We start from the raw sequence: 57,671 nt of genomic DNA, 5'->3' as shown, positions 1-57,671 counted from the left end.
CGAGGTCGTGGGCGCCTGGTGGACGCTGGAGATCCTGCACGAGATCTTCAACGGTCATACCCGGTTCGGGGCCATCCGGCGCAACCTCGAAACGCCCGCTCACGTGTTGCTGGAGCGTCTCGACGTGCTCACCGCAAGAGACCTGATCGAGCAGGCGGTCGACGCCGTGGACCTCGATGGCCGGGAGTACCGGCTGACCGCCCTCGGTACCACGCTGCGCCCGCTCCTGCTGGTCATCGCGGGTTGGGGCAATCATCTGCTCGCCCCGGCGGACCGCAGCGTCATCCTGGTCGACACCGAGACCGGCACGGAGGTGGACCCGGTGGTGGTGGACCGGCGGACCGGCCGGCGGATCGACACCGGGAACGTGGTCTTCGCCCGTGGTCCGAAGGCGAGCGCGATGGTCGCTGCGCGGTACCCCGAGGTCGTCATGACCGAATGAGCTCCCTCAGGAGGAGTGGCCGTGGCTCGCGTGCGCCCCGTGGAACGGTGTGGTGACCCCGTCGTATCGCAGGCGCAGCATCATGCCCTGGTGAGCGTGCGGCAGGTTGTGGCAGTGGTTCATCCACACGCCCGGGTTGGTCGCCCGGAACACGACCTCCCACACCTCGCCGGGGCGGACATCGAACGTGTCCATCCAGAGCGGGCTGCCCGAGGAGGGTCGCCCGTTCCTGGACAGGATCAGCACCGGGTGGCCGTGCAGGTGCCAGGGATGGGTCTCCCGGCTGCGGTTGACCACGGTGAAGCGGACGACGTCGCCCTCGGCCACGAGCTGGTCGGGGATCGACGGATGACCACGCCCGTTTACCGTCTGGGCGAACGCGGGAACACCGTCGACCATGGCCAGTCCACGGTCGAGGACGAGCGTGAAGTGCCGGTCCACGGCGGCGGTGCGCAGCGGTACGGGCGCCGGGGTGCCGTAGCCGAACAGGTCCAGCTCCGGCCACGCGGTGGTGTCCCGCGCGGCCGCCTCGCCGTTGGGCGCGCCGGGGCCCGGTCGCAGCCACATCGCGGCCACCCCGTCGACGAAGAGCGCCACCGCGGTCTCCGGCATGGCGAACAGCAGGTCGTGCCGCCCGCCCGCGGCCAGCCGTAGCGCCATCCCACTCGTCTCACCGGGGCCGTGCAGGTCACGACCGTCGACGGCGACCACCCGGAACGGGGCACCCGCCAGCGCGAAGCGGCGCGGGTCGGAGTCGGTGTTGACCAGCCGCAGCCGGACCGTCGCACCGGCGGGCGCGACGTGCTCCCGGCCCGCGACCACCGGGGTGCCGTTGAACGTGTGCACGGGAACGACCAGGTCTAGGTCCACGGCGGCGGACTCTTCCCGGGGTTTCACGACCAGCACCCCGTACAGGCCACGCCGCACGCCGATGTGGGACGCGTGGTGGGTGTGATACCAGTAGGTCCCGACCTGGTCGGCGCGGAACCGGTAGCGGAACTCGGCACCGGGCATCACCACCGGCTGGCTGAGGCCGGCCACCCCGTCCTCCCCGCACGGGACGTCGTAGCCGTGCCAGTGCAGGGTCACGCCCTCGTCGATGTCCTGGTTGACCAGCCGCACCTCGACGAGATCGCCCTCCGTCGCAGTGATCTCCGGGCCGGGCAGCGCCCCGTCGAAGGTCCAGGCGTCGACGTCCTGCCCGGAGGGCAGGCGTACGGTCGCCTTTCGGGCCGTCACCACGTGCGCGCGGCGAACGCCGCCCGGCGCGGGTGTGTCCGGTCCGCGTAGATCGGCCACCGAGACCGACGGCTGGCGAGCAGGGCCGGGACCGCCGCCGTCGGTGTGACCGGTGCCGGTCGGTAGCACCGACAGACCCGCCCCGGTGCCGGTCGCGCCGACCGCGACGACGCCACCGGCGAGGCCGAGGAAGCGGCGGCGGGACAGTTCCGGTCGGGCCTGCGGGGTCGGCTCCCCCACGGCCTCCTCCGTGGCCGGTGCGGCGATCGACCGGGCGGTCAGCAGCACGCCCGCCACCACCAGACCGACCGTGATCAGAGCCACCGGGAGGGTCAGTGGGTACCCGCCGAGGTAGGTGACCGCGAACCCGGCCAGCGCGGCGTACCCGGCGCCGAGCAGCGCCACGACGCCTGCCGCTTCGCTACCTGCCCGACGCGGTCCGCCGCGGATCCGCGCGAGCAGTACCGGCCCGGCAACGACTGCGGCGGCCACCGAGGCCACCGCGAGCAGCGGCATCCCGAGCAGCACCTTCTCCTGGACGAACCACCAGCCCCGCCCGGCCAGCATCGTCACCGACACCGCCCTGGCCAGCACGAGCACCAGCGCCCCGGCGAGCAGCATCAGGGCGGGTCTGGCGCGTCCCAGAGCGGCGGTCACGCCGGCGGCGAGCCACGCGCCGGCACCGAGTAGTGCGACGGCGTGGTCCAGGACGGTCAGTGCCGCCGTGCTCACGACTGTGTCGCGTGGCTGAGCTGCCTGCGCTGCCACGCGATCTGGCGTGCCTCACGCACGACCCACAGCGTGACGCCGAAGATGATCAGCCCGTTGATCGCGTGCACGCCGAAGACGTAATGGCCCGCCTCGGAACCCTCGCCGAAGGAGCGGGCAACCTCCCGGATCAGCGACTGCACCAGCACCAGCCCGGCCACCAGGGCCGTCCTGCCGATGATCCGCCCCGGCATCCGGGCGATTGCCGAGAGGACCGCGAGCACGATGGCGGACACGAGGATCACGTACCCGAGCACTCGATGGGGAGCGAACGACTCCTCGATCGGCGCGGCGTCGAACGCCCCGCTCGCGGCCAGATAGAACTGTGCGACCTCGGCGAGCAGCAACAGCGACGCCAGGCCCGCGAAGAGCTTCTTCATGGCACTGATCATGGGTTCGACGCGGCCTTCCGCGCACCAGCCGAGGCGTGGCACCTGCTACGCGAATACGCGTATTGGAACACCGTCCGAATACGTCGCGGGGCGTAGTCGGCGGTGCACCGGAGAGTGTGCCCCGTGTCGTAGGATCTCGGCATGGACCTGCGGGTGATGCCGGGACGGCTGCGCGCCTGGCTCGCGCGTCGACCGGGTTGGTTCACGGACCTCCTGTTGGCAGTGTTCGTCACGGTGATTCAGGTCCAGAGTGTCACTGACCACGGGGCCGTCCTCCCCGAGCCGATCGCCCGGCCCGCCTCGGACTTCGGCTACACCGGCTACGCCCTGGTGGTGCTGAGCGGCCTGGCGATCGTCGCGCGGCGCCGGTGGCCGGTGGCCGTGTTCACCCTCACGGGCGTGACCAGCCTGGTCTACTTCGGCCTCGGGTTCCCCGAGCGGATGTCCTGCCTCGCTCTCTTCGTGGCCCTGTACACCCTCGCCGCGTACGGCGACGGGCGCCGGTCGCTGGTGATCGCGGGCACGGGCACCGTGGTGCTCGCCGTCGGCTGGTTGGCAGCCGGGGCGGACACCGAGCCGGTCGAGGCCGTGGGGTGGGTGCTCTTCCGGATCGGGGCGTCGATCATCAGCATCGTGCTCGGTGAGACCGTCCGGTCCCGCAGGGTCCTCGCCGCCGAGGCGCAGCGCCGGGCCGAGATGGTGGAACGCGCCCGCGAGGAGGAGACCCGCGCGCGGGTCGACGCGGAGCGGCTGCGGATCGCCCGCGAGGTCCACGACACCGTCGCGCACGCCATCGCCATCATCAACGTGCAGGCCAGTGTCACGGCGCACGTGCTCGACAAGCGACCGGCCCAGGCACGCGACGCGCTGCGGGCGATCGAGCAGACCAGCTCGCGGGCGCTGCAGGAGATGCGCGCCGTCCTCGGCGTCCTGCGCGAGGACGACGGACGCAAGCCCCATCCCGGCCTGGAGCAGGTGCACGCACTGGCCGAGAAGGCCCGCGAGGCCGGGCTCGACGTCACCATCGAACAGACCCCGGCGTCAGGGCCGATGCCGAGCGCGGTGGACAGCGCGGCGTACCGCATCGTCCAGGAGTCGATCACCAACGTGATCCGACATGTCGGGCCGACCAGGGTCACCGTGTCGATCGAGACCAGCTCCGACGCCTTGACCGTCCGGGTGATCGACGAGGGCAGCCGCGACCGGGTGCTCGTCGCGGTGGGTGGCAACGGTCCGCCGTCGAGCGGCCGAGGAATCATCGGCATGCGTGAACGTTGCCAACTGCTCGGCGGGGACCTGCACGCCACGGCACGTCCCGGCGGAGGCTTCGAAGTCGTCGCCCGCCTGCCGCTCGCACCGGTGACGCCGAGCCCGTGAGCACCGCGTCCATCAGGGTGCTGCTCGCCGACGACGAGCGGCTGGTCCGCTCCGGCTTCCGGCTGTTGCTCGACCTGGAGGACGACATCACGGTGGTCGGCGAGGCCACCAACGGCGCCGAGGCCGTCGAACTGGCCCGGGCCACCCGTCCCGACGTGGTTCTCATGGACATCCGCATGCCGCGTCTGGACGGGATCCGCGCCGCGGGACAGATCGCCGAGATGCCGGGGCTGGAACGGGTCCGCATCCTCATCCTCACCACGTACGACACCGACGAGAACGTGTTCGAGGCCCTACAGGCGGGCGCGAGCGGATTCCTGCTCAAGGACGCCGGTCCCGCCGAACTTCTGCACGCCATCCGGGTCATCGCCGCCGGAGACGCGCTCCTCGCTCCACGGGTCACCCGCCGGCTCATCAGCCAGTTCACCGCGCGCCGCAGGGCAACCAAGGCGGGCGAGGAGCGGCTCGCGGTGCTCACCGACCGCGAGCGTGAGGTGCTCGCCCTGGTCGCACAGGGCATGAGCAACGACGAGATCGGGGCCGCCCTGTTCCTCAGCCCGGCCACGGCGCGCACGCACGTCAGCCGCACGATGGGCAAACTCGGCGCCCGGGATCGCGCCCAGCTGGTGGCGATCGCCTATCAGACCGGGCTGTGCCAGTACACCGAGCAGCGCTGAGTCTTCCTGCGTCCGCCCCGAAAGGAACAGGCAAGAGTCCACACGGGAGCATCGCCCGGCTGTCACCATCGGGCCATGAGCGAGCCCGTCCTCGGCGTCCGGTCCCTGGATCTGGTTGATCCAGCCACTTTCGTGGACAACGACGTGCACGTGTTCTGGCGGGAGGTGCGGGCGGAGAGCCCGGTCTACTGGCACGAACCCACGGACCGCAACCCGGGGTTCTGGGTGGTGTCCCGGTACGCCGACGTCCAGGCGCTCTACCACGACACGGCCCTCAGCTCGGAACGCGGCAACGTCCTGGACGTGGTGCTGCGCGGGGACGACTCCGCAGGCGGGAGCATGCTCGCGGTCACCGACGGCCCGCGGCACCGGCGACTGCGCAACCTGATGTTCAGCGCGTTCACACCACGGGCGCTCGGCGAGGTGGTGGCCAACATCAAGGCCCGCTCCACCGAGCTCGTGTCGGCCGTCGTCGACGTGGGCTCGTTCGACTTCGCCAGCGAGGTCGCCGAGGAGATCCCCATGAACACGATCTGCGACCTGCTGTCGGTACCGCTGACGGACCGCAAGGACCTGCTTCGGTGGAACAAGATGGCACTGTCGTCGGACCGGGCCGACAGCAGCGATCTCGACGCGCTGAGCGCCCGCAACGAGATCCTGCTCTACTTCGTCGACCTGGCCGCGGACCGGCGGGACAGGCCGGGGGACGACGTGATCAGCATGCTCGCGGGCGCCGAGGTGGACGGTCGTCCGTTGACCGTCGAGGAGATCGCGGTCAACTGCTACAGCCTGATCCTCGGCGGCGACGAGACCTCACGGATCTCGGCGATCTGCGCCGTCCTGACGCTGATCGAGAACCCCGATCAGTGGGAGACCCTCCGCACCGGGGCGGTCGCCGTCGAGTCCGCGGTCGAGGAGGTCCTCCGCTGGGCGACCCCCGGGATGCACGTGGCGCGTACCGCGCGGAGGGATCTCGAGGTTCGCGGGCACCGGATCCGCGCCGGCGACATCGTCACGCTCTGGAACATCTCGGCGAACAACGACGAGTCGGTGTTCCACCAGCCGCGTCGGTTCACCCTCTCCAGGTCACCCAACAAGCACCTTTCGTTCGGCCACGGCCCGCACTACTGCCTTGGCGCCTTCCTCGGCCGCGCGGAGCTGCAGGCGCTGCTCTCCGCCCTGACCGCCCAGGTGAGCGGGATGGAACTGTGCGGCAAGCCCCGCCCCATCTACTCGAACTTCGTGTCGGGCTACGACACCCTGCCCGTCCGTTTCGAAGCCCGCTGACCCGCGACACCCGCGCGGCGTATCGGGCGGTTCACCCCGCCGGGCGTACCCGCCCGGCGGGGTGAACCGACCACCCGAGATCGCCCTTCCGAGAATTCGAGGTGACCGTGAAAAAAGCCGTCTGTGTCATCGGCGCGGGCCCGTCGGGGCTGATCGCGATGAAGGAACTGCTGGACGAAGGCCACGCCGTGACCTGCTTCGATCACAACGCCGAACTCGGCGGGGTGTTCCGTGCGGGTGCGGGCAGCGATGAGCCCGGTGCCTACGACTCGACGCTCCTGACCATCTCCAACTACATGATGGCCTTCTCCTGCTTCCCGCCGCCGGAAAAGCAGGAGCGGCGGTTCTGGACGGCGGTCGAGTACCGGCAGTACCTCCACGACTTCGCCGCCACCTTCCAGCTGCGCCCCCTCATCCGACCTCGCACCGACGTGTTGAGCGTCGCGAGAAGCGACAGCGGCGACGGCTACGTGGTCGAGACCGCGCCGGTGGACGACCCCACCGCCCGAGCCAGCCACCAGTTCGACGCGGTGGTCGTGTCCAGCGGCACGCACCGGGTCCCGAACAAGGTCAACCTGCCGGGGCAGGAGGACTTCACGGGCGTGGTCACCCACTCGGCCTTCTATCGCAACGCCGAGCCGTTCCGCGGCAAGCGGGTCCTCTGCCTGGGCATCGGCGAGACCGCAGCCGATGTCGTCAACGAGATCGCTCAGGTGGCGGCGAGCTGCACCCTGTCCGTGCGTCGGTGGCAGTCCGTCGTCGCCCGGTTTCCGGGCGATCGCCCGCACCCGAACGACGCCTACACCTCGGAAATGCTGAACGCGTTGCCGCTACAGGCCGCCACCGTCGTTCATCGCGTCGGCACGCTGCTGGGCAAGCGGTTCGGCAAGACCGCCGCGAGCCGGGCGATCGCCGAGTGGAACTCGAACAACAAGACCTTCTTCAACCACTTCCTGACCAAGAACGAGGCGTTCATCCATCGGATCGTCGACGGCACGCTGACGGTCAACGCCTCAGGCATCGAGCGACTCGGTGCGGACCATGTCCTGTTCAAGGACGGCAGGCGGGAGGAGATCGACACGATCGTCCTGAACACCGGGTACACCGAGGACTTCACCCTGCTCAAGGACGTGCACATCACCGACGTACGGCAGATGTACAAGCACATGATCCACCCGGAGCTCGGCACGGGTGTGGTATTCATCGGATGGGCGCGACCCGCCGCGGGCGGTGTCCCGGCCTGCTCGGAGATGCAGGCCCGCTACTTCGCTCTGCTGTGCAGTGGCAAACGCACGCTGCCACCGCCGGACCAGCTCAATGAGCTGATCAAGCGACACGCGACGTACGAGGACGAGTTCTTCACCGGCAACCCGGAGCTGCGTACCCTGGTGCACTACAACCGGTACATGATCGACTTTGCCAGGGTGATCGGATGCTCGCCGTGGCGTCCGGAGGTGTTCCGCAATCCGCGGCTGGCCTACCACCTCTGGTGCGGCTCCCAGATACCCCTCGTCTTCCGCCTGTACGGACCGCACAGCGACCGTCAGACGGCGCAGCGCCGCATCCTGGAGCTGCCGGTCGCGTTCAACGCCGCGGAGATCGTCCTGGCCACCGCCCTGACTGGCGTGACCCGCGCGCTGGGGGCGGTCGGCCTGGCGAAACGCGACGGCGTCTACTGAGCCCATCGCGCACCGCATCGGCACCACCCCCGGCCGTGCGGTGCGTCGGCACGCGGGAACAGCATCCGACCAACGCCACGACCGGTTCGTGCCGGCCGGGTGCTGCCCGCGACCGGCGGGATGGGCGGCACCCGGTCCTGGTCACCTGGCCTGTGCCATCATCTCGGCCAGTTCGGCCAGGCTCTCGGCCTCGAATACCGAACGCATCGGCACGGTCACGCCCAACTCCTTGCGTACCCGGCTGGCCAGCTTGGCGGCGAGCACCGAATGGCCGCCCAGCTCGAAGAAGTTGTCCTGCGGGGTCACCTCCGTGATGTCCAGCGTCTCGGCCACCAGACCGCACAGCAGCTCCTCGAGGGAACGTCCGGAGGTGGAGCCGCCGGCAGCAGGCTCGCCGTCGTGCGGGCGGTCCTCCCGCGACCCGGCAGACGCCGGGACACCTCGCTGCTCCTCCGGGGCCCGGGCCGCCCGCTCGGCGAGCGCCTTGCGGTCGATCTTGCCGTTGAGCAGGGTGGGCAGCCGGTCCAGCACGACCACGGACGACGGGACCATGTGTTCGGGCAGGGCGGCCCGCGCGTGTTCGCGCACCTGTGCCGCCACCACCGTCTGCTGCCCCGAGGCCGTCACGTAGGCGACGATGTGCTGGGAGGAGGCGTCGGCGCCGCCGAGCACCGCCACGGCCATCTCCACCGCCGGATGACTCTCCAGCCGCGTCTCGACCTCGCCGAGTTCGACCCGGAAACCACGGACCTTCACCTGATCGTCGACCCGCCCGGTGAAGTAGAGCTCACCGTCGGCGGCGCGCCGGCCCCGGTCGCCCGACCGGTACATCCGGCTTCCGGGCGGACCGTAGGGGTTGGCGACGAACCGGGCCGCGGTCAGACCCGGCCGGTGCAAATAGCCCCGGGCCAGGCCGCTGCCGGACAGGTAGAGCTCCCCCTCGCCGCCGTCGCGCAGGTCGTGCAGGCGCTCGTCGAGCACGTGCACGGCGCTGCCGTCCCAGGGCGAACCGATGCTCACCGTCTCCTGCACGCCCTCGACCGGGCCACCGATCGAGGTGCCGACGGTGACCTCCGTCGGACCGTAGCCATTGAACAGCCGCCGGCCCTGGGACCACTCCGCGGCCAGAGCCCTGGTGCAGACGTCGCCGGTGGAGGTGAGCGTGCCGCCGGGCAGCAGCCCCGCGCTGTCGGTGATGCTCAACGCCACCGGCGGCAGCGTGGCGTGGTCCACGCCGTACTTCACCATGGTGTGCCGCAGCGACTCGCCCGGCATGAGATCGTCCTGCTCGGCCATGACGAGCGTCGCGCCGTGCATGAGCGCCATCGTGAAGTCCCAGAACCAGGCGTCGAAGCTGAACGACGCCCACTGCAGCACCCGGTCGCCGGGGCGGATGCCGTACACCCGGCGTTGGGTGGAGACCAGGTCCGCCACCCCGGCGTGGGTCAGCGCGACCCCCTTGGGCACGCCGGTCGAGCCAGAGGTGTAGATGACGTACATCAGGTTCGCGACGGTCAACGGCGCCAGCCGTTCGTCGTCGGTGACGTTGTCGTCGCGGTCCCGCGCGCACTCGGCCACGAACGCGGGGTCGTCGAGAACCCGCTCCGGCACGCCCAGGTCCGGCGTCGCCACGCTGGCGGTCCGCAACGACAGTACGGCGCGCGCGTCGGTGACCATGTGGGCCAGCCGATCGGCCGGGTACGTCGGATCCAGCGGCAGGTACGCGCCGCCGGCCTTCAGGACGGCGAGGACCGCGGTGATCAGCGCGTCCGACCGCGGCACCGTGACCGCGACCAACGAGTCCGGCCCCACGCCGGCCGCGATGAGCCGACGGGCCAGCCGATTCGCGCGCGCGTTCAATTCCGCGTACCCGACGACGGTTTCGCCGAAGACGACCGACGGAGCATCACCGGACGTCAGCACGCTCGCCTCAAAGAACTCCGAAACAGTGTCCATTCCGCCTCCGACGCAGTTTTCCTGCCAATGTCGTCATGACGATAACTGTGGCCGTACGTCAGTCAGCCGTACGCTTTCCCGGGTCTTTCACTCCCCCGCACCTTGAGGCACGGCGATCCGGCTCACCGCGACCGAGTTCTCTTCGACACCGCCGTGACCGCTCGCCGTGGCTCCGCCCGGGGGGTCGACATCCGTGCTCCGGGCTCGACGAAGAAGCCACGTCCCCAGACCGTGCGGATCGCGAGGCCGACGATCTCCAGACGTCGACGCAGTCGCATCACGTGCAGGTCGAGCGCGTTGCTGGACGAACTGGCCCCCGAGTTCTCCAGGATGTCCCGCAGTTCCGTCCGGTAGACCAGCTGGCCGTACCTGGCCAGCAGCGGCGACAGCATCTCGCACTGCATCAGGGAGAGCGTGACCGACGAGTTGTTGAAGTACAGCATTCCGGCCGGGTCCAGTACCGGCTTCTCGTTGAGCACCGCCCGGGCCGCCAACTGGCGGATCCGGACCTGGAGGTCTTCCCGACCGATGGGTGGACGCACCCAGTCCTCGTAGAGACTCAGTTGGTCCGGCGGCGCCGCGCCGTGCTCCACGATCAGCAGACAGAGGTGCTGCTGCTCGTGACATTCCGCGCGGATGTCACTTTCCGCGGGCCAACGAACGAACTTTACCCGGTTCTTGACATCGACCATCGCCTGCATCCCCCATAGCCACCATGTCTCGATGGGAATCAAGAAATGCCACCCTTGGGACACTCCTCACCGGTCTGCCTTTTCGTCCGCGCGCTCGGCCGGCGCCCCGGTCACCAGCGTGTGGTTCCGCCCATCCGGCCTGGCGGGCGGCAGGGGTGGGTCGACCTCCCGGGTGCGCCGCAGCGACCAGCGCACCAGCGGCCCGGTCGCAGCCGTGGTCAGCACGGCGACGAGCACGAGGACGCTGTACCCCAACTGGTTGAGAAAGCCGGCCTGGTAGCCGATGCTCAGCACGACCAGCTCGGTCACCCCACGGCAGTTCATCAGCATCCCGAACCGCAACGCCTCGCCACTGGGCATACCCGTCAACCGCGCCGCACCACCGGCACCAACGATCTTGGTCACGACGGCCGCCACGAGCACGCCGGCGAACACCAACCAGATGACCGGCGCGGTGCCCAGCAGCCCGACCGAGGTCGTCAGTCCGACGCCCGCGAAGAACAGCGGCAGCAGGATGAGCAGGGTGAAGCCCTCCAACTGCTGGCAGATCCGTTCCACCACCAGCGAGTCGCGCGGAACCGCGACGCCGAAGAGAAAGGCACCGACGACCGGGTGCAGTTGGATGGACTGGGTGAGCACCGAGTAACCGATCGCTCCGGCCGCCAGCACCACCGTCAACGACTGGCCCGAACCCAGCCGCCGCACCAGTGTCACCAGCAGGGGACGCACGCACAGCGCCGTGACGAGCACCAGCGCGGCGCCGAGCAGCAGCACGCGCAGGCCCTCGCCGCCCGCGCTCTGCCCGGCCAGCAGGAAGGCCAGGACCAACCAGAGCACGCCGTCGCCGATGGCGGCCGCGGAGATGGACAGCGCGCCGACGCTGGTGTGCCGCAGCTTGAGGTCATCGAGGATGCGGGCCAGCACGGGCAGGGCGGTCACCGCCATGGCCAGCCCGACGAACATCATCGTGCCGGCCGGTGCTCCCTCAGAGCCGACGAACAGGCCACCGGTGGCCGCCACGATGCCCATGCCGGCCAGCCAGGGCAGACCCATGCCGGCGACCACGACCGCCCCGACCACACCCTTACGCTCGATCCGGTCGGTGCGCAGCTCACAGCCGAGCAGGAAGACGAAGATGACCAGGCCCAGCTGGGCGACCTTGTCCAGCCCTTCCATGACGGTCGGGGGAAACAGGAAGCCGGTCGCCGACGGCCAGACGGCGCCGAGCAGGGACGAGCCGAGCACCAGCCCGCCCACCATCTCGCCGACCACCGAGGGCTGACCGAACCGGCGGGCCAGCGCCGCGAAGGCCTGGCAGGTCACCAGGACCACCGCGACCGCGAGCAGGAACCGGGCGAGCGAGTCCCCGTCGTGCGACCCCGCCGTGCCCCACAGCGGCACCGAACCGCCCAGCACAGCGAGCCCGAGAACCACACCCAGCAGGGTGCGGGTCCGCGCCGGAAGGGTGATCACTCCCGCCAGCCAGTGGACGCGGCCGTCCCCGGGCCGGGGCCGACACGATCGTGTGCCGGCACGGCTTCACGCAGGCTCTTCGGCCGCATGTCGGTCCAGGACCGGTCGATGTGGTCGACGACCTCACGCCGGGGTGCCGGGCCGTACACCACCCGCCAGCCCTGCGGGACGGCGATGCCTGACGGCCACAGTGAGTACTGCTCCTCGTCGTTGCGTAAGGCCAGGAAGTCTTCGCTGTCGTCGTCGAACGGACTGGACACGGACAACCCCTCAGAAGCTCGAATGCTCTCCGGACGGTGACGGGTTCGGGTCGTGGACCGCCTCGGTTCCCAAGGCAGGTGTGGTGATGGCCGGTGCGGCGAGCGGGTCTCGCCCGTTGTCAGGCCGGTGAGGTTGACCGGTTCTCGATGAACAGTTGCCGTGCCTTCGCTCGTTGCAGCTTCCCGCTGGTGGTCTTGGGGATGCTGCGCCTGGGCACGAGGTGCACCTCGGCCACGGGGACGCCGGTCCGCGAGTTGACGGTGGTCCGTACCGCCTGACGCAGCGGCTCGTGCTGGTCCGCGGGCACGTACGACTCGACGATGAGGTGCAGCTCCTCGGAATCGCCGTCCTCGGGCCGGTGCCCGACGGCGACCACCGTGCCGAGACGGACTCCGGGCACGGACTCGGCGGCCTGCTCGAAGTCGGACGGGAAGTAGTTCGCGCCGCGGATGATGATGAGGTCCTTGGACCGCCCGGTGATGCGGACCTCGCCGTCGCGCAGGTACCCGACATCGCCGGTCTTCCACCAGTCCGGCTCGACGACAGCCGCGGCGGTCTCCTGCGGGAGATCAAAGTAGCCGGACGTGCGTGACGGTCCCCGGAACTGGATGTCGCCGATCTGGTTGTCGCCCAGCGGGGCACCGTCAGCGTCGACGATGCGGACCTCGGTGCCGACGACCGGCACGCCGCAGGCGACGACCTGCAGCGCGCCTGCCTCGTCGGGGTCGACGTCGATGACCCGACCGTCCGTGACGGCCGCCGCGCGGTCGATGGTGTCGATCCGGACCGGCCGGTTCCGCGGCGACATCGTGATGGTCAGGGTGGCCTCCGCCATGCCGTAGCAGGGCATCATCACGTCCGGTCGTAGACCCCACGGACGGAACCGGTCCACGAAACGCCGGATGGTGCCGGGATGGATGGGCTCCGCTCCGCAGAAGGCCATCCGCCAGGACGAGAGGTCGACCCCCTCGAGATCGCTGTCGCGTACCCGGTCGGCGGTGTAGCCGTAGGCGAAGTTCGGTGCCGCTGCGAGGGTGCCTCCCATCGCGCCAATGTTGCGTAGCCACTCGACCGGAGACCGCAGGAACTGCGTCGGCGGCATGAGCACGCTGCGGCTTCCGGTGTAGACCGGAACCAGCATCCCCGAGATGAGACCCATGTCGTGGTACAGCGGAAGCCAACTGACCACCGTGTCCTCGGCCGACCAGCCGGTCGCAGCCGTACTCTGCGCCAAGTTCGCGGCCAGATTCGCATGCGAGACCATGACGCCCTTGGGTCTGCCGGTCGAGCCGGAGGTGCACTGGATGAACGCCAGGTCATCCTCGGCCGGCAGCCGGAACCGCTCCAACGACGCCTCGACAGTGGCCGCACGCGCATGCAACACGTCCTCGTCGATGAACACCGTGTCGGCCACAGCCTCCGACGCCTGCACCACCGCAGCCCGCGCCACGACCGCCGCCGGCCGCAGGTAGGCGACCAGTTCCTTCACCTGACCGTCGAATCCGGCCGCACGGCCGAAGCTCGCCGGCACCGCGATCGCGGTCGGAGCGGCACCCAGCAGCTGACACCCGAAGAACGCCGTCACAAACGTCCAGCTGGTCGGCAGACAGAGCAGGACCCGGTCACCCCGTCGTACGCCGTACTCGGCCAGCACCGCCGCCCAGCGCAGCGCGTCATCCAGCATCACGTCATACCGGCGAGGCTCCACCCGCCCCGGCTCCGGCACCACCGTCATTCCCGGCCTGTCCGACCCACGCTCCGCCTGTGCCACCAGGGCATGCACGACTGTGGGAAAATCCGGAACAACCACACCCATCAGAACCGCTCCTCACAACCTCAGACGGCCTAACCCAGAACCACGGCACCTCACCGCCGCACCGCGAGGGCGAACGAAAGGCCACTCACGGAACGTCCCCATACCGGCATCGACACACCGCCGAAGGAAGCGATCAGCCCGGCGGCGGACCGGACCAGCTCGATCCGCCAGAACAACAGCCCGTCCCCGGCAGCGGTCCCGCCCAGCGCCTTGAAGGCCGCCTCCTTCGCCGAGAAGAGCTCCACCGCGCGGTACCGGCCGACCGGCGCGAGCAGGGTCCGCCGCTCCCGCTCGGACAGGACGAAGTCGACCACCCGCCGGCTGACCTCTCCGTCCTCGATGTCGACGCCGACCCCTGCGGCACCGGGTACCAGCGCGGCGACCGCCAGGCGATCGGTGTGTGCGATGGATCCGGGGTAACCGGGCGGGAACTCCGGTCTCCCGTCGGGCAGTCGTGGCACGGTCCGCTCGGCCGAGCCCGCTGCGGCCAGCGCCGTCGCCGCGGCCCGGCGGCCAGCCAGGAACTGCTCGTGCGACCCGTACGGCGCAGGCACCGGATGCCATTCGATGTACGTGCCCGGCCTGACGGTGGCGAGAGTTCCGAGTCCGGGGGTCACCACGTTCACCTCAGACGCGCAGCGCCGCGACGTGGTCGGCGAGCGAGCTGATCGATCGCAGCACCTCCGGTTGGATGTCGTCGTCCCACTCGAAGCCGAACGCGTCCTCCATCCTCACCAGCAGGCTCACCAGCGCGGCGGAGGAGAGCCCCTGCTGACGCAGGGACACGGTGTCCGACATGGTCCGGACGAAGCTGTCCGGGCCGTGCATCTCGACCAGCAGCTCACGGATCCGCTGCCGGGTCTCCGCTATTTGGTCAGCCATGGGTTTCGACCTCGTCGAGGAAGTCGGCCACCGATGCCTGCGCCCACACCGCCGAAATCGACGTCGACAACAAATATGCCTGCTCAATCCTCAACGCATCCAGGGATCCGACAGGATCCGCAACAACAGCAGACACCACAACCCCCTCATTCACTCCCGCACGCGAAGGCTGCCGACAATTCGGGTGACTGCATCGCGTCGACCTGCGCCGCGCCGGACGGGCGCCATGCCGAACTGGCGGAACACTACCGTACGCTATCATCTGATCGACGTTCTGCAATACATTAATTCTGCATATCCGCCCGTGCTCTTCACACACCGGTTTATGCGGATGCACGTGAAGAACCTGTGGACCGCCGGGAGAATGTGTCGCATTCCCGACGGCCCACAGGTGGTGGAATCACCGTGCCAGATGACAGCTGGCCGGTCGATTACCGGCAGGACACGATGGCCTACCGCGCGTCGCGCCACATGAAACAGGTATTGATACCGAGAATGGCCTCCTGGGAGACCACCTTGAAGCCGAACCTCTCGTAGAGAACGACATTGCGGTCGATGTCCGCCTGGAGAAAGGCGGCTTCCTTCTGCCGGTCCACGTCATCGAGAAATGCGGTGAGCAGTGCCGATCCGATCCCGTGTCCCTGCTGCTGGGGATGGACGGCGATAGGCCCGATGTGCCAGTGCGGCTTGTGGGGCTCGTGCTTGGCCCGCCCGCCCACCACCTTGAGGGCACGAGGCAGTCCGAAGCCCATCGTCCGGATCTGCGAAGGCGCCGTCTTGATCTTCTCGGCCAGCGTCATCTGGCAGTGGGGCCACTCCGCTGCCTTGAGCACCCCGGCGAGTTCGCCCTGCCGTTCGGCGACGAGCACGTGGCTGGCGCTGTTACCGAGCTTGATGGTGCGGGCGGCGTGTTCCATGATTCGAGCGGCCTTGTCCCGGTTGCCGCCGGCGATGGCCAGGTTGCTCGGGTTGACGGCGAAGGCGAGGCCGACGATCCGGCTCGCTTCGTCCATCTCGGCCGGGGTGATGGGCCGCACGGTCACATCGCTCATGTGCCAACCTCCGGGTCGGTTGTCAGGCCGGTGGGTGCGCGACCCACGGCAGCGTCGAAATGTCAGCCGCGGTGATGCGGGTGGGGTGGAAACCGTGTCGACCGGCCAGTTCGAGAGCCGCCAACACGCCGGTGACGGAGAGACCGCCGTAGGAAGGGCTTGCCGCCTCCGGTTCCAGGCCCAGCAGGATGGTCTCGGCCAGGCAGGAGTAGACGATTCCCGGCGGCAGCGTGATGCCGGGGAAGTGTGGTGTCTGTCCACCGGGAAGCCGCACGCGGCCACCGGAAACGAGCGTGACGTTGGGCAGGTTCGCCACCGCCGGGTGCGCGTCGCCGGGCACCGCGAGATCGCAGACGAGCACGTCCCGGTCGGCCGCCAGGTGGGACGGCAGGATGACCGGGTCGGCCGAGTTCGTGGCGCTGACCACGATCGGGCAGTCGCGCAGCGCGTCGAGGTCCTCGGCGACGGAGACGTCGACCAGGTGGGCCACCCGCTTGGCGACCGTGGCGAGTCGACGCCCGGAACCGGGCCTGCCGACCAGGACGAGCGACTCGCAGTGCGGGGCGACCAGGTCGGCCATCACCGCGCCGATGTTGCCGATGCCGCCGACCAGGCCGACCCGGCGCGTGCCGGGACCGCTGTTGGTCAGGTGCCGCTGGAGCAGGTCGTACGCGCAGGCGGCGGTGAGTGAGTTGCCGGAGGTGACTTTCACCTCGTGCTCGACCACGTCCCGGCCGGCGTTGGTGACGATCGAGGTGTAGCCGCCCAGGCCCACGACGTCGCCACCGAGGGCGATACCCAGTTCCACCGCGTCGAGCACCGTCCGGCACAGCCAGGGACGTTGCCCGGCGCGCAGCGCGTCGACCGCCTGGGCGGCCGTGAACGGCACCGCCACCACGCTGAGGTCGGCCACCCGTCCGGTCTCCGACGCCACCCGGTGCCGGACGACCTCGAACGGGTCGAGTTCGCCACGCATCCGTTCCAGGGCGGCGACGCACTGACCCTCCGACCACTCCGCCAGTTCCGGGGCCAGGGAGCGGACCGTGGCGGCATTGTCGAGGTTGGCGAGGAACACCACGTGCGGCACCTCCCCGCCGTGGCGTGTCCGCCGGCTCCGGGGCGACTGCGGCACGTGCTGACGTGACCGCCAGGCTCCGGTCGGCGGCACCGCCAGGTGCGACAGCAACGTCGCGTAGTCGCCCTTGGCGAGCAGGCCGGCCACGTCGTCGAACGCCGCGACGACCCGCTCGACGTCCGCCGGCTCCAGCAGGGCGGACGGCTGTACGCGTACGGTCGTCGGAGCGGACAGGGTGGGCATGACCCGGACGCGGTGCGCATGCAGCAACCGGCCCGCGATCAGGAAGCCGAGCGACTCGGCGTCGAAGACGGCGCGCAGCAGGGCCGACTCCGGCCGGGGCAGGCTGAACTCCACCCCGATGAGCAGCCCTCGGCCACGCACCTCCACGACCGCCTCCGGCCACCGGGCCGCGACCTTGGCCAGCCGGTCACGCAGTTCCGCACCGGTCGCGGCGATCCGGCTGCGGTAGGTGTCGTAGAGGTCCAGTGCGGCCGCGGCGATCAGTGCGGAGAAGTCGTCCTCGGCGAAGGTGGACGTGTGGTGCCGGCCGAAGTCAGCGACGTAGCGGTCGGCGGCCACCATCATGGCCGAGATCTTGGCCAGTCCGCCGCCGAGCGACTTCGACAACAGATAGTAGTCCGCAACCACACCGGACGGCTCCGAGGCCAGAAAGGTACCGGTGCGGCCCATTCCGCACTGGATCTCGTCGAACACCAGCACGGCTTCGTGCCGGTCGGCGAGCGCCCGTAGGGCGGCCAGGGTCTCCCCCGGAACCTCGTGCACTCCGGCCTCGCCCTGGATCGGCTCGGCGAAGCAGGCAGCTACCGGGGACAGGCTGCGGGCCGCGGAATGCGGTACCCCGTCGGCGTCCACGGTGACGGTGCAGACCTCGACGAGCCGCTCGTCGAGCGCCCCCACCACCGCCTCGGGTCCCCAGTCGGACAGCCGGACGCGCCGGGGTCCCGGCACGTGCAGGTCCTCCGGCACGTTGGAGCCGTGCGTCAGCACACCCGCGGCCGTCGTCTTGCCGTGAAAGGCGTTCTCGAGCGAGACCAGCACCGGCTCGGCCCGAAGTAGCTCGGCGACCTTCTCGGCCGCCTCGGCGACCACCTCACCGCAGTGGCGACCGGCGGCGGGTCCGCTCACGCACGCGGCGTCGGTGAGGCCGTCGCGGCGCAGCCGGCGCAGGGACCGCTCAAGTTCCTCCTGCAACGCGCCGAGCCGCCGGCGCCGCTCGACCACGGCGTGTTTCACCGCTGCCTCGACCGCCTCCGCGCCGGTGGATCCGAGCGTGACGACGTAATGCGCGCCGGTGGTGGCCCGCACCCGCTCCGACAGCTTCGCCGCCAGCGCGGCGGCTCCCGGCCGGATGCTCGCCTGGGCGTTGAACGGAATCTGCTCGTCGAGGCACCGTCGGGCCACCGCGACCAACGCCGGGTGGTTGTGCCCGAACAGGGACGCGCCCGCACCGCCGACCAGGTCGAGCACCTGGTCGGCGGTCTCGGCACCCTCCGCCAGCTCCGGGGTGAGATGGTCGCCCCGGCCGTGGCGGTAGGCCACGTCCAGGTGGAGCGCCTGGAAGAGGCGGCCCAGCTCGGGGCGGGCGTAGCGGCCGAAATCGAGGTCGCTGCTCACGGTTGGCCGATCCCGTCACCGACCCGTACCGTCATCGAGGCGGTGACCTGGTCGACGACGTCACGCAACGTCCGCATCGACGCCGCCTGCCCGTCGGACACCTGCACCTCGAAGAGGGACTCCATCTCCACGATCAGGTCGATCGACCGCACCGAGTCCAGGCCGTAGTCCGCCAGTGGCGTGTCCGGATCCAGCTCGGGCACCTGCAACCGACGACGGAACAGCTCGTCAACCTTTTCCAGCACATCGCGATCCATTGCGCTCCCCCTCCTCACGCAACGCGCATTCCTGCCCGGTGCCTCGGCAGCCGCCCCGTTGACCGGGAACGGCTCGACCGGGCTGTGGCGACCGGCAGATGGTCAGGCACGGGTTTCGACCTCGTTGACGAACTTGGCCACCAACGCCTGGAAACCCGCCGCGTCATCCAGGAACGGCAGATGCCCCGCCCTCGGCATGATCTCGTAACGGCCATTGGGAAACTTCTCCGCCAGCTCCCGGGCCCCCGTCGGACTCAACAAGACGTCGTCATCGCCGATCACCACCAGCGTCGGCGCCTCGATCCGACCCAACAGATCCGCACTCGTCTCCCCGGTCAACGCCAAATTCAACCCATTGACCAGATCATCCTTCGTCGACAACGCCAGGAAACTCTCCCGCAACCCCAGGAAACCCGGCGCACCCAGCTCCTCGATCATGTCCGCGCCGAACACCTCCGGATACAGGTGCCCGTACAGCGCCGCCATCCCGTGTTGCTCCAACGTCAACAACCACGCCCGCTGCACCTGACGATGACGCCGCATGCCACGAGGACCAAGGGCCGGACCCGCCAACACGATGCCCTTGACCCGGTCCGGATATTTCAACGCCACATCACGCGCCAGCACCGTCGAGATCGACGTCGACAACAAATACGTCTGCTCGATCCCCAACGCATCCAGCAACCCGACGAGATCCTCGACGTGGTCGTCCCATGATGGATACTTCTCCGGATGCGACGACTGCCCGTGACCACACAGGTCATAACTCACGACACGATGGCTGGCAGCCAACTCGTCCGTGAACACCCGCCACGACGGAGTCGTCATGAAGAAATTGTTGAGCGTCGTGATCACCGGCCCCTCACCGGTGGACTCGTAGTACAGCTCAACACCCTCCCGCACCCGAACACGGACCGCGTCCTCGCGATACGTCAGCTCAAGACGCTCAAGAACCTCACCAGCAGACATCACAACCCCCTCGTTCCGTCGATGTGTTGAGCAGCAGGAAGGACGCCGGCGAAGCTGGCGACGACGTCGGCCGCGGACGGCTCGTCCGAAACGGAGCCGCAGGCCGAGCCGCAGTACATCGCCATCTCCTCGATCCGGCCGGTGGTCGCGACCGTGGGCACCGCGGCGCTGAAGCGGGGCACCAGGTACGCGCGGTCCTCGACCACCGTCCGACCAATGAACTTCCTGGGCTGCTTCGGGTCCTCAGTGACCGGCGTGGCCAGCACCCGGTGTCGCCGACCCGGCCAGCCGATCTCGTAGACGTCGGTGATCACCGTGTCGTCACCGTCAGCCGCGCAGACCGCGGCCTTGAAGTGGGAATGGGCCCGCGACTCCCGGGCGACGACGAAGGCCGTTCCCAGCAGCACGCCGTCGGCCCCGGCGGTGACCGCCTGCTCGGCGTCGGCGGGGCAACCGATCCCGCCGGCCGCCACGATGCAGGCGGTGGGCAGTCGGTCTCGCAGTCCCGCGACCAACTCGTCCCGGCGCGAGACTCCGAGCAGGTGCCCGCCCGCTTCGATGCCCTGCGCCACCACGACGGCGCCCCGCTCCGCCGCCAGCACACCGTCCTCGACGGTGCCGACCTGGACCACCAGGGCCCGGCCGGACGCGGCGACCTGCTCGAACACGGCTTCCCCGGGCATACCGAAGAGCGACACGTAGACGTGCGGTGGCGTCTCGGCGAGCACCTGCGCCACCTGACGGGCAAGATCGTCGGGGCCGACCACCTCCGGGATGAGGTTCACGCCCACCGGGCGCGACGTCCCCGCGACCAAGCGGCCCAACATCGCCGACAGGGCCTCGCCCATGAGCTTGTAGCCGCCCACGCAGCCGGCGGCACCCGCGTTGGAGACCGCGCACGCCAGCTCCGTGCCCGCGACCCCGCCCATGCCCGACTGGAGCAGGGCCACGTCGGTGCCGAGTACCGTCGCCACGCTCGACCGCATCAGCCCAGGCTCTCCACTGCGGACAACGCGGCCTCGACGTCGCCGAAGCGTGCCGTCAACGTGTGCACCCAACGCTCGACGCCGAATGCCAGACAACTGGTGTGGGCGGTGTCGTCGCCCGCCTGGATCTCGCACCGCTCACCGAAGAAGTTCCGGTGGTAGTTGACCGAGCCGATGGCGAGGCCGTCGACGACGAACTCCTCCTTGACCGGGAACAGCCGCTGCATCTTCGCCTTGCCGCTGTTCTTGTCGAAGAACGGGTCCGTGGCCACCTCGAGCTTGACCTCCAGGCCGAGTTCGGCCAACAGCGCCAGCACCGCCTCCTTGGCCCGGCCGAGGTGCTGCTTGGCCCCCTCCTCCTGGCCGACGAAGACGATCTCCCGCATGGAGAAGCCGAGCAGCCGCTGCAGGCCGTCGTAGTGGTCCTCGTTGCGGAAGCACGTGCCCAAGGTGGTCCGTACGACTCCCTCGGAGGGCAGCACCGAGCCCGCCAGATCCAGGTAGATCGCGTAGCACGCGGCAGACGGCAGTGCGAACTCGGCTGGCCGCAGCACGTCCGCCGGCACCCGCTCCAACGGCCGGGGCGCCTCGGTAAGCAGTGCACCGACCTGAGCCGGATCGAGCCGAGCGGCCGCCAACCCCAGGTGCGGGAAGTTGTCGTAGTAGTCGAAGGTGTCCAAGTCCCGGGTACGCAGCAGGAACGGGAACCGGAACTCTGCAGCTCCCCAACCGTCCCCCAGTCGCCGGAAAACCGCATCGATCGCCCGCAGCAACCGCAGTTGGGCACCGTCGAGAACCCTCAAGCCGTTGTCGGTCACGGTCGTCATGACGCCGCCTTCTGCTTCAAGAACCGCGCCCCGATCGCGTTGAGTGTGCGGAAGTCGTCGAGGTCCAGTTCCTCGGGGTCGATCGACTCGCCGGTCAGCTCCTCCAGCAGGAAGATGAACTCGACGAAAGCCAGCGAGTTGATCGCACGGCTGTCGATCAGGTCGAGGTCGTCGGCCAGCTGTTCGAGTTTGGGATTGCGGTCCAGGATGAACTCCCGGACCGCCTGCATCGGTTCGGTCCTCACTTGACCAGTTCCCTGCCCACGCCCGCCTTCGTCAGGAAGCTGCGGGTTCGTTTGAGGATCCGCTCGTGTGCCGCGTGTCGGGCGGGATGCTCCAGCGCACGCCGCCGCAGTGCCAACGCGTCCGGAATGCCGGCGTCCCGGTAGGCCGCGGGGTTGTAGAGGGTGGCGATGCTGTACTGCAGGTAGCTCTCCAGGTACTCGGCGATCAGCGGCACCTCGTCCGGGTCGCGCCGGGCCACCTGGCCGAGCAGGTTGGTGAAGATCATCCGCCCGAACGCGACGTGCCTGCTCTCGTCCTGGTGATGCACCCGGTTGATCTCACGGGCGATGTGCGGCAACGACTCGTCGGTGGCCATGTGGGCGTTGTAGTGGTCGACGATCTCCTCGAAGATGAGGATGCGGGCGAACACCACCAGCTCTCGGGCCACCGGTGAGAGGTGTTCCACCGAGTCGGCCTTCAACGTCGGCTGCGCGGGGTACAACTTGCCGCCGTAGCGCAGGCAGAACTGCGCGAAGAACCACATGTGCTCGTTTTCCTCACCGATGAAGTGGTGCAGGAACTCCGAGACGTTCGCGTACGTCCGCTCGTGGATGCGCATCACGACTTCGCTCATCAGCTCTCGGATGCCGTGGATGTTGAGGCTGAAGAAGTTGATGGCCTCGTACCTGGTCAGCGCGATCTGCTGCGCGCGGGTGAGCTCGTCCCACATCGGCGTGCCCGCCAGGGTGGTCAGGCTCTCGCTCATCCAGGGCATGTCGGGCTCGATGGCCTCGGGCCAGTCGAACAACGTGTACGGGTTGTAGTACCCGGACTCGGCCATGTGCTCCAGCCGGTCCAGCTCAAGCTCGATCGGCTCGATCTCTCGTACCGCCACTGCCACTCGTCCTCCCCGATAGGTGGCTCAAGACGTCGCGTTCACCGCGCCGACCGAATGTCGGCACGCGACAGGACTGGTTGCGGCGAACCACATTCGTGATAGCCGAAGGACTCGTTGCCGGATGCGGTGGAGGGGATGACCTTGTTGTAGACCGATCCGAGACACAGTTCCTGGAACTGTTCGGTGTCCGCCGACAGCCGGGCCGCGAGCTGCGCCTTGGCGATGTCGACCATCTTGTACACCCCGTCGTCGTCCTCCACCTCGACGCACGCGTGCGGCAGATCGAGCGCGCCGCCGAGCACCCCGGTGAACCATCCCCGCTTCGCCTCGGCGCGGTACCCCGCGGCGCGGAACCGCTCGGCCAGCAGCAGACTGGCCGCGATGCAGCTCGTCACCCCGAGCTCGTGCACGAGCGCGTAGTCGGCCTGCATCGGCACGGGGATCATCTGCCAGCGATAGCCCGCGTGCAGATAGTCCCGGGTCAACTGCCGCAGGATCGGGGACACCAGGGGCGTACGCGCGCCGGTGGTGGTGACGGTCGCGGCGTACTCCGTCGACCCCTGCCCCGGCGTCAGCGGCGTGGCCCCCTCGACACGACCGCCGAACCGGCCCACGTCGGGCCCCTCCAGCCGCCACGGCGCCGTCCCGGCGCAGTCGTGGCACTCCAGCCGCACCCGGAACGTCCAGGTCTTCGGCCGCAGCAGATCATCGACCGGCCGTCCCGCGAACCGGAACAGCATCCGGAACGCCAGCTCCGGCTGGGTGTTCGACCGGCCCGAGTACATGCCGAGGTTGTAGAGGTCGTTCGGGTCGAAATGACGTACGCCGTCACGGTCCTCTGCCGGCAGGCCGGCGTCGACCAGCCGGTCCACGTCGGCCGGTTCACAGTGCAGCATCTCTCGTGCCACGGACTCCGGCTGGGTCTTGCGGGAGAACTGGACGGGTACGAATTCGATCGCTTCGGCGACCTTTTCCCATGGCGGACACGCGGTCACTTGTTGCTGTGGCACGGACTGCCTCCCAGGCAGATTCAACCGGGCCGTGGACCGGCGTCGGCACCGATCACGACCGCAGAGGAATACGAAGCGCCCGTTGGCGGGCCATCAGTGTGGTTTGCAGCATTCTGCCGGGCCTGACCGGCCCCGCGGAACACCAACGCACGCTACCACCTGTTCGACGGCCCGCCATCTGTTAATTTCGCATATAAGGCTGTGCGCTTCGCACGAGTACGACGATTCATCCGAACTACCGGACGAGCCTCCCGCAGCGTTTGCCAGTAAAGCGCTCCCACACCTCGGCAGATGACGTTTTCGCGTAGAGTCTGACCAGCTCAGACCCGACTCAACGGCTTTGTGGGAGGCCAGCACGACCATCGCCACACGCGCAATCAATGTGGCAGATGTCACACCCGCTGATCGATATCCGACAGGAATGAAGGGCGCGGCAGCGGCCAAGGCGTCCCTTTACAACAGATCTCCGCACGTCGTCGGATGCGAGAACCGACCGCATATTCTGCTTTGCAGGTTGCATGAGCGGACGGGCGCCTTGCCCCTGTTTTACCCGAGCGTCGGATTGTCGACTATAAGCGGAACTGCCGGCGTCTCGTGGACGACACCCGAGGCATGGCCGATGTGCATTCCTCACTGCCGTATTCCGAACGAGCGCCGGTATCGTATGGTGCGGCAGGCGACGCATCCCTTGTTCGGGATGCCGTGCGGCGGGATCCCGAACAAACGGGTCGGCGGTCGCAGTTCATCCAACGAGTCCATCGAGGAGCACAATGCCGCTGGATCGGATACTCCGCAGACTCATCGCGTGGCAGCACGCCGACGGCGCGCCGACCCCGATTCGCGCGATGTCCGTCGAGCGGGCCCGCGAGCGCTACCGGGAGAGCGCCGTACGCCCCGGGCGTGCCGGTGACGCCGCGTACGCCACGGTCGCTGCGGTGGACGAGAAGATCGACAGCACCGACAGCACCTCCATCGGGTCCAGGGTGTACACCCCGGAGTCCGACACCAACCGGGTCGTCACCTACCTGCACGGCGGTGGTTGGGTGACCGGTGACCTGGACACCCACGACTGGGCGTGCCGCATGCTCGCGGCGTCGCTGGGCGCGGTCGTCGTCTCCGCCGACTACCGCAGGGCACCGGAGTTTCCGTACCCGACGCCCTTACACGACGCCATCTCGGCCGTGCGATGGACGAGCCGGGTGTTTCCCGGCCGGGACCACGTTCTCGCCGGCGACAGTGCCGGTGCCCACCTCGCGCTGGGTGCGGCGCTCGACGCCCGTGACAACGAGGCCCCGCACCTCGCCGCGCTGCTGCTGATGTACCCGCCCGTCGACCCCAGCCTGCGGATCGCCTCGGCCGGCCCGCACACCGACGGATACCTGCTCTCCGTCGACGACCTGGCCTGGTGCTACGAGCAGTACCTTCCCGATCCACGTCACCGGAGTCATCCTGCAGTCGACCTGCTGCGCGCAGACCTGCACGGCCTGCCGCCGACGGTGGTCGCCACGGCCGAATTCGACCCGCTGCAGAGCGAGGGGGAGCAGCTGGTCGAGAAACTTCGATCCGTGGGCGTGTCCGTCCACCACGTGCCCGGACCGGGCCTGGTGCACGGCGCCTTCCTCATCCAGGACATCGTGCCCGCGGCGGCGACCAACGCGCAGCAGGTCATCCGCGAACTCGACGCCGTCCTCGGGTCCACCGGCCGCCCGACGCCGAACTGAGCCGTGGGAAACCGGCCCCGGAGAGTCGCCCACGACCGGCGTGCAGGCGCCCTGTACGCCGGCCGCCCGAGCGAGCACGTCACACCCCGACCGGTCCCCGCCGCCACGACCGCAGCGCCTCGACGACGCTCGAATCGCAGTCGGCGTAGACCGCGTTAAGCTCGCCGCCAAGGAACAGCCGGCGCATCTCCGGACGCCTGACCTTCCCACTCGTGGCGCGTCGGACGCCGCCACGGCGCAGCAGGACCGTCCCGCCGGGGCGGACACCGAACTCACGGGTGAGAGTCAGGGCGATCTCGGCGGCCAGCTCACGCAGACGACTCTCGGCGGGACGCCCGTTGACCTCGGACACCACGATCAGCGCGTTGCCGGAGCCAGGCTCGCGGGACGGCACCGTGAACACCGCGCCGATGATTCCCAGCCCTGGGTGGCGTGCCCGCAACGTCCGCTCGATCTCCTGCGGGTAGAGGCAGCGTCCGGCAACGGCGAGCAGTTCGGCTCTCCGCCCGGTCACGTACAGCTCGCCCTCGTGCAGGGTGCCGAGGTCCCCCGTACGGACGTAGCCGTCGACGGTGAACGTCGGATCGGCGACGTCGTCGCGCCAGTAGCCGCTGGACACGCTGGGACCGCGTACCCAGATCTCCCCGACGGCCCCGGCGGGCAAGGGCCCGCCGGTGGTCGGATCGGCGATCAGCACCTCGACGTCGCGCGGCGTGCCACAGCTGACCACACCGTGGCCCGCCGCGGAGGGGACGAAGCGCTGCTGCTCCAGCGCATGCTCGTCCACCCTGGTCACGACCGCCTCGCGGAACGGGTCAGCGGAGACGAACAGCGTCGCCTCGGACAGGCCGTAGCACGGGACGACCGCGTCGTGGCGAAGTCCCGCCGGAGCGAACCGCTTTCCGAACGCCTCCAGCGTCTCGGCGTGCACCCGCTCCGCCCCGTTCGCAGCGATCCGCCACCGGGACAGGTCCAGCCCGGCCACCTGGTCGTCGGTGATCCTGGCGCGACACATCTCGAAGGCGAAGTCCGGGGCCACCGAGGTGTGGACGTCGTACTTGTCGATCATGCGTAGCCAGTGGTGCGGGTTCCTGATGAAGGCGGCGGGTCGCATCAGCACGCAGCCACCGCCCACCAGCAGGGCAGGCAACAGGTGGCCGAAGAGGCCCATGGCCTGATGCAGCGGGACCCAGCCGCCGAGCCTGGTTCCGGTGGTCAGCCTGCCCACTCGGCGCTGGCTCTCCACGCTGTGCAGGAGGTTGCCGTGGGTGACCAGCACTCCTCGGGGCTCGGCCGTCGTGCCCGAGGTGTAGTGGATGATCGCGAGGGTCTCGTGGTCCGGTTCGGCCGGAGACCACGAGTCGGCAACCGGCACGAGATCGCCGTCGGTGGCCACCAGGGGCACGTCGGTCAGCCCGATCGCCCGGGCCCACTCCGTGACGGCCGGACGGCTGGCGGTGTCGGTCAGGACCGTCGACACCGCGGCGTTCTCCGCGATACGTCTCGCCCTCGACCGTTCGTGGGGATACCGCCTCGGCGGCGGTGCCGGAACCGCCACCATCCCGGCGTAGAGGCAGCCGACGAGGGCTGCGGCGAAGTCGAAGCCGGTCGGATACAGCAGCAGCACCCGGTCGCCGGCCGGACGGTGGGCCTGAAGCCACGCCGCGACCCGTCTTGCCTCGGCGTCCAGTTGCGCGAACGACCAACGCAGGTCGCCGTCCTCGCGCTCCGGGTCGTCGATCAGAATCAGCGCGGTGCGATCCGGACTCGAACGGGCGTGCTCGCGGATCGCCGCGGCGGCGCTCGCGGTGCGCGACAAATCCATCATTGCCCCGGTTTCCTCTCCCCGCGGTGTGGACAATTCCCCCACATGCCGCCAACAGGCGAAGAATCCCTGCTATGCGCGGCTGGCATCGACGCCGGTGAGCCATCCAGGGGGCCGTTGACAGTGCTGATAATCGCATACCCCCGGTATTAGAAGAGCAGTAGGAGACGCTGCCGAGACTCCCTCAACGGTCGCCGGCACGCTATGCCGGCGACCGCGAGGATCCCCCGGCAGAAATCGCGAACGCCACCGCCGACACCCCGGTAGCCGGAAGTCTCGATAACCGTACGGAAAGCTTCCGTAAAGCAATCAGACAAGATGTGTACGAGTACCGCACCGGCAGGCGGCTGACCGCATCACGCGGAGTGGTCAGATCCAGTGCGACTCTCTGGCGATCCGCAGCGCGTCGATGCGGTTGCGGGCCTTGAGCTTCGTCACGACCGACGACAGGTAGTTGCGCACGGTTCCCTCGGAGAGACGCAGCCGAGCCGCGATCTCGCCGACCGTGTCCCCATGGTTGACGTAGCTCAGTACGGAGAGTTCGCGTGGGGTGAGTGGGCAACCCCCGTTGCCCAGGGCGGCCACCGTCAACTCCGCGTCGAACACCCGTTCACCCAGGTGGATACGCCGGATGGCGTCGAAGAACTGGCGCGGCGGGACATCGCGCTGCACCAGGCCCGCGATCTCTCCCGCGAATGCCCGCCGCACGACGGGCCGGGTGAACGACGTCGCGAGCAGCATGCTCCGACACCCCGGGATGCTCGCCACCTTCTCGGCGAACGCGACCGCGTCGCTCTCCTCGCGCTGAAAGCTGATGATGACGACGTCGGGCCTGTGCAGCTCGGCGAACTCCAATGCGTCCAAATAGTTACTCATGGATCCGACGACACGGATCTCCTCTTCCTGCGCCAACAGGGCAGTGAGCGCGAAACGGGACAGATGCAGAACGTCGGACACCAGAACGTCGATTGCCACTTATTCCCTCCAGACGGTTCCCCGACCGCGCCGTTGGGGGCCCAGCGCGCACGCTCGACGTCATAATGTCACACGCGTACGAAAATCGAAAGGTCGATATCCGACACCCCACCGACGTGGGAATTGCTCCCGCTGCGGACATTCGATGGATCAAGATTGCCGCAGGCGCAACAGTGTCAAATTCGCGATAGCTCCTGTCCTCGCACGAATCGGACCAGGCGGCTGTCAAGATCACGACCACGCTCGACCTTATGCGGTCGGTTGAGCCGCGCTATGCTGCGTTGTTTGACTGCGGGAACCAGACCGCCCGAGGCGGCGGTTAACAATCGTTGATCCGCATGTGTCCTGGGGACACCGGCGCTCAGCCGGACCCGGAGCCGTTGTCGGATGTCCAGGGTGCCCGCGCGGCGAGATCATGTGCCGTCGCGGCAGGCTGCCCGCTGCGGCCGTCGGACGGGTCCTCACCCACCTCGGCGAGCAGTGCCGCCGGCGCCCGCATCCGCCACGCGTCGGTGATCAGCTCCTCGAGCCGGTCGACGGTGACCGCCGCCAGGCGCACCATCACCAGAGGAAGCCCGTCGTAGGCGGGCGTGGTGAAGAACAGTGCCGGCTCACCGAGGAGCAGCGCCTGCTTCTCAGCCTCGTCGCCCACGTACAGCACGGCGATGTCGGTGCGGATGATCCGCGGCCTGCCCGGTTGACGCTCGGGGTAGGACCAGACGAAGCCCTTGTCCGCCACCCGGAAGTCGAAGCCCTCGCTATCGATCTCCACGGCGTGCGGTAACGCCAGGGCCAACCGACGAACGTCCCCGGCGTCAACCATCGACTCTCCCCCCGAACACCGGACGCGCCATACGGAGAGGCTATCCGTCGACTGCGACATCCCAGTCGCGTCGGCCACGTCACCTGCCCGCGGACTTGTCGCTTGCCGGCTTCCTCCGAGGCATGACACCGCGTAGAACTGCCTCCATGGTCAGCGCCGAGGAACTGCCCGCCCTGTCCGCCGCCGAGGTGCTCGCTGCCCGCATCGCCGACATCGTCGGCGCAGCCACCCGGTCGGTGATCCTGTACGGATCCCTGACCGGCGGTGGGTTCCGCGCCGGCCGCAGCGACATCGACCTGCTCACCGTCGTGGCCGACAACCTCAGCGCTCCGCAGGCAGCCGCCCTCGAACGCATGGTCCGGCAGGCGGGTGCCGGCACCGCCGTCGGCATCGACCTGCACATCGTCATGGCGCAGGTCGCCCGGGCACCCGGCCCGGTGCCACCTCTTGAGGCACACCTCGGCCGCCACGACGGATCGTCCGTCGCCTACGAGGCCGAACGTCAGGTGGCGGAATATCCGGATCTGCTCGCCGAGCTGTCCATGGCGCGTGCCAACGGACGCACCCTCCGGGGGGCCGCACCCGATGAGGTGATCGCGCCGGTGCCGGCTGACTGGATCATCGACCGGGCCAGGCACTGGTTGCTGAGCTGGCGGGCCCGCACCGACGACGCCGAGAACGCTGCCTTCATGGTGCTGACCGCCTGCCGGATGTGGCACTTCTCGGTCGAGCGGGTGCACAGCTCCAAGGCCCAGGCGGCACAGTGGGCACTCGGCCGGCGACCCTCGCTGTCCGTCATCCGGCAGGCTGTCCAGCAGTACCAGCACGATCCCACCGGCAACATCGACGAGCACGGCATAGCCGAACTGCTCGACACCGTGCTGCGCGAGACCACCACCGACGGCGGGTGGCGGATCGGTGGTCTGGGTCAGACGGCCATCGAGGTCGTCGACGGCTCCGTCGAGGTGGTCTCCGAGGGGCGGTGGAGGAAGTTCGGGTCGTAGCCGCCCGACACCCTCGCCCCTTCTCCGCGCCCTCGCCGCTCCCCGACGCCCTCGCCGCTTCCTGGCGGCCTCCCGACGAATAGACCAGTGATGATCGGGCACATGTTCCGCACCGGAGGCGTCCCGGTACAGCCGGCACGAGCGGCAGCGGCGCACGGCTGGGGCGGAGGGGTGGTGGTGACGTTGACCGCGGAGGAGTTCCGGCGGCGCATGCGGCTACGGGCCAGGCGGGCGGCTGTCCTCGGAATGGTGCTCGCCGCGGCGGTCGCGGCGCTGCTGGTGCCGGGCCAGGCACGGCTGCCGATGACCGTGCTGGCGGCGGCGGCCGGCGCGGCGCTGGGCTATCTGGCGGCGCGTGGGCTGTCCCGAGGATGACGTCGGCTGCGGAGACGGCGGCGGCCCACCGCGTCGTCGTACGCAGCGGGCCGTCGGGTGCCGGTGGGCCTTCGTGCTCAGCCGGCCGTCGTGCTCAGCGGGACAGGGCCTTCTCAAGTTCCGCCTTCGACATCGACGAGCGGCCCTTCACGCCCCGCTTCTTCGCCTCGTTGTACAGCTGTTCCTTGGTGCGTCCGCCGGCCCCACGGTGCGAGCGCTTGCCACCCCGGTGACCGGACGACACGTCGTCCACCGAGGACCGGCTGGCGGTCCGTGACTCCCCGGAGCGGGCCCGCTCCTTGTTCACCGTACGGGCCGCGATCTCCTCGGCCCGGCTGGTGGAGACGCCGCGCTTCTTGGCGCTCGCCTTGATGTGCTCGTACTGCCGTTCTCTCTTCGGGCTGGATCCTGCGGGCATGGCCTGCCTCCCTCCACCGACAGTGTTCGGTGGTCAGGTGCCCTGCACCCGGGGGGTCGAAACGCCGGGGCCGGCGCAGCGGACGCGGAAGCGGCGGGGCGGACGTGTCTCCGCCCCGCCGCTCCCGGCTGCCGGTGCCTCAGGAGGTGAACTTGTCCAAGGCCACCTCGATGGCGCCGCTGTCCGGTTGGGCGTACGCCTTCATGGTCTCCTTGTTGTAGGAGATGAAGCTCGGGCAGCGCACCGCCGGGGCGTTGACCCGCCCGCCCTCGCCGATCTTCTCGCCGGTCTTGGCGGCGTAGAAGGTCAGCGTGTAGCGCGAGGAGACGTAGTCGACCGTGACCTGCTTGTCGTCGCGGTCCTTGTACTGGCACTTCCGGGGGCTGCCCTCGCTGCCCTGCTCGAAGGTGAGGCAGCCGACGACCGAGACCGACGCCCAGTCCGCGGTCTTGGCGTAGTACGGCTTGTCGAAGCCGACCGACTTGCTCAGCCAGGACTCCGGACGCTCCGGGGAGTTGGCGAAGGTGTAGACCTTGGTGCCCTTCGCGCCGGTGTACGGGGCGGCGTTGAGGATCGGGCTGCCTTCGCACACGGCGGACATGTCGCTGGAATTGCGGGCCGTCACCGCGTTGTTGTTGTCCGGCTGTTCCTCGGCAGGCGGCACGATCGACGGTGCGTCGCTCGGAGCGGCGGGCACGCTGCTCTGCGGTCCCGCCACCGGCGTCGGATCGTCGTCGTCGCCGAGCAGGAAGAAGCCGACGACGCCGCCGCAGGCGACGAGCACCGCCATCACGGCGGCACCGATTCCCAGACCGAGCCAGAGGCCCTTGTTCGAGGACTTCGTCGGCTGAACGCCGTACGGCGGAGGCGGAGGCGGCACCGGCGCTCCGTACGGCGAGGGGTAGCCGGGCGCGCCGGGCTGGCCGACCGGGGACCCGGGCGGAAGCGGCTGACCGACCGGAGAGCCCGGCGGAACCGGCGGACCGACCGGGGAGCCCGGCGGTGTGCCCCAGGGGGCTGCGTTCGGATCCGGCTGCTGCCCGCCGTACGGAGGGTGGCTGTCACTCATCTGATGCCCTTGTCAAAGTCGAGAGGTTCGCTGGCAGATGATCAGAGTCAGGGTAGTGAGCAGCGCAAGTCGGCACGCCATCGCCTCCCGACCACCGCTCGGACGACCGACGTCGGACGGCGGTCGCCGTGTGCCGGGCGCGGTGTGCCGGCGGCGCGCGACGGTCACGGTGTGCCGGCGGCGCACGGCGGGTACCTACCGGACACCGGAGAGGAGGACGACATGACCACCGACCCCAGGTACACGCCGATCGCGCTCACCGCGAACGGGAAGCTGATCGACGATGAGGGCGACACCGACACCGGCACCGGAAGCGGCACCGGCGAACTGGTCGGCGCGGACGACGCGGCGGCCGACGCCGTACGGGCCGGCGCCGACATCGACCTGAGCGCAGCACGACGGAACGGCGATCCGACGCCCGTCGGGGCCGCCGATGCCGAAGCCGACCGGCGACGGGCTGCCGGCGAGGACTGAGCCGGACCGACGCCTCGTGCGGCCCCGGGACGGTGTCCCGGGGCCGCGGCACGTCCAAGGCTTCGATGTATCGAAATATTGCGTCATCGTTTCGAAGCATCGTAGGCTGCCGTGGGAGCGCTCCCGGTTCCTCGTCCGGTGTCGCCGGAGTGCCGTGCCCCCACCACCACGACCAGATTGCGATGGTCCACCATGAAGCATCCCCCACGCCGCCTGCGACGCCTGCTGGTCGCGGCCGGCGCCGTCGGCGCGCTGACCCTCGGCGCGCTCACGGCCCTGCCCACCACCAACGCGATGGCCGCGACCGGCTGCTCCGTGACCTACACGACGAACAGCTGGTCCGGCGGGTTCACCGCGAGCGTCACCATCACCAACCTCGGCGACGCGGTCAACGGCTGGACCCTCGGCTTCAGCTTCCCCGACAGCGGTCAGCGACTCAGCCAGGGCTGGTCGGCCACCTGGAGCCAGAGCGGCAGCGCCGTCACCGCGCAGAGCATGAGCTGGAACGGTTCGCTCGCCACCGGCGCCAGCACCAACATCGGCTTCAACGGCAGCTTCACCGGCGCCAACCCGTCGCCACGGTCGTTCAGCCTCAACGGCACGGTGTGCACCGGCTCGACCACGCCCACCACTCCCCCGCCGCCCACCACGCCGCCGCCGACCACTCCTCCGCCCACCACTCCCCCGCCCGGTGGACAGACCCCGGTAGCGATCAACGGGCAGCTCCGGGTCTGCGGGGTCAATCTCTGCAACCAGTACGGCCGGCCGATCCAGTTGCGCGGCATGAGCAGCCACGGCATCCAGTGGTTCGGCAACTGCTACAACAGCGCCTCGCTCGACGCCCTCGCCACCGACTGGCGCTCCGACCTGTTCCGCATCGCCATGTACGTGCAGGAGCAGGGCTACGAGACCAACCCGACCGGGTTCACCAACCAGGTCAACAACCTCGTCGAGGAGGCCACCCGGCGCGGGATGTACGCAATGATCGACTTTCACACGTTGACGCCCGGCGATCCGATGTACAACCTGGAGCGGGCCAAGACCTTCTTCGCCGCCGTCTCGGCCCGGCACGCCGCGAAGAACAACGTGATCTACGAGATCACCAACGAGCCCAACGGCGTCAGCTGGTCCACCATCAAGAACTACGCCGAGCAGGTCATCCCGGTCATCCGGGCCAACGATCCGGACGCCGTGATCATCGTTGGCACCCGCGCCTGGTCCTCACTGGGCGTCTCCGAGGGAGCCAACCACACCGAGATCGTCAACAACCCGGTGAACGCCAGCAACATCATGTACGCGTTCCACTTCTACGCCGCGTCGCACAAGGACAACTACCGGGCCGAGGTGGAGCGGGCGGCCGCCCGGCTGCCGCTGTTCGTCACCGAGTTCGGCACGGTGGACTACACCGGTGACGGGGGCGTCGATCTGACCAGCAGCGCCCAGTGGCTCGACCTGCTCGACCGGCTGAAGATCGGTTACGCCAACTGGACCTTCTCCGACAAGGCCGAGGGCAGTGCGGCGTTGCGGCCGGGCACCTGCAACGGCAGCACCTACACCGGCACCTCGGTGCTCACCGCCTCCGGGGCGTTCATGCGCGATCGCATCCGCACCCCGGACAACTTCCCCACCAGCTGATCCGAACGCACCACCACCACGCGGCCCCGGCGGGTACCCCGCCGGGGCCGCACTGGTGCCTGGTCAGGACACCTAGTGCGGCGGCGGTTGGCACCCGGGCACCGGCCCGATCAGTGAGTCGGCCGGCCCGGTGGAGCCCGCCCGGTACTCCTGTAGCGGCACCGTGCCGGCCTTCCAGGCGTCCAGCACCGGCTCCACGATGCGCCAGCACTCCTCGGCGACGTCGCCGCGCACCGACAGCGTCGGATCACCCTCGAAGGCGCCGCGCAGCACCTCTCCGTACGCGGGCAGATCGCCGGGACCGAAGTCCGCCGCCAGCTCCACCTGTTCCAACTCGAAGGGATTTCCCGGCCCGTTGATGTTGAGGTCCAGGCCGAGCCGGTCCGGGCCGAAGCCGATCCGGAGCCGGTCGGGCCCTTCGTAGCCGATCAGGCCGTCGGGCACCCGGGGCGGCTGCTTGAAGGTGATGATCGCCTCCTTCCGTACGGCGGCCATCGCCTTGCCGGAGCGGAGCCGGAAGGGCACCCCCGCCCACCGCCAGTTATCCACCATGACCGTCAGCTCCGCGAACGTCTCCGTGCCCCGCGCGGGATCGACGCCCGGTTCGTCGGCGTAGTTCGGCAACGATCGTCCGCCCACCTCTCCCGCGACGTACCGGGCCCGCCGGCTGGCCACCGCCGGATCGTCCCGCCACAGCCGGGTGGCCCGTAACACCTGCGCCTTGCGGCCCCGCACCTCCTCGGCCCGCAGGGTCGGTGGCGGATCCATGGCGAGCAGGGCCAGCACCTGGAGCAGGTGGGACTGCACCATGTCCACCAGCGCGCCGGCACCGTCGTAGTAGCCCGCCCGCCCCTCCAGCCCGAGAGTCTCGTCGAAGACGATGTCCACGCAGGCCACGTGCGCGGAGTTGAGCACCGGCTCGAAGATCCGGTTGGCGAAGCGCAGGCCGAGCAGGTTGAGTACGGTCGACTTGCCCAGGAAGTGGTCGATGCGGTGGACCTGGTCCTCGGGCACGAGGGTGGCCAGCAGGTCGTTGAGCGAACGAGCGGAGATCCGGTCGACGCCGAAAGGCTTTTCCAGCATCAGCCGGGTGCCGGGCGGCACGCCGATGCGGGCCAGCGCGGCGGCCGAACGGGCGGTCACCAGCGGCGGCAACGCGAAGAAGATCACCAAGGGTCCGGTGCAGTCGCGCAGCAGCCGCCGCAGGTCGTCCTCGCGCGTCACGTCGGCGACCAGGTAGCGCGTCTCGCGGATCACCTCGGACTCCGCCGCACCCACCGCACCGACCGCGCCGAAGGAGTCGGCCACCCGCCGGCGCCACCGTTCGTCGTCCCAGCCGTCCATGCCACTGCCGATCAGGCGCAACCCGGGCACGGCCCCACTGGCCACCAACCGACCCAGGCCGGGCAGCAACAGCCGCCCGGTCAGGTCGCCGCTGGCACCGAGGACCAGCAGGGTCTGCGGTACGCCGGAGGTGGCGGGTCTTCCGGGGGCAGCTGCGGGTGCGCTGGTTGCCGACGTCGTCATGCCACCACCATGCCCTGTCCGGGCGACCGACAGACACCGGACCCCCGTGGACTCGCCGGCTCTTCGCGTACCGCGCCCGGGTCCGTGCGGATCGTGACAGGTGCCGTGTCGGGCTGGCGAGCGGATCTTCGTGTGGCAGTCTGGTCTCACCGCCGGCCGGACGAGGCCGGCGGCGTGCCGACCCTGCGAGGAGACGATCGATCCGATGGCTGCGGACGTCACCAGCACCGACGAGTGGCAGGCCCTGCGCAAGCACGCCGACGAGATCCGCGGGACGCACCTGCGGGAGCTGTTCGCCACCGACCACGACCGGGGCCGACGCCTGACGGTCGAGGTGGGCGACCTCTACGTCGACTACAGCAAGAACCTCGTCACCGACGAGACGTTGCGGCTGCTGACCGCCCTGGCCGAACGGGTCGGACTCGCCGACCGGATCGCCGCCATGTACACCGGTGCCCACATCAACGGCACCGAGGACCGTGCGGTGCTGCACACCGCGCTGCGGCTGCCCCGGGACGCCACGCTGACCGTCGACGGACAGGACGTGGTGGCCGACGTGCACGCCGTGCGGGAACGGATGGCCGAGTTCGCCGAGAAGGTACGCTCCGGCCAGTGGCGCGGGCACACCGGCGAACGGATCCGCACCGTGGTCAACATCGGCATCGGCGGCTCCGACCTCGGCCCGGTGATGGCGTACGAGGCGTTGAAGGCATACCGCGACGGCGGTCTGAGCTGCCGTTTCGTCTCGAACATCGACCCCACCGACATCCACGACACCACCGCCGACCTGGATCCGGCCACCACCCTGTTCGTGGTGGTGTCGAAGACCTTCTCCACTCAGGAGACCCTGGCCAACGCCGAGCAGGCACGCCGCTGGCTGCTGGCCGGCCTCGACGCCGACGCCGACGCGGTGGCCCGCCACTTCGTCGCGGTCAGCACCAATGCCCAGCGGGTGGCGGACTTCGGCATCGACCCGGCCAACATGTTCGGCTTCTGGGACTGGGTGGGCGGTCGGTACTCACTGCCCTCGGCGGTGGGCCTGTCGGTGATGCTGTCCATCGGACCGGCCCGCTTCGACGAGATGCTCGCCGGCTACCACGCCGTGGACGAGCACTTCCGCACCGCTCCGCTGGCCGAGAACGCACCGGTGCTGCTCGGCCTGCTGAACGTCTGGTACACCAATTTCCTGGGCGCCCAGACCCACGCGGTGTTGCCGTACTCGCAGTACCTGCACCGGTTCCCCGCCTACCTCCAGCAGTTGACCATGGAGAGCAACGGCAAGTCGGTACGCACCGACGGGCGGACCGTGTCGTACGACACCGGCGAGATCTTCTGGGGCGAGCCCGGCACCAACGGCCAGCACGCCTTCTACCAGCTGCTGCACCAGGGCACCCGGCTGGTGCCGGCGGACTTCATCGGGTTCAGCGAGCCCAACCACGACATCGGCGACATGCACGACCTGTTCATGTCGAACTTCTTCGCCCAGACCGCGGCGCTGGCCTTCGGCCGGACCGCCGAGCAGGTCGCGGCCGAGGGCACCGCACCGGAACTGGTGCCCCACCGGGTGATGGCCGGCAACCATCCGACCACGTCGATCGTGGCCGACCGGCTCACCCCGGCCACGCTCGGCCAACTGGTCGCCCTCTACGAGCACATCGTGCTCACCGAGGGCTCGATCTGGGACGTCAACCCGTTCGACCAGTGGGGCGTCGAGCTGGGCAAGGTGATGGCCAACCAGCTCGCCCCGCTGCTCACCGGCGACCGGGCGGACCTGGACGGCGTCGACTCCTCCACCGCAACCCTGATCCGCCGCTACCGCGCCCAGCGCCACCGGGACTGAGCAGGGTTCGGTACTCCCGGGCCGGCTGCCAGGCGTGCCTGGCGGTCAGCCCGGGGCCGGCCGGTTCCTACGCGCTCGGGGGGCGACGCCCAACCACTCGCCGAGCCGACGGCGGATCCGGCCGCGACGATATCCGCCGTGCACCGCTCCGGTCGGTGGTGCCTCGGACAGCGATCCCGACCCGGGTGCCGCCGGGGCCGGCCTGGTCAGGAGCGCGGCGCTCCACCGGGCGACCAACGACTCGGTGACACGCGGTGCCAGGCGGTGTGCGACCAGCGCCAGGTGTGCGACCACCCCCGTTGTCGCCTGCCTGCGCGGGCGGCGAGCGCACGCGAGGATCTTGGCGGCTAGTCGCTCCGGTGCGTACGCGGGAGGGATGGCGCGCAGTTGGCGACCCGAGTGGTTGGCGGCCCGCTTGAAGAAGGGCGTGTCGACCGGCCCCGGTAGCACGAGGCAGACCCGGATCCGAGGATGACCGGCGACGGCCTGCTGAAGGTTCAAGGCGAGGCCCCGGATGGCAAACTTGCTCATGGAGTAGAGCGGGACCAGCGGGTTGGGGAACAGCGACAGCAACGACCCGACGAGCACGAGGGTCCCGTTGCCCTGCGCCTGGAAGGTGGCCAGGGCGGCGCGGGCGCAGAGCGCGACGCCGAACACGTTGGTGTCGACCAGCCGACGAAGCTCGTCCACCGACTCAGCGCCCAGCGGCCCGGCAATGCCGACGGCCGCCGCCTCCACCCATACGTCTATCCGCCCGAACCGCCGCACCGCCGACCGGGCCAGTCGCTCGACGGCCGCCGGGTCCGCGATGTCGGTCGGCACCACCAGCACCTGCCCGCCTCGTGCCCGGCAGTCGTGTGCCACCCCTGCGAGGGCCTCCTGGCTGCGCGAGGCGAGCACCAATCGGGCCCCCTCAGCGGCGAAGGCCAACGCGGTCGCGCGGCCGATTCCGCTCGACGCTCCCGTGATCAGCACCACGGCGTCACGGAAGGTCCTACGCCTGACCATCACACCTCCCGCAACGCGGCAACCCCGACATGGACCATCTACCCGTGGACGAACCGATCACTCCCAAGAGCGCCAGGCCGACGGTGACAGCGGGCCGGTGGTTCAGGCCACGAGGAGACGGAGACCGAGTTCGGCCGCGTCGAGGGCAGCGAGTTCGCGGTTGCGGTCGGTCCACCGGCCCGAGGCGAGGTCTTCGTGGAGCTTGTTCACGGCCCGTTGCTCGGCCTGCGGCCCGACTCTGGTCCAGACCGACACCGCGCGGCGCACGTGCTCGTCCAGGTACGCCTCGGGTCTGCGCCAGTAGGCCTCGAAGAAGCCGTCAGCGCAGTCCCACGGGATGAGCACCGGCTCCATGCGGGCCCCGATCGCGTGGGCCAGCCGGTCCACCGAAGGGCGGCCGGCTACCAGGCCGGCGACCTCGGGCAGATAGTCGCGGGTGAGCCAGAACCGGTGACGCCAGCCGGTGTCGCTGGCGTCGTGGGTGAACACCACCACGCGGCGGGCCACGCGCCGCATCTCGCGCAGCCCGGCGATCGGGTCGTGCCAGTGGTGAACGGTGCTGAAGGCCATCGCCGCGTCGAAGGACCGATCCTCGAACGGCAGGCTCTCCGCGGCGGCGGCCACACACGGCGCCGCGCCCGCGGGACGTTGTGCCCGCATGACCGCCGACGGTTCCACCGCCGTGACATCACGGTCGGGGGGTTCGTAGGAGCCGGTGCCGGCCCCGACGTTCAGTACCGTCCGTGCGTCACCGAGGGCGTCCCAGACGCGCGCGGCGATCCGCGGCTCGGTGCGGCGCGTCGCCGGGTACGCGGATCCGATGGACTCGTATAACTGCGCACCGAACGCTGTCAGTTGTTCCTCGGGTGTGATCCTGATCCCCATCGCCCGCGCCTCCAGTTCCCTGTCTATGGCCGTCACCATGGCAGCGGAGCGGTCGCGCTGCTCCGACAACAGAACGCGCAGCCGGTGCAGGTGTGCCACCGCGTCGATGGTCGGGTCGTCGACCAGGTTCGCGATCTCCCGCAATCCGAACCCCAGCCGTCGATAGGCGAGCACCTCCCGCAGTCGCTCCACATCACCCGCCGAGTAGGCCCGGTGCCCGGCAGAGGTCCGCGCGGACGGCCGCAGCAGGCCGATCTCGTCATAGTGATGCAGCGTGCGGACGGTCACGCCGGCCAGCACGGCCACCCGTCCCACGGTCAGGTTCTCCCCCACGCCACGACTATGTGGCATCACGCCACGTCAGGGGCAAGCCCTCCGCTCCTGGCAGGTCTTCGACGGTTCGGCATTGGCTATGGTGGCCGGTGACCCGTGCCGTCGACGACGAGGACCGCGATGACCCCGATCGACGATGACGTCGCCCTCGACTCGGCGGTGGATCCGCTGGTCCTCGCATTGGACATCGGATCCACCGCCACCCGTGGCGGCGTGCACGACGCGTCGGGCCGACGGGTCCAGGGGTTGCAGTACAAGGTGCCGCACGCCTTCACGGTCGCGCCCGACGGCACCTCGGTCATTGACCCCGACCAGGTGACCGCCGAGGTGGAGCAGGTCCTCGACACCGTTGCCGGGGATCCGGAGCTGGGCAGCCGGATCGCCGGTGTCGCGATGGACACCTTCGCCGCCTCGCTGATCGGGGTCGACGCGGCCGGACGGCCGCTCACTGCCTGCCTGACCTACGCCGATTCCCGCAGCGCCGACGCGGTCGCGGCGTTGCGGGAGGAACTCGACGAGCAGGCGGTGCAGCAGCGCACCGGCACCCGCCTGCACACGAGCTATCATGCCCCGCGCCTGCGCTGGCTCGCGGCCGCGCAGCCGCGCGTCTTCGCCGGTGTCACCCACTGGTGGTCCCTTGGCGAGTACGTCCTGGCCCGGCTGGTCGGGCACCCACTGGCCGGAACCTCCACGGTGGCGTGGAGCGGCCTGCTCGACCGGCGCAGCGGTGAACTCGACGCCGAGTTGCTCGCCGCCGGGGGTATCGGCCCCGAGCAGCTCTCCGCGCCGCGCGACGCGGCGGAGCCGGTCGCTTCGGTGGCCCCGGCGCGTTGGCCCGCGCTCGCTCGGGCGGCCTGGTTTCCGGTCATCACCGACGGCCTGGCCAGCAACATCGGCTCCGGGGCGACCGACGCCACCGTGCTGACGGCGGCGACCTCCACCAGCGGCGCGCTGCGGGTACTGCTCGACGGCCCGGCCGACCCCCTTCCGTTCGGGCTGTGGAACTACCGGGTCGACGCGGAACGCACGCTGCTCGGCGGAGCGATCAACGATGTCGGCCGCTCCATCAGCTGGGCGCAGCACACGTTGCGCCTCAGCCCCGAGTTCACGAACGCGCTCACCGCGCCACCGAGTGACGCCACACCGCTGGTGTTGCCGTACCTCACCGGTGAACGCGCGCCCGGCTGGGCCGGCGAGGCCCGCGCCGTGCTCGGCGGGGTGTCGGCCGCCACGGACGCCGACACGCTGTTCCGCGGGATCGTCGAGGGCGTGGCCATGACCTACGCGCGCGTCGCCGACGAACTGCGTCCCGCCGCGCCGGACGTCGTGGAGGTCGCGGCGGCGGGCCGGGTCAGCAACGACCATCCCGAGTGGCTCCAGATCCTCGCCGACGTGCTCGGGCGACCCGTCACACACGTCACCCGTCGGCGCGCCACGCAGCGCGGAACGGCACTGCTCGCACTCGACGTCCTGGCACCCGACGTCCCCCGCGCGGCCCGGGCCACCGGTACGACGTACGAGCCCCGACCCGCCCACGTCGAGCACTACGCCGAACGGCGCGCGCGGTTCGCCGCCGTGTACGACGCGCTCGTGCGCCGCTGAAGAACCACCGCCGTCGCTGCGGCGTCGGTCGTTCGGTTGGCTTTCGGTCCCTTCTGGCCCAATGGGTCATGTGCGGGTGCCCGGGCTTCCCCCCGTTGTCCGGGTACCCGCGTCCACAGAGGCGACCGAGGAGGAGCAGCGCATGGGCAGCACCATCCAGGATCTTCCCGCACCGGCACCAGATCTGATGGCGGTGCGCGCCGACGACACCCGACTGCTGGAGCAGACCCTCTTCGAGGTGAAGCGGGTCATCGTGGGCCAGGACCGGCTGGTGGAGCGACTCCTGACCGCGCTGCTCGCCAGGGGGCACTGCCTGCTCGAAGGGGTGCCCGGGGTGGCCAAGACCCTCGCCGCGGAGACCCTCGCCACCGCGGTGGGCGGCAGTTTCGCCCGGATCCAGTTCACCCCCGACCTGGTGCCGTCGGACATCCTCGGCACCCGGATCTACCGGGCCTCGAAGGAGAGCTTCGACGTCGAACTGGGGCCGATCATGGCCAACCTGGTCCTTGCCGACGAGATCAACCGGGCTCCGGCGAAGGTGCAGTCGGCGCTGCTGGAGGTGATGGCCGAGGGACACGTCTCGCTCGGCGGGCGGACGTACCCGGTGCCGACCCCGTTCCTGGTGCTGGCAACGCAGAACCCGATCGAGTCCGAGGGGGTCTACCAGCTTCCCGAGGCCCAGCGGGACCGGTTCCTCATGAAGATCGTCGTCGACTACCCCACCGACGACGAGGAGCTGGGCATCCTCTACCGGATGGGCACCGGCACGCCGGCCGCCCGGCCGGTGCTGGATCCGGCCCGGCTGGTGGCGTTGCAGGCCCGCGCCCGTGAGGTGTTCGTCCATCACGCCCTGGCCGAGTACGTCGTACGGCTGGTGCTGGCCACCCGGGACCCCCGCCGGTTCGAGCTTCCGGACGTGGCGGCGCAGCTGGCCTACGGTGCCAGCCCTCGCGCCACGCTCGGCCTGGTCGCCGGGGCGCGGGCCCTGGCACTGCTGCGCGGCCGCGACTACGTGCTCCCCGCCGACGTTCGGGAGATCGCCGCCGACGTGCTCGCTCACCGGCTGGTGCTCTCCTTCGACGCGGTGGCCGACGACGTCGACCCACGCGATCTGGTGCGGCGCGTCGTCGAGGCGGTGCCGCCACCACAGATCGCCCCCGCCCAGGAAGACCAGGGTCCGGGCCTGGGGGCGGCGGCATGAACGGGAGCGCGAGCAGCGTCGGGCAGCTGGCACCGCAGCGGCGGCTGCGCCGGCTGGAACTGACCATCACCCGCCGCCTCGACGGGCTGCTGCACGGGCAGCACCTGGGCCTGCTGCCGGGACCGGGCAGCGAGGCGGCCGGCAGCCGGGAGTACCGCCCCGGCGAGGACGAGGTACGACGGATGGACTGGTCGGTGACGGCGCGGACGACCGTGCCGCACGTGCGTACCCTCGACGCCGACCGGGAGCTGACCACCTGGACCCTGGTCGACGCGACGCCCAGCATGGACTTCGGCACCGCCGAGCTGGAGAAGCGGGAGCTGGCGGTGGCGGCCGTCGCCGCGGTGGGCTTCCTGACCGCCGGCTCCGGCAACCGGCTCGGCGCGCACGTGCTCGGCGACGCCGGAGTACGCCGGTTTCCCGCCCGCACCGGCCGGCCCCACCTGCTCGGCCTGCTGCGCACCCTGCTGGAGGTGCCGCGTGGCCGACCGGCCAGCGACCCGGTGCCACTGGCCGAGGCCATCGACGGGCTACGCCGGTCGGCCGGACGACGCGGGCTGGCGGTGGTCGTCTCGGACTTCCTGGACGGTCTGCCCGACGAGGGCGTGGCCGGCGCCGCGGGCGCGCCCCCGGACTGGGAACGGCCGCTGCGACGGTTGGCCGCGCGACACCAGGTGCTCGCGGTCGAGGTCCGCGACCCACGCGAGCTGGAGTTGCCCGACGTCGGCCTGATCACCCTGCTCGACCCGGAGAGCGGACGACGACGCGAGGTCTCCACCGGCAGCCGTCGGCTGCGCGACCGCTATGCGGCGGCCGCCGCCGCACAACGACTGGCCGTGGCCCGCGCGCTGCGCCGGGCCGGCGCGGCGCACCTGCCACTGAGCACCGACCGGGACTGGATCGCCGACATCGTCCGGCACGTGCACGCCCAGCGCCGACTGGCTCGGGCGACCCGACCCACGAACGGAGGAGCCGCGTGACGAGGCGGCAGCGAGGGGACCATCACACGGCCCGGCCGCAGGGCGGCACGCGACGGATCGAGGTGCGGCCGTGAGCTGGGAGTCGCCCGAACGGTTGTGGCTGCTGGCCGGCGTCGCCGCCCTGGTGGTCGGCTACCTGCTGGTCCAGCGGCGGCACAGTCGGTACGCCGTCCGGTTCACCAACCTGCGTCTGCTGGACAAGGTGGCGCCGGCCCGACCCGCGTGGCGTCGGCACGTACCTGCCGGGCTGTTCATCGCGATGCTGGCGCTGCTGGTGGTGGGCTTCGCCCGCCCGACCGACGAGGTGCGGGTGCCCCGGGAGCGGGCCACCGTCATCGTGGCCGTCGACGTGTCCCGGTCGATGCTCGCCGACGACGTACCACCGGACCGGTTGATCGCGGCGAGGGAAGCGGCCCGCGAGTTCGTCACCGAGCTGCCGGAGGAGTTCAACGTGGGTCTGGTGGCCTTCGCCGGCAGCGCGTCGGTGATGGTCGCCCCCGGCAGCGACCGTGAGGCCGTCACCGCCGGCATCGACCGGCTCGACGAGGGCGTCACCGGCATCCAGGGTACGGCGATCGGCGAGGCGATCCACACCTCTCTGGAGGCGATCCGCACCCTGGACGCGCGGGCCGCCGAGGAACCGCCACCGGCCCGGGTGGTGGTGCTCTCCGACGGGGCGAACACCTCGGGACGCCAACCGACGCTGGCCGCCGCCGAGGCGGTGGAGGCGGGCGTACCGGTCGACACCATCTCCTTCGGCACCCTGGACGGTCGTATCGGCGGCGGTCAACCGGTCCCGGTCGACGGGGAGACCCTGCGAGCGGTGGCCGAGCAGGCCGGCGGCGGCTACTACGAGGCGGGCAGCAGCGACGAGTTACGCGAGGCGTACTCCGACATCGGTTCGTCGGTCGGTCACCGGCTGGAACGCCAGGACGTGTCGGCACGGTTCATCGGTGCCGGTCTGGTGCTCGCCCTGCTGGCCGCCGCCGCCTCGATGTTCTGGTTCTCCCGACTGCCCTGACCGCCCCGTACCACGGCCTTCCCCGAGGAGAGGACGACGCATGTCGAGCACGATTCCGGGGCTGGGCGAGCCGCGCGGCCCACGCTTCGTCTCACCCGCCCTGACACCCGACGACCAGCCGGCCGGGTCCGCTCCGGTCGCCGTACCACCGGGCGCACCGGCGGGGCCCGCGGGTCCGCCGTACCGGCCGACCGATCCGAGGGACCGACCCGCCGAACCGGCCGCCGCCACCACGCGCTGGCCCCGGACGCTGCTGGCCGGGCTGGCCCTGGTCGCGGTGTCGGCCGGTGCCGGCGGCGTCGCCGGTCACGTCGCCGCCGACGACGCGCCACCGGCCGCCCAGGGGGCCGCGCCGGGCGACCCGGCAACCGGTACGGGTGGCGACCTGGTCGCCGCCGCCGACCGGGTGCTGGCCGGGGTGGTGTCGGTGCGGGTGTCGACCGGTGGCCGGGGCGCGTCCGGATCCGGGTTCCTGATCGACGAGCGTGGCCACGTGGTCACCAACGACCACGTGGTGGCCCGTGGCGGCACGATCCATGTGGTCGGTCAGGACGGCCGTCGGCTCACCGCACGGTTGGTCGGCCGCGACCCGGGTACCGACATAGCCGTGCTGCGCGTCGATCCGGGTAACGGCCTGCGCCCGCTGCCGCTGGCGCCGGCCGGCCAGACGCGGGTCGGTGAGCCGGTGCTCGCCGTCGGTTCCCCGCTCGGACTCTCCGGGACGGTGACCGCCGGGATCGTCAGCGCCCTGGACCGGCCGGTCCGCCTCGGCGGCGGGGCCAGGCAGCCGGCGGTGCAGACCGATGCGTCGATCAACCCGGGCAACTCCGGCGGCCCGCTGGTCAACGGCCGGGGTGAGGTGGTCGGCGTGAACACCGCCATCGCCACGCTGGAGGGCAGCGGCAACATCGGCATCGGCTTCGCCATCCCGGTCGACCGGGCGGCTCAGGTGGCACAGGGGCTGATCGCGAGGGGATGACGGGAAGATGCGGCTGCTCGTGGTGGAGGACGAAGAGGACCTGGCCGGCGCGTTGCGGGTCGGGCTGGTCCGGGCCGGTTACGCCGTCGACCTGGCCGCCGACGCGGCGCAGGCGTACGAGCTGCTGTTGGTCAACGCGTACGACCTCATGCTGCTCGACGTCAATCTGCCCGACGTCGACGGGTTCGCGATGTGCCGGGCCATCCGCTCGGGCGAGGTCGAGGTGGCCGGCGGGCAGGAGCTGCGGGTGCTGATGCTCACCGCCCGCGGTGCGCTCGGCGACCGGGTCCGTGGCCTCGACGAGGGTGCCGACGACTATCTGGTGAAGCCGTTCGCGCTGGTCGAGCTGCTCGCACGGGTACGGGCGCTGCTGCGCCGGGACACCGGCGGGACCGGGGCGGTGCTCACCGTCGGCGCGTTGAGCCTGGACGTGGCGCGGCACGAGGCCCGGCGCGGCAGCCGGCAGCTGCACCTGACGCGCAAGGAATTCGGCGTCCTGGAGTACCTGATGACCCGCCCCGGACGGGTGGTGCCCGCCGAGGAGCTGCTGGAGCACGTCTGGGACGCCAACGCGGACCCGTTCACCGAGACCGTCCGCGTCACCGTGGGTACGCTGCGGCGCAAACTCACCGGTGACGGCGACGCCCCGGCGATCGAGACGGTCGTCGGGCGCGGCTACCGGCTACGGGAGGTACGGACGTGACTGTCTTCCGCTCGATCCGGTTCCGGTTGACGGTGCTCTACTCGACGCTGCTGTTCGCGCTGGCCGGTGCGGGTCTGCTGGTGGCGTACATCGCGGTGGACCGGGCGGTCGATCCCAAGCCGATCACCAAACGGTACGAGGCGCAGTTGGTCAAGCTCAAGAGCGACGGGAGCAAGGTGCCCACCGGCACCACGCTTGAGGTGGCCGAGGTCCAGCAGATCGAGGACGAGGTGAACCTGCGGCTGTTGCAGACGGTCCGGGACTATTCGTTGATCGCGCTCGGTGGGCTCTTCGTGGCCAGCCTGGGCATCGGCTGGGTGCTCTCCGGCCGGGCGCTGCGCCCGGTGGGCGCGATCGCCCGCACCGCTCGGGAGATCCAGGCCACCGACCTGTCCCGACGGATCCGCCTGACCGGTCCCCGCGACGAGCTACGCGACCTCGGTGACACCATCGACTCCATGCTCGACCGGCTGGACCATGCCTTCCACGCCCAGCGGCAGCTCATCGACGACGCCTCGCACGAGCTGCGCAGCCCGCTGGCGATCATCCGGGCGAACCTCGACGCCTCACTCACCTCGCCGGAGGCCGGCGAGCAGGAGCGCACCGCCGCGGTGGCGACCATCGACCGGGCCACCACCCGGATGTCCCGGCTGGTCGAGGATCTGCTGGCCACCGCCCGTCGGGACGCCGACTCGATGTCCGACACCGATGTGGACCTCAGCACCGTGGCCCGCGAGGCGGGCGAGGACTTCGCCACCCTGGCCACCGGCCGTGGCCTGCGGATGCGGTACGCCCTCGGCCCGGGTCTCGCCCTCATCGGCGATCCCGACGCGCTCCGTCGGGCCGCCGGGAACCTGCTGTCCAACGCGGTACGCCTCTCCCCGCCCGGCGGGGCGATCAAGGTGGCGACCGGCCGGGCGGGTGACTGGTTGTGGTTGGCCGTCGTCGACGAGGGACCGGGCATCGCCGAGGGCGACCAGGGCCGCGTCTTCGATAGGTTCTGGCGTGGCGAGGCCGGGCGGAACGGTTCCGGTGACCGGCGGACCGGGTTGGGGTTGGCCATCGTCCGGCAGATCGTCGAGTCGCACGGCGGGCAGGTGGCGGTGTTCTCCCGGCCCGGAGCGGGCAGCACCTTCGTGTTGTGGCTGCCGTCGGCCGACCGGACCGGAGACGGCCGGCCACCGACCGGCGCGCCGCTGTGACTTGTGCCGACGCCGTCCGGGTGAGCGGCTGACCGCGTCCGGAGCGGCCGGGCCCACGCACGGTCCGGCCGCTGCGGGCTGAGCGATTCGTCATGCAACTGTCATGCAACCGTGCGGTCGACTCCAAGGTCGTTGCGCAAGGTGGTGGTCGATCGAAACGGCGCGTCGGGTCGCCGGTGTCGACGACGAAGGAGACCGTTGTGGTGATGCCGTGGCCTTGGCCGATGCCCGACGATCACTCCTTCCGCGCCCTCTGGGACGAGCCGCAGCACCACGACGAGGACGTCCGCCTCGCCGCCCTGGTCGCCCAGCGGCTGAGTGCCGACTGGTCGACCCGCCGGCAGCAGATCACGGTGATGGTGCAGAACCGGGTGGTGATCCTCACCGGCCTGGTCGCCAGCGCCGAGACCCGTCGCGCGGCCGGTGAGTTGGCCTGGGACGTCGAGGGCGTGACAGACGTGTGCAACGCGCTGCGGCTGGCCGGGCACCGGCGGAGCCGCCGCTGAACTCCGGCCCGTCCACGGCGCCCGGCACCGGCGCCGTGGACGGGCCGGACGCGGCGACCGATCAGTCGCGGCGCGCCTGCGGGTCCGCACCCGCGGAACCCTCGAGGCGGGCCAGCGCGGCGGCGCGTGAGTCCGCGACCGGGAACACCTCGTCCAGTCGGGTGACGCGGAGCACCTGCCGGATCAGTGGCGAGGTCGACACGACGCAGAGCAGTGCGCCGCGGTCGGTGGCACCGCGGTGAGCGCGGACGAGCACCCCGAGGGCGGTGGAATCGAGAAGATCCGTCCGGCCGAGGTCCACCACGACGTGTCCGCCCATGTCAGCCGCGTGTTGCAACGCCATCTGCAGCGTCTCGCCGGTGTCGAGATCGACGTCGCCGGCGACGGTCACCACGGTCACGGCACCGAGATGCTCGATGCCGAGGATGCCGCCGGGCACGCCTGCGGCGGCGGGGCCGAGGCGGGTGCAGTGCACGCAGCGGTGCGGACCGTCGGCCAGCGGGAAGCCGCTCCAGCCGTGCTCCGACAGCAGCGGCCACACCAGCTCCGCGTCGGAGGACAACCGCGGCCCGGTGACCGTGTCACCGCAGTTGTCACAGGTCAGGGTGACCAGGTGGTCATCCAGGACGACGGCCATGGCGTGCTCCTTCCCAGGTCAGAGGGGACGGGATCCCACCCTGCCGCCACCAGGTGGCGGGCACCGCGCGGACACATGACGGTTGGATGACGAAACGGCTTCTCGCCGCTCCCGCCACGTCCAGCGACGTTCACCGGAACGTGCCGGGCCGTACGACGCGCGGCGTTCGGAGCGCCGCCGGCACGGACGGTGCGACACCCCGCGGGGGCTGTCGGGTCGGATGGGCGACGACGGGTTCGCGTTCGTCGTCCGGTTTGAGATGATAGACGTAAAGAGATCATTTAATCCCTGTGCGTGACGGGAGGTCGAGGGATGCGTATCGCACTACCTAGGGACGAACCGGTCGGCACGCTGGACGTGGTGCACCGGTTCCGGGGCCCGATGCCCACCGGGGTGACCGTCTCGCACCGTGGCCGCCTCTTCGTCAACTTCCCCCGGTGGGGTGACCAGGTGCCCGCGACCGTGGTGGAGTTGCGCCGCGGCCGCGAGGTCCCCTATCCCGATCTGCGATGGAACACTCCGTCCGGCGACGACGACGCCTCGGCCTTCGTGTCGGTGCAGAGCGTGGTGGTCGACCCGGCCGACCGGCTCTGGGTGCTCGACACGGGCAGCCCGATGTTCCAACCCACCTCGCCGGGCGGACCGAAGCTGGTCCGCGTCGACCTGAGCACCGACACGGTCGCCCAGGTGATCACGTTTCCGCCCGAGGTGGCCCTGCCCACGACGTACCTCAACGACGTGCGTTTCGACCTGCGGCGCGGCGAGGCGGGGTTGGCTTACATCACCGACTCCGCCGATGGTGCTCCCAACGCCATCATCGTGGTCGACCTGGCCAGCGGGACGTCGTGGCGGCGCCTCAACGACCACCCCTCCACCAAGGCGGCGCCGCTGGCGGATTTCCGTCCGGTGGTCGAGGGACGCCCGTTCATGGTCCGTCCCCCGGACGGTCCGCCACAGCCGGTGGGTGTGGGCGCCGACGGCATCGCGATCTCCGCCGACGGCGCACGCCTCTACTACTGCGCCCTCGCGACCCGGCGCTGGTACAGCGTCGCCACGGACGCCCTGGCCGACCGCAGCCTGGGCGACGCGGAGGTCGCCGCGACCGTGATCGACGAGGGAGACAAGGGCGGCGGTGCCGACGGCCTGGAGTCCGACGACGCCGGCCGGCTCTACCTCACCAACTACGAGCACAACGCGGTCCTGCGGCGTCGCCCCGACGGCGAGTACGAGACGGTGGTGCACGACGCCCGCCTGCTCTGGCCGGACACCCTGAGCGTGGCCACCAACCGACATCTCTACATCACCGCCAACCAGGTGCACCGCCAGCCGCCGTTCAACCGGGGGCGCGACCTGCGACGCAAGCCGTACGCGTTGTTCCGGACCCGTATCGACGCAGGACCGGTCCTGCTGCGACCGTGATGGCCGCCGCCCCCGATCGGGTGGCGGTGGCGCCCGGTCGGGGCGACGCGTCGCACGTCGCACGTAGCGTCGGGGAGGAATGTCCACGAGGTGAGGAGCGGGTCGTGACCGAGCCGGAGGAAGAGCGTGAGAAGAGCACGAAGACCGACCAGGTGCTGTTCTCCCCGGACGGCGACCCCCACCACGACCCGGCGCAGACCCCACGACCCGACGAGCACCCGCCGGTTACGTACACCCACGACGGCGAGACCGACGTCATCGACGGCGAGCAGTAGCACCTAGGCTCCGCCGGCGCGTACCGCGGCGGCCAGCTCGTCGTCGTACGTGGCCAGGGCACGTCCATCGGCGGAGTAGGCGACCAGCCGCCCGTGCACCATGGTGGCCGAACGGAACGAGAACGTCCGCACGCCGGGGTAGGCGGCCAGCAGCGGAATGGTGCGGGGTGGACCGCCCGGGGCGGAGTGGTGTCGAGCCGGGCCACCTGGCCGGAGACCACACCGTTGACGCGTACCTTCGTCTTCTCCCGCCGGGTGCCGAAGGTGACCGGGGCGTCGGTGCGGTAGCGGGCGCATTCGACCGGACCCCGACACACGAAGAAGTACCGCGGGTCGACCACGTCCGACAGGCGGTACGCCTTGAAGGTGGGGTCGGCTCCGGCGGGCAGCGGCTGCACGGCGAAGAACGCCAGCGCGCCGAGGGAGGCGACACCCACCCGCAGCCAGCCGCGCCGGACGTCGACCCGGCGGTGGGTACGACCGGCGGTGAGCGCGACAGCGCCGAACCCCGCAACGCAGAGCAGGCACACGCCGAGCGCACGGGCGTTCTCGAAGAGGAACTGCACACCGGGTCGGGTCGACACCGGGGCCAGGACGACACCCAGCGACAGCACCATGCTGGCCAGCAGCGCGACGCCGGCGACCCGACGGGTCACGCCGACGGCGCCGACCAGCAGCATCGCCGCCAGCACGGTCCACACCTGGTGATGCGTCCAGGAGACCGGGGAGGCGGCCACGGTGGCGCAGCCGACCAGCACCACCGCGTGCCCGGTTCGGCCCTGCCCGGCGAGCCCTCGGGCCCGCAGCAGGGCGAGCGCGCAGATGAGCGCCACCAGGGTGGCCCAGATCAGTGGCAGGGACCGTTCGGCCACTCCGAGACGCAGCAACATCCCGTGTACCGACTGGTTGCCCAGCGACGCCAGGTTGCCGATCCGGGAGGTCTGCGCCACCGTGCCCGCCCAGTAGGTCATGCTCTCCGTCGGGAGGACGACCAGCGCGAGCGCCCCGCAGCCGACGAAGGCGGCCGTCGCGCGGGCCGCGTCCCGGTACCGGCCGCAGGCCAGGAAATAGAGCACGAACAGCAGCGGGGTGAGCTTGATCGCCGCCGCCACCCCGACCAGCACCCCTCGCGCCCGCGAGGGCCGTCCCATGCCGTCGAGCAGCGCCATGAGCACGATGAAGATGCTCACCTGCCCGAAGCGCAGATTGCTCTGCACGGGTGCGGAGACCATGAGCGCCACGGCGACGGCCGCGACGGCGGCGGAGGGCGAGGCCATCACGCCGGCCGCACCGGCTTGCGGGCCAGCCGACGGCAGGGTGCCGCGTCCCGCAGCCAGCGCGTGGCCGACCGGTACCGCGACGGCCACCACGGCAGCGCAGGTCGCCGCCAACCAGAACGCCTCGGTCACACCGAGGGGCACGGCCGTGATCGGCCAGAGCACAAGCGCGGCGAACGGTGGATACGTGAACGGACCCCCGTTCGTCGCCGCGTACTCGTACAGCGGTCGCCCGGCCCGCAGGTCGACCAGTGCGCCGTGATAGATGTGCAGGTCGGACAGACGGTCGGGACGCCGGAGCACGACGGCGACCGAGATCAGTGCGGCCAGCGCGAAACCCGCCCACAACAGCATCACCCGTCGATCCCGCACAGCCAGAGGATAGGGCGCGGATGCCGCTCCGGGTGCGGTGCGGCCGCTTGCCGCTGATCCACCGCCGCTGGGCGCGGCCCCGTCGCCGCTGGGCGCTACCCGGCCGACGCTGGGCGCTGCCGGGCCGGCGCACCTTGTCACACCACCCGAAGACCACGAAGCTTGTCGATGTTCCTGAGTCGGACGAGGTAGGGCACGGGCAGTCCTCGATGGGAACGAAGCCCTGTCCACCTTCCGCCCGGAGGACCTGTTTCGATGAAGAAGGCGATCAGACTGTGGTGTGCCGCCCTGGCGGCTGTCGCCCTGACAGCGCTGGCCGCGCTGTCGGTGCCGAACCCCGCGTCGGCGGCCACACTGACCGAGGTGACCAACTTCGGCAGCAATCCGAGCAACCTGCGCATGCACCTGTACGTGCCGGACCGGGTCGCGCCACGGCCGGGGCTGCTGGTCGTGGTGCACTACTGCACCGGCAGTGGGCCCGCGATGCACTCCGGCACCCAGTTCGCGTCCCTGGCCGACCAGTACGGCTACATCGTGATCTACCCGTCGGTGACCCGCAGCAGTCAGTGCTTCGACGTCTACTCCCCGCAGGCCCTGCGTCGCGGCGGCGGCAGCGACCCGGTGGGCATCATGTCGATGGTCGATCACGTCCGGGCCCGCTACTCCGTCGACCCGGCCCGGATCTTCGCCACCGGCGTCTCGTCCGGGGCGATGATGACCAACGTGCTCCTCGGGCTCTACCCCGACGTGTTCGCCGCGGGAGCCGCCTTCGCCGGCGTACCGTTCGGCTGCTTCGCCACCACCGGCGGCTCGGAATGGAACAGCGAGTGCGCCAACGGCCAGGTCATCCGGACCCCGCAACAGTGGGGTGACCTGGTGCGCAACGCGTACCCGGGGTACACCGGACCGCGGCCGCGGATGCAGATCTGGCACGGCACCAACGACGAGATCCTGCGGTACCCCAACTTCGGGGAACAGGTCAAGCAGTGGACCAACCTGCACGGGCTGAGTCAGACGCCGACCTTCACCGACAGCCCGCGGTCCGGCTACACCCGCACCCGGTACGGCATTTCCGGCGGCAACGCGGCGGTCGAGGCGATCAGCATGCAGGGCGTGTCGCACAACCTGCCGGTCGACGCCGCACAGGCGCTGCGGTTCTTCGGGCTCGACAACGCGACTCCCTCGCCGACGCCGACGGTCACCCCCACCCCGACTCCGACGGTCAGCCCCACCCCGCCGCCCTCCCCGACGCTGCCGCCGGGTACCGGCTGCCGCATCGGGTACGCCGTCAACGCCTGGAACACCGGCCTGACCGCGTCGGTGACCATCACCAACACCGGTCCGACGGCGGTCAACGGCTGGAACCTGGCGTTCACCCTGCCCGCCGGGCAGAGCATCACCAACGGCTGGAACGCCACCTACTCACCGGCCTCCGGGGCGGTGACCGCCCGGAACGTCTCCTACAACGCCGCCATCGGCCCCAACGGCTCGACCACCATCGGCTTCCAGGCGAACCACAGCGGTAACACCGCCAGCCCGACCTCGTTCACCCTGAACGGCACCCCCTGCGCGATCGGCTGACCGTCCACCCTTCCCGCCCGACACCGGTGCCCGCCACGGGCACCGGTGTCGGCTCGCGTCGACGCACCCATTGGCTTAATCGAGAGTTGCAGATATATTTCTGTCGATGTCAGGAAAGCGCTTGCCCTGCGTCGTCAACCACTCCGGCACGCGCTCCACCACCAACCCGCACCCGGAGGAACCCGCATGCTGCTCAGGACAGGAAGACGGACGCCGCGACGCTGGCTGGTCACCACAGCCACCCTGGCGCTGCTCGGTGCCGGTGTGGTGGTGGCATCGCCGAGCGCCCAGGCCGCGACGGTCGATCCCAACACCACGTACGTGTTCGTCAACCGGCACAGCGGCAAGGCGATGGACGTGTGGAACTGGTCCACCGCCGACAACGCCCCGATCAACCAGTTCGCCCGTAACGACGCCGCCGTGCAGCAGTGGCGCTTCGTCGACGTCGGTGGCGGCTACTACCAGATCCGGTCCGTGCACAGCGGCAAGGTTCTCGAACTACCCAACGCCAACGACGGCGTCCAACTCGTACAGAACACCGCCGCCAGCGGCAACACGCGTCAGCACTTCCGGCTCGCCGACTCCGCAGGCGGGTACGTCCGGTTCCTCAACCGGCACTCCAACAAGGCCCTGGACGTCTGGGGGTGGTCCACCGCCGACGGCGGCATGATCTCCCAGTACCAGGACCTCGACGGCACCAACCAGCAGTGGCAGTTGGCCACGCTGAACACCGGTGGCGGCAGCGGGTGTGGCAGCGGATCCTTCCACGCCGAAGCAGTGCTCAGCGGCAGCACCTGGACCGCCCGCAACGGCGGCAGCACCGTCTACAGCGGTAGCAGCATGCAGGCGGCCGTGCAGGCGGCGGTGAACAGCCTCAGCGCCGGCCGGACCAGCAAGCAGCGGGTCGTCGTGCGGGGCTCCGGCACGATCAGCGCGGGCTCGCGCATCTCGCTGCCCAGCTACACCACGATCGACGTGTGCGGCACCATCAACGTGACCGGTTCCGGCTCCGGCGACCAGGCGCCGATCTACTCCCGCGGCACCACCCAGGTCGAGGTGCAGAACCTCACCGTCACCGGCGCCCCGCTCTACGGCATCTTCATGCGCAACGTCACCAACGTGATCCTCGGCCGTATCGACCTGCGGCTCTCCGGCGGGCTGGGGGTACGCATCGACAACCGGGGCGACACCAGCCAGTGGACCCGCAACGTCCGCATCGACGACGTCTACGTCTCCGGCACCGGCACCCACGGTGTGGAGACGTACGGGGTGGACGGACTGACCGTCGGTACGGTCACCGCCCGCAACGTCGGCGGCTCCGGCCTGCTGCTCAACGAGACCATCAACGCCACCGTGACCACTGTCGACGCGGAGAACGCCGGCACCGGCACCGGCTACGCGGCGTTCCGTACCGCCAACCGCGCCGGGCGGGTCGGCTCCGGCTACCCGACCAACATCCGGGTCGGCACCGTACGGGCACGCGGCGGCGGCCGGGGCGTCTTCTGTGTCTCCGAGTCCGGCGGCGTGGCGATCAACCGCGTCGACATCGCCAACACCGGCAACAACGCGATCCTGATCGAGAACTGTTACGGCGTGGACATCGCGGCCGGCGGCGGCACGATCAGCGGGGGCGGTGAGGTGCGGTTGGCCGCCCGTACCGAGTTCCCCGGCAACCGGGACATCACCCTGCGGAACTTCACGCTGGCCAACAGCCGAATCCTGGAGAGCCCCTGCACGAGCAACCTGACCATCAGCAACATCACCCTGAGCAACTCGACCATCAGCCGGTGCTGACGGTCCCGGCGCCGCCCGCGTCGCGCGGGCGGCGCCGGACAGGGTGAGGCGAGCGGGCTGGGCGGTGCGCTCAACGTCGATCCGTCACGGTTGACAGATCATTCAGAGCAATCCCAGACTGGCCCGGTCGATCCGGACGGTCACGCTGGGAGCCTGGATGAAGATCGCCGATGCCCGGGTCATCGTCACCTGTCCCGGACGGAACTTCGTCACGCTGAAGATCGTGACCGAGGACGGGGTGACCGGCGTCGGCGACGCCACCCTCACCGGCCGGGAACTCGCGGTCGCCAGCTACCTGACCGAGCATGTCGTACCGCTGTTGGTCGGCCGGGACGCCGACCGGATCGAGGACACCTGGCAGTACCTCTACCGGGGCGCGTACTGGCGGCGCGGACCGGTGACCATGAGCGCCATCGCGGCGGTGGACACCGCGCTGTGGGACATCAAGGGCAAGGTGGCCGGGCTGCCCGTCTACCAACTGCTGGGCGGTCGCAGTCGCGAGGGGGTCACCGTCTACGGCCACGCCAACGCCCCCAGCGTGGAGGGTCTGCTGGCCGAGGTGGCCCGTTTCCTCGACCTCGGATACCGCGCGATCCGGGTGCAGTGCGGCGTGCCCGGCCTGGCCGACACCTACGGCGTCGCACGGCACGGATCGCATCACGAACCGGTGGGCTCGGCCGTTCCGGACGAGACCGTGTGGAGCAGCGAGCGGTATCTCACCCATGTGCCGTCGGTCTTCGCACAGGTCCGCAGCGAGTTCGGACCCGACGTGAAGCTGCTGCACGACGCGCACCACCGGCTCACCCCGATTGAGGCCGCCCGGTTGGGCAAGTCCCTGGAGCCGTACGCCCTGACCTGGCTGGAGGACCCGGTTCCGGCGGAGTTGCAGGAGGGCTTCCGGCTGATCCGCCAGCACACCACCACGCCGATCGCGGTCGGTGAGGTGTTCAACTCCATCTGGGACTGCCAGCAGCTCATCACCGAGCAGCTCATCGACTACGTGCGGGCCACCGTCGTGCACGCGGGCGGTATCACCCACCTGCGCCGCATCTTCGACCTCGCGCACCTCTACCACGTACGCAGCGGATCGCACGGCACCACCAGCCTGTCGCCGGTGTGCCTGGCCGCGGCGCTGCACCTCGACGTGAGCATCCCCAACTTCGGACTACAGGAGTACATGCCGTACAGCGGGGCCACCGACGCGGTATTCCCGCACTCGTACCGTTTCGCCGACGGATATCTCCACCCGTCGGAGGAGCCGGGGCTCGGGGTCGACATCGACGAGGAGTTGGCCGCGCGGCATCCGTACCGTCCGGCCGCATTTCCGGTGAACCGGCTGGAGGACGGCACGCTGCACAACTGGTGACCACGCCGGAGCCCGGCGCGGGGCATGTCCCCGCGCCGGGCCGGTGAGGTGCGGATGGATCAGCTACCGGTGCAGGTGGGGGTACCGGACGGACCGGTGCCAGTGCCCTGGAAACCGAACTCGGTGCTGTTCCCGGCGCTGACGCTGCCGTTGTAGCTGACGTTGCGGAACGACACGTTGCCACTGGTGCCGCTGGCGGTGGCGTTCCACGTGTTCGTCACGGCGGCGCCACCCGGCAGCGAGATCGCCACCGACCATCCGTTCAAGCTGGTGGAACCGGCGTTGACCCGTACGGTGGCGACGAATCCGCCGTTCCACTGGTTCAACGACACCGATGCCGTGCAGCCGGATCCGCCGGGCGGCGGGGTGGTCGGCGGCGGGGTCGTGGGCGGCGGAGTGCTCGGCGGCGGGGTGCTCGGCGGCGGCGTGGTGGGCGGCGGGGTGGTGCCGCCCGCGTTCAGGGCCTCAAGGGTGGCGTTGTACGCGGGCTTCTTGTTGCCGTTGTTGTCGAACAGCAGCGGGGTGCCGTAGGAGCGCCACGAGTCGCTGTCGCGGATGCCCCACACGGTGATGCCGGTGCAGCGGGGCACGGCGAGGCAGTCGTTGACCACGTTGCGGTAGGTGTTGGCCTGCGTGGTGCCGGAGCCTTCGATGTCCAGCTCGGTGATCTGCACGTCCACCCCGAGGGCGGCGAAGCTGGACAGGGTGGTGCGGTAGTTGCTGTTGTACGCCGACTGGGCGTTGAAGTGCGACTGGAACCCGACGCAGTCGATCGGTACGCCGCGCTGCTTGAAGTCCTGCACCATCCGGTACACGGCCTGGGTCTTGGCCCACGTCCAGTTGTCGGTGTTGTAGTCGTTGTAGCAGAGCTTCGCGCCCGGGTCCGCGGCGCGGGCGGCGCGGAAGGCCGCCTCGATCCAGTCGTTGCCGGTGCGCTGCAGGTTCGAGTCCCGCCGCGCGCCGCTG

Annotated in this window: 52 protein-coding genes and 1 pseudogene (1 of these 53 running past the window's edge); 23 read left to right on the top strand and 30 right to left on the bottom strand. The window is 70.2% G+C overall.

The window, feature by feature from the left end; all coding sequences use genetic code 11:
* Positions 1-442: the 3' portion of a winged helix-turn-helix transcriptional regulator gene (locus SM447_RS25240; RefSeq protein WP_474575355.1), read on the top strand. Its footprint begins 92 nt before the window's first position; only the last 442 of its 534 coding nucleotides appear in the window; its start codon lies off the left edge, out of view; it ends in the stop codon at positions 440-442.
* Positions 443-448: 6 nt separating this feature from the next.
* Here the strand turns inward: SM447_RS25240 and SM447_RS25235 are convergent, their stop codons facing one another.
* Both SM447_RS25235 and SM447_RS25230 read right to left on the bottom strand, forming a co-directional pair.
* Positions 449-2,413 carry a multicopper oxidase family protein gene (locus tag SM447_RS25235; RefSeq protein WP_474575354.1) on the bottom strand — a complete coding sequence of 655 codons (1,965 nt, stop codon included), beginning with the start codon at positions 2,411-2,413 and terminating at the stop codon, positions 449-451.
* The gene (locus SM447_RS25230; RefSeq protein ID WP_474575353.1) at positions 2,410-2,829 is read right to left on the bottom strand and encodes a DUF6220 domain-containing protein; all 420 of its coding nucleotides are present in this window, start codon (positions 2,827-2,829) and stop codon (positions 2,410-2,412) included. The genes SM447_RS25235 and SM447_RS25230 overlap by 4 nt, the downstream gene beginning before the upstream one ends.
* A 153-nt stretch (positions 2,830-2,982) precedes the next feature.
* On the opposite strand from SM447_RS25230, the gene SM447_RS25225 reads away from it, so the two are divergent.
* The 4 genes from SM447_RS25225 to SM447_RS25210 all read left to right on the top strand — a co-directional run bounded on the left by SM447_RS25225 (position 2,983) and on the right by SM447_RS25210 (position 7,861).
* Positions 2,983-4,218: a sensor histidine kinase gene (locus tag SM447_RS25225; protein ID WP_474575352.1), complete on the top strand. Its 1,236-nt coding sequence runs from the start codon at positions 2,983-2,985 to the stop codon at positions 4,216-4,218.
* Entirely contained in the window at positions 4,215-4,895 is a 681-nt protein-coding gene (locus SM447_RS25220; RefSeq protein ID WP_474575351.1) for a response regulator transcription factor, read from the top strand. Before SM447_RS25225 ends, SM447_RS25220 begins: the two co-directional genes overlap by 4 nt.
* Before the next feature lie 75 nt (positions 4,896-4,970).
* A complete protein-coding gene (locus SM447_RS25215) occupies positions 4,971-6,182 on the top strand; it encodes a cytochrome P450 (protein WP_474575350.1) in 1,212 nt (403 codons plus the stop codon).
* Between the two features lie 101 nt (positions 6,183-6,283).
* Positions 6,284-7,861, top strand: coding sequence for a flavin-containing monooxygenase (locus SM447_RS25210; protein ID WP_474575349.1), 1,578 nt, complete (start codon positions 6,284-6,286; stop codon positions 7,859-7,861).
* A gap of 141 nt (positions 7,862-8,002) precedes the next feature.
* On the opposite strand, the gene SM447_RS25205 is transcribed toward SM447_RS25210, so the two are convergent.
* The 17 genes from SM447_RS25205 to SM447_RS25125 all read right to left on the bottom strand — a co-directional run bounded on the left by SM447_RS25205 (position 8,003) and on the right by SM447_RS25125 (position 23,878).
* Positions 8,003-9,817: a non-ribosomal peptide synthetase gene (locus SM447_RS25205; protein WP_474575348.1), complete on the bottom strand. Its 1,815-nt coding sequence runs from the start codon at positions 9,815-9,817 to the stop codon at positions 8,003-8,005.
* 122 nt (positions 9,818-9,939) lie between these two features.
* A complete protein-coding gene (locus SM447_RS25200; protein WP_474575347.1) occupies positions 9,940-10,509 on the bottom strand; it encodes a helix-turn-helix domain-containing protein in 570 nt (189 codons plus the stop codon).
* Between the two features lie 66 nt (positions 10,510-10,575).
* Positions 10,576-11,982, bottom strand: coding sequence for a cation:proton antiporter domain-containing protein (locus tag SM447_RS25195; protein ID WP_474575346.1), 1,407 nt, complete (start codon positions 11,980-11,982; stop codon positions 10,576-10,578).
* Positions 11,979-12,242 (bottom strand): MbtH family protein, encoded by a 264-nt coding sequence (locus SM447_RS25190; protein ID WP_474575345.1) that lies wholly within the window; start codon positions 12,240-12,242, stop codon positions 11,979-11,981. The genes SM447_RS25195 and SM447_RS25190 overlap by 4 nt, the downstream gene beginning before the upstream one ends.
* A 119-nt stretch (positions 12,243-12,361) precedes the next feature.
* The gene (locus SM447_RS25185; RefSeq protein WP_474575344.1) at positions 12,362-14,059 is read right to left on the bottom strand and encodes a fatty acyl-AMP ligase; all 1,698 of its coding nucleotides are present in this window, start codon (positions 14,057-14,059) and stop codon (positions 12,362-12,364) included.
* 50 nt (positions 14,060-14,109) lie between these two features.
* The gene (locus tag SM447_RS25180) at positions 14,110-14,676 is read right to left on the bottom strand and encodes a 4'-phosphopantetheinyl transferase family protein (RefSeq protein ID WP_474575343.1); all 567 of its coding nucleotides are present in this window, start codon (positions 14,674-14,676) and stop codon (positions 14,110-14,112) included.
* A 10-nt stretch (positions 14,677-14,686) separates the two neighbouring features.
* Entirely contained in the window at positions 14,687-14,941 is a 255-nt protein-coding gene (locus tag SM447_RS25175; RefSeq protein ID WP_474575342.1) for a phosphopantetheine-binding protein, read from the bottom strand.
* The gene (locus tag SM447_RS25170) at positions 14,934-15,095 is read right to left on the bottom strand and encodes a hypothetical protein (protein ID WP_474575341.1); all 162 of its coding nucleotides are present in this window, start codon (positions 15,093-15,095) and stop codon (positions 14,934-14,936) included. Before SM447_RS25170 ends, SM447_RS25175 begins: the two co-directional genes overlap by 8 nt.
* Positions 15,096-15,393: 298 nt before the next feature.
* Entirely contained in the window at positions 15,394-15,993 is a 600-nt protein-coding gene (locus tag SM447_RS25165; protein WP_474575340.1) for a GNAT family N-acetyltransferase, read from the bottom strand.
* A 22-nt stretch (positions 15,994-16,015) separates the two neighbouring features.
* A complete protein-coding gene (locus tag SM447_RS25160) occupies positions 16,016-18,706 on the bottom strand; it encodes an aminotransferase class III-fold pyridoxal phosphate-dependent enzyme (RefSeq protein WP_474575339.1) in 2,691 nt (896 codons plus the stop codon).
* Positions 18,703-18,963: an acyl carrier protein gene (locus SM447_RS25155; protein WP_474575338.1), complete on the bottom strand. Its 261-nt coding sequence runs from the start codon at positions 18,961-18,963 to the stop codon at positions 18,703-18,705. Before SM447_RS25155 ends, SM447_RS25160 begins: the two co-directional genes overlap by 4 nt.
* Before the next feature lie 102 nt (positions 18,964-19,065).
* Positions 19,066-19,932 (bottom strand): alpha/beta fold hydrolase, encoded by an 867-nt coding sequence (locus SM447_RS25150; RefSeq protein ID WP_474575337.1) that lies wholly within the window; start codon positions 19,930-19,932, stop codon positions 19,066-19,068.
* Entirely contained in the window at positions 19,932-20,918 is a 987-nt protein-coding gene (locus SM447_RS25145; RefSeq protein ID WP_474575336.1) for an NAD(P)H-dependent flavin oxidoreductase, read from the bottom strand. The genes SM447_RS25150 and SM447_RS25145 overlap by 1 nt, the downstream gene beginning before the upstream one ends.
* On the bottom strand, positions 20,918-21,745 hold the full coding sequence (locus tag SM447_RS25140; protein WP_474575335.1) for a class-II aminoacyl-tRNA synthetase family protein: 828 nt from the start codon (positions 21,743-21,745) through the stop codon (positions 20,918-20,920). The genes SM447_RS25145 and SM447_RS25140 overlap by 1 nt, the downstream gene beginning before the upstream one ends.
* A complete protein-coding gene (locus SM447_RS25135) occupies positions 21,742-21,990 on the bottom strand; it encodes a phosphopantetheine-binding protein (protein WP_474575334.1) in 249 nt (82 codons plus the stop codon). Before SM447_RS25135 ends, SM447_RS25140 begins: the two co-directional genes overlap by 4 nt.
* Positions 21,987-22,865: a diiron oxygenase gene (locus tag SM447_RS25130; RefSeq protein WP_474575333.1), complete on the bottom strand. Its 879-nt coding sequence runs from the start codon at positions 22,863-22,865 to the stop codon at positions 21,987-21,989. Before SM447_RS25130 ends, SM447_RS25135 begins: the two co-directional genes overlap by 4 nt.
* A gap of 41 nt (positions 22,866-22,906) precedes the next feature.
* Complete coding sequence (locus SM447_RS25125; protein WP_474575332.1) at positions 22,907-23,878, bottom strand: hypothetical protein; 972 nt, start codon at positions 23,876-23,878, stop codon at positions 22,907-22,909.
* An 845-nt stretch (positions 23,879-24,723) separates the two neighbouring features.
* On the opposite strand from SM447_RS25125, the gene SM447_RS25120 reads away from it, so the two are divergent.
* Positions 24,724-25,599 carry an alpha/beta hydrolase gene (locus SM447_RS25120; protein ID WP_474575331.1) on the top strand — a complete coding sequence of 292 codons (876 nt, stop codon included), beginning with the start codon at positions 24,724-24,726 and terminating at the stop codon, positions 25,597-25,599.
* A 79-nt stretch (positions 25,600-25,678) separates the two neighbouring features.
* Here SM447_RS25120 and SM447_RS25115 read toward each other — a convergent pair whose 3' ends face one another.
* The 3 genes and pseudogenes from SM447_RS25115 to SM447_RS25105 form a co-directional block, all read right to left on the bottom strand.
* Positions 25,679-27,427: a fatty acyl-AMP ligase gene (locus SM447_RS25115; RefSeq protein ID WP_474575330.1), complete on the bottom strand. Its 1,749-nt coding sequence runs from the start codon at positions 27,425-27,427 to the stop codon at positions 25,679-25,681.
* A 366-nt stretch (positions 27,428-27,793) separates the two neighbouring features.
* Complete coding sequence (locus tag SM447_RS25110; protein ID WP_474575329.1) at positions 27,794-28,399, bottom strand: response regulator transcription factor; 606 nt, start codon at positions 28,397-28,399, stop codon at positions 27,794-27,796.
* A 469-nt stretch (positions 28,400-28,868) separates the two neighbouring features.
* A pseudogene (locus SM447_RS25105) lies at positions 28,869-29,222 on the bottom strand (MmcQ/YjbR family DNA-binding protein); the annotation flags it as partial.
* Between the two features lie 146 nt (positions 29,223-29,368).
* Here SM447_RS25105 and SM447_RS25100 point away from each other — a divergent pair.
* Complete coding sequence (locus tag SM447_RS25100) at positions 29,369-30,226, top strand: aminoglycoside adenylyltransferase domain-containing protein (protein WP_474575328.1); 858 nt, start codon at positions 29,369-29,371, stop codon at positions 30,224-30,226.
* A 102-nt stretch (positions 30,227-30,328) separates the two neighbouring features.
* Positions 30,329-30,601, top strand: a complete 273-nt coding sequence (locus tag SM447_RS25095) for a hypothetical protein (RefSeq protein ID WP_474575327.1) — start codon at positions 30,329-30,331, stop codon at positions 30,599-30,601.
* A 94-nt stretch (positions 30,602-30,695) separates the two neighbouring features.
* Here the strand turns inward: SM447_RS25095 and SM447_RS25090 are convergent, their stop codons facing one another.
* On the bottom strand, positions 30,696-31,019 hold the full coding sequence (locus tag SM447_RS25090; RefSeq protein WP_474575326.1) for a plasmid stabilization protein: 324 nt from the start codon (positions 31,017-31,019) through the stop codon (positions 30,696-30,698).
* A 139-nt stretch (positions 31,020-31,158) separates the two neighbouring features.
* Positions 31,159-31,899, bottom strand: coding sequence for a flagellar basal body-associated FliL family protein (locus SM447_RS25085; RefSeq protein WP_474575325.1), 741 nt, complete (start codon positions 31,897-31,899; stop codon positions 31,159-31,161).
* 411 nt (positions 31,900-32,310) lie between these two features.
* Here SM447_RS25085 and SM447_RS25080 point away from each other — a divergent pair, with 411 nt between their 5' ends.
* Together SM447_RS25080 and SM447_RS25075 are read left to right on the top strand one after the other, a co-directional pair.
* Positions 32,311-32,562 (top strand): hypothetical protein, encoded by a 252-nt coding sequence (locus SM447_RS25080; RefSeq protein ID WP_474575324.1) that lies wholly within the window; start codon positions 32,311-32,313, stop codon positions 32,560-32,562.
* 192 nt (positions 32,563-32,754) lie between these two features.
* Positions 32,755-34,197 (top strand): cellulase family glycosylhydrolase, encoded by a 1,443-nt coding sequence (locus SM447_RS25075; protein WP_474575323.1) that lies wholly within the window; start codon positions 32,755-32,757, stop codon positions 34,195-34,197.
* Between the two features lie 72 nt (positions 34,198-34,269).
* Here SM447_RS25075 and SM447_RS25070 read toward each other — a convergent pair whose 3' ends face one another.
* The gene (locus tag SM447_RS25070; protein ID WP_474575322.1) at positions 34,270-35,724 is read right to left on the bottom strand and encodes a glucose-6-phosphate dehydrogenase; all 1,455 of its coding nucleotides are present in this window, start codon (positions 35,722-35,724) and stop codon (positions 34,270-34,272) included.
* A 205-nt stretch (positions 35,725-35,929) separates the two neighbouring features.
* On the opposite strand from SM447_RS25070, the gene pgi reads away from it, so the two are divergent.
* Positions 35,930-37,564 carry a glucose-6-phosphate isomerase gene (gene pgi / locus SM447_RS25065; protein WP_474575321.1) on the top strand — a complete coding sequence of 545 codons (1,635 nt, stop codon included), beginning with the start codon at positions 35,930-35,932 and terminating at the stop codon, positions 37,562-37,564.
* A gap of 45 nt (positions 37,565-37,609) precedes the next feature.
* Here pgi and SM447_RS25060 read toward each other — a convergent pair whose 3' ends face one another.
* Both SM447_RS25060 and SM447_RS25055 read right to left on the bottom strand, forming a co-directional pair.
* Positions 37,610-38,572, bottom strand: a complete 963-nt coding sequence (locus SM447_RS25060; RefSeq protein WP_474575320.1) for an SDR family NAD(P)-dependent oxidoreductase — start codon at positions 38,570-38,572, stop codon at positions 37,610-37,612.
* A gap of 102 nt (positions 38,573-38,674) precedes the next feature.
* Positions 38,675-39,790, bottom strand: coding sequence for a MerR family transcriptional regulator (locus SM447_RS25055; protein WP_474575319.1), 1,116 nt, complete (start codon positions 39,788-39,790; stop codon positions 38,675-38,677).
* Positions 39,791-39,910: 120 nt separating this feature from the next.
* On the opposite strand from SM447_RS25055, the gene SM447_RS25050 reads away from it, so the two are divergent.
* The 8 genes from SM447_RS25050 to SM447_RS25015 all read left to right on the top strand — a co-directional run bounded on the left by SM447_RS25050 (position 39,911) and on the right by SM447_RS25015 (position 47,984).
* On the top strand, positions 39,911-41,392 hold the full coding sequence (locus tag SM447_RS25050; protein ID WP_474575318.1) for a gluconokinase: 1,482 nt from the start codon (positions 39,911-39,913) through the stop codon (positions 41,390-41,392).
* Positions 41,393-41,534: 142 nt separating this feature from the next.
* Positions 41,535-42,593 (top strand): AAA family ATPase, encoded by a 1,059-nt coding sequence (locus SM447_RS25045; RefSeq protein ID WP_474575317.1) that lies wholly within the window; start codon positions 41,535-41,537, stop codon positions 42,591-42,593.
* Positions 42,590-43,573, top strand: coding sequence for a DUF58 domain-containing protein (locus tag SM447_RS25040; protein ID WP_474575316.1), 984 nt, complete (start codon positions 42,590-42,592; stop codon positions 43,571-43,573). The genes SM447_RS25045 and SM447_RS25040 overlap by 4 nt, the downstream gene beginning before the upstream one ends.
* 70 nt (positions 43,574-43,643) lie before the next feature.
* Positions 43,644-44,594, top strand: coding sequence for a VWA domain-containing protein (locus SM447_RS25035; RefSeq protein ID WP_474575315.1), 951 nt, complete (start codon positions 43,644-43,646; stop codon positions 44,592-44,594).
* A gap of 40 nt (positions 44,595-44,634) precedes the next feature.
* Positions 44,635-45,573, top strand: a complete 939-nt coding sequence (locus SM447_RS25030) for a S1C family serine protease (RefSeq protein WP_474575314.1) — start codon at positions 44,635-44,637, stop codon at positions 45,571-45,573.
* 7 nt (positions 45,574-45,580) lie between these two features.
* The gene (locus SM447_RS25025) at positions 45,581-46,276 is read left to right on the top strand and encodes a response regulator transcription factor (protein WP_474575313.1); all 696 of its coding nucleotides are present in this window, start codon (positions 45,581-45,583) and stop codon (positions 46,274-46,276) included.
* Positions 46,273-47,478 carry a sensor histidine kinase gene (locus SM447_RS25020; protein ID WP_474575312.1) on the top strand — a complete coding sequence of 402 codons (1,206 nt, stop codon included), beginning with the start codon at positions 46,273-46,275 and terminating at the stop codon, positions 47,476-47,478. The genes SM447_RS25025 and SM447_RS25020 overlap by 4 nt, the downstream gene beginning before the upstream one ends.
* 206 nt (positions 47,479-47,684) lie before the next feature.
* On the top strand, positions 47,685-47,984 hold the full coding sequence (locus SM447_RS25015) for a BON domain-containing protein (protein ID WP_474575411.1): 300 nt from the start codon (positions 47,685-47,687) through the stop codon (positions 47,982-47,984).
* Between the two features lie 61 nt (positions 47,985-48,045).
* Here SM447_RS25015 and SM447_RS25010 read toward each other — a convergent pair whose 3' ends face one another.
* A complete protein-coding gene (locus tag SM447_RS25010; protein WP_474575311.1) occupies positions 48,046-48,621 on the bottom strand; it encodes an STAS domain-containing protein in 576 nt (191 codons plus the stop codon).
* A 312-nt stretch (positions 48,622-48,933) separates the two neighbouring features.
* Between SM447_RS25010 and SM447_RS25005 the strand changes: the two genes are divergently transcribed.
* Complete coding sequence (locus SM447_RS25005; protein ID WP_474575310.1) at positions 48,934-50,040, top strand: L-dopachrome tautomerase-related protein; 1,107 nt, start codon at positions 48,934-48,936, stop codon at positions 50,038-50,040.
* On the opposite strand, the gene SM447_RS25000 is transcribed toward SM447_RS25005, so the two are convergent.
* Complete coding sequence (locus SM447_RS25000) at positions 49,955-51,964, bottom strand: glycosyltransferase 87 family protein (protein WP_474575309.1); 2,010 nt, start codon at positions 51,962-51,964, stop codon at positions 49,955-49,957. The genes SM447_RS25005 and SM447_RS25000 overlap by 86 nt on opposite strands.
* A 255-nt stretch (positions 51,965-52,219) precedes the next feature.
* Here SM447_RS25000 and SM447_RS24995 point away from each other — a divergent pair, with 255 nt between their 5' ends.
* The 3 genes from SM447_RS24995 to manD all read left to right on the top strand — a co-directional run bounded on the left by SM447_RS24995 (position 52,220) and on the right by manD (position 56,705).
* A complete protein-coding gene (locus SM447_RS24995; RefSeq protein ID WP_474575308.1) occupies positions 52,220-53,545 on the top strand; it encodes an extracellular catalytic domain type 1 short-chain-length polyhydroxyalkanoate depolymerase in 1,326 nt (441 codons plus the stop codon).
* Positions 53,546-53,731: 186 nt separating this feature from the next.
* Complete coding sequence (locus SM447_RS24990; protein WP_474575307.1) at positions 53,732-55,339, top strand: RICIN domain-containing protein; 1,608 nt, start codon at positions 53,732-53,734, stop codon at positions 55,337-55,339.
* A gap of 157 nt (positions 55,340-55,496) precedes the next feature.
* Positions 55,497-56,705: a D-mannonate dehydratase ManD gene (gene manD / locus SM447_RS24985; protein WP_474575306.1), complete on the top strand. Its 1,209-nt coding sequence runs from the start codon at positions 55,497-55,499 to the stop codon at positions 56,703-56,705.
* A gap of 59 nt (positions 56,706-56,764) precedes the next feature.
* On the opposite strand, the gene SM447_RS24980 is transcribed toward manD, so the two are convergent.
* The coding region (locus SM447_RS24980; protein WP_474575305.1) for an endo-1,4-beta-xylanase at positions 56,765-57,671 on the bottom strand (907 nt) is incomplete at its 5' end.

Source organism: Micromonospora aridisoli, assembly GCF_056150025.1.
The sequence above is the reverse complement of the archived record's forward strand: the minus strand, read 5'-3'. Positions and strand labels throughout refer to the sequence as shown.

Bases quoted from the DNA above. Each gene is read 5' to 3' on its own strand.
- SM447_RS25230 (WP_474575353.1), bottom strand. From the start codon at position 2,829: ATGAAGAAGCTCTTCGCGGGCCTGGCGTCGCTGTTGCTGCTCGCCGAG.
- SM447_RS25225 (WP_474575352.1), top strand. From the start codon at position 2,983: ATGGACCTGCGGGTGATGCCGGGACGGCTGCGCGCCTGGCTCGCGCGT.
- SM447_RS25215 (WP_474575350.1), top strand. From the start codon at position 4,971: ATGAGCGAGCCCGTCCTCGGCGTCCGGTCCCTGGATCTGGTTGATCCA.
- SM447_RS25205 (WP_474575348.1), bottom strand. From the start codon at position 9,817: ATGGACACTGTTTCGGAGTTCTTTGAGGCGAGCGTGCTGACGTCCGGT.
- SM447_RS25200 (WP_474575347.1), bottom strand. From the start codon at position 10,509: ATGGTCGATGTCAAGAACCGGGTAAAGTTCGTTCGTTGGCCCGCGGAA.
- SM447_RS25185 (WP_474575344.1), bottom strand. From the start codon at position 14,059: ATGGGTGTGGTTGTTCCGGATTTTCCCACAGTCGTGCATGCCCTGGTG.
- SM447_RS25175 (WP_474575342.1), bottom strand. From the start codon at position 14,941: ATGGCTGACCAAATAGCGGAGACCCGGCAGCGGATCCGTGAGCTGCTG.
- SM447_RS25165 (WP_474575340.1), bottom strand. From the start codon at position 15,993: ATGAGCGATGTGACCGTGCGGCCCATCACCCCGGCCGAGATGGACGAA.
- SM447_RS25155 (WP_474575338.1), bottom strand. From the start codon at position 18,963: ATGGATCGCGATGTGCTGGAAAAGGTTGACGAGCTGTTCCGTCGTCGG.
- SM447_RS25150 (WP_474575337.1), bottom strand. From the start codon at position 19,932: ATGTCTGCTGGTGAGGTTCTTGAGCGTCTTGAGCTGACGTATCGCGAG.
- SM447_RS25145 (WP_474575336.1), bottom strand. From the start codon at position 20,918: ATGCGGTCGAGCGTGGCGACGGTACTCGGCACCGACGTGGCCCTGCTC.
- SM447_RS25140 (WP_474575335.1), bottom strand. From the start codon at position 21,745: ATGACGACCGTGACCGACAACGGCTTGAGGGTTCTCGACGGTGCCCAA.
- SM447_RS25120 (WP_474575331.1), top strand. From the start codon at position 24,724: ATGTCCGTCGAGCGGGCCCGCGAGCGCTACCGGGAGAGCGCCGTACGC.
- SM447_RS25115 (WP_474575330.1), bottom strand. From the start codon at position 27,427: ATGATGGATTTGTCGCGCACCGCGAGCGCCGCCGCGGCGATCCGCGAG.
- SM447_RS25100 (WP_474575328.1), top strand. From the start codon at position 29,369: ATGGTCAGCGCCGAGGAACTGCCCGCCCTGTCCGCCGCCGAGGTGCTC.
- SM447_RS25095 (WP_474575327.1), top strand. From the start codon at position 30,329: ATGTTCCGCACCGGAGGCGTCCCGGTACAGCCGGCACGAGCGGCAGCG.
- SM447_RS25090 (WP_474575326.1), bottom strand. From the start codon at position 31,019: ATGCCCGCAGGATCCAGCCCGAAGAGAGAACGGCAGTACGAGCACATC.
- SM447_RS25080 (WP_474575324.1), top strand. From the start codon at position 32,311: ATGACCACCGACCCCAGGTACACGCCGATCGCGCTCACCGCGAACGGG.
- SM447_RS25075 (WP_474575323.1), top strand. From the start codon at position 32,755: ATGAAGCATCCCCCACGCCGCCTGCGACGCCTGCTGGTCGCGGCCGGC.
- SM447_RS25070 (WP_474575322.1), bottom strand. From the start codon at position 35,724: ATGACGACGTCGGCAACCAGCGCACCCGCAGCTGCCCCCGGAAGACCC.
- pgi (WP_474575321.1), top strand. From the start codon at position 35,930: ATGGCTGCGGACGTCACCAGCACCGACGAGTGGCAGGCCCTGCGCAAG.
- SM447_RS25060 (WP_474575320.1), bottom strand. From the start codon at position 38,572: ATGGTCAGGCGTAGGACCTTCCGTGACGCCGTGGTGCTGATCACGGGA.
- SM447_RS25050 (WP_474575318.1), top strand. From the start codon at position 39,911: ATGACCCCGATCGACGATGACGTCGCCCTCGACTCGGCGGTGGATCCG.
- SM447_RS25045 (WP_474575317.1), top strand. From the start codon at position 41,535: ATGGGCAGCACCATCCAGGATCTTCCCGCACCGGCACCAGATCTGATG.
- SM447_RS25040 (WP_474575316.1), top strand. From the start codon at position 42,590: ATGAACGGGAGCGCGAGCAGCGTCGGGCAGCTGGCACCGCAGCGGCGG.
- SM447_RS25030 (WP_474575314.1), top strand. From the start codon at position 44,635: ATGTCGAGCACGATTCCGGGGCTGGGCGAGCCGCGCGGCCCACGCTTC.
- SM447_RS25025 (WP_474575313.1), top strand. From the start codon at position 45,581: ATGCGGCTGCTCGTGGTGGAGGACGAAGAGGACCTGGCCGGCGCGTTG.
- SM447_RS25015 (WP_474575411.1), top strand. From the start codon at position 47,685: ATGCCGTGGCCTTGGCCGATGCCCGACGATCACTCCTTCCGCGCCCTC.
- SM447_RS25010 (WP_474575311.1), bottom strand. From the start codon at position 48,621: ATGGCCGTCGTCCTGGATGACCACCTGGTCACCCTGACCTGTGACAAC.
- SM447_RS25005 (WP_474575310.1), top strand. From the start codon at position 48,934: ATGCGTATCGCACTACCTAGGGACGAACCGGTCGGCACGCTGGACGTG.
- SM447_RS24995 (WP_474575308.1), top strand. From the start codon at position 52,220: ATGAAGAAGGCGATCAGACTGTGGTGTGCCGCCCTGGCGGCTGTCGCC.
- SM447_RS24990 (WP_474575307.1), top strand. From the start codon at position 53,732: ATGCTGCTCAGGACAGGAAGACGGACGCCGCGACGCTGGCTGGTCACC.
- manD (WP_474575306.1), top strand. From the start codon at position 55,497: ATGAAGATCGCCGATGCCCGGGTCATCGTCACCTGTCCCGGACGGAAC.